Source organism: Pseudomonas sp. 2 (assembly GCF_056627435.1).
In genome coordinates this window covers 168286-225956 of sequence record NZ_JBWXNG010000012.1, presented here as the reverse complement: position 1 = coordinate 225956, position 57671 = coordinate 168286, and the positions used below count along the sequence as shown (strand labels likewise).

Below are 57671 nucleotides of genomic sequence, written 5' to 3'. Positions count from 1 at the left end.
GCTTGGCACCCGCGCTGACACCGTCTTCGATGTAGCCGCTGACCTTGTCACGATGCTGGCCTGTGACCAACGGGCCCATGTCCAGGCCGCAGGAGGTGCCTGCACCGATTTTCAGGGCCTTGATCTGCGGCACGAGCTTGGCCACCAGTGCATCGGCCACTTGATCACCCACGCAGACGGCAACCGAAATCGCCATGCAGCGCTCGCCGCACGAACCGTAGGCTGCGCCCATCAATGCGCTGACCGCGTTGTCCAGATCGGCATCCGGCATCAGCACTGCGTGGTTCTTCGCGCCGCCCAGTGCCTGAACGCGCTTGCCGCGGGCAGTCGCTTCCTTATAGATGTACTCGGCGATAGGCGTCGAACCGACGAAGCTCAGCGCCTTGACTTCCGGCGCTTCGATCAGCGCATCCACGGCCACCTTGTCACCGTGCACCACGTTCAGCACGCCTTTGGGCAAGCCGGCTTCGTGCAGCAGTTGGGCGATCAGGAGCGTCGAGCTCGGGTCGCGCTCCGAAGGCTTGAGGATGAAGCAGTTGCCGCAGGCGATCGCCAGTGGGTACATCCACAGCGGAACCATCGCCGGGAAGTTGAACGGGGTAATACCGGCAACCACACCCAGCGGTTGGAAGTCGGACCATGCGTCGATGTTCGGGCCGACGTTGCGGCTGTACTCGCCCTTGAGGATTTCAGGTGCGGCGCTGGCATATTCGACGTTTTCAATCCCGCGCTTGAGCTCACCGGCGGCATCTTCCAGCGTCTTGCCGTGCTCTTCGCTGATCAACTGGGCGATGCGCGCTTCGTTCTGCTCCAGCAGTTGCTTGAAGCGGAACATCACCTGGGCACGCTTGGCAGGTGGCGTATTGCGCCAGATCGGGAAGGCAGCCTTGGCCGAGTCGATGGCTTGCTGAACCGTTTCGCGGCTGGCCAGCGAAACCTTGTGGATCGCCTGACCGGTGGACGGATTGAAGACATCGGCGGTACGACCGCTGTCGCTGACCAACTCGCCGTGAATCAGGTGTGCAATGGTGCTCATGCGTTAACTCCGAAGAAAGTGTTCCCGCAGGCGCAACCAAGGCTGCGCCTGTTGATGAAAGAAGGTGAATCAGTCGATCTGGTTGAGCGCTTCGCCCACCGCGTCGAACATGCGGTCCAGGTCCTGCGGCTTGCTGTTGAACGTTGGCCCGAACTGCAGGGTGTCGCCGCCGAAGCGGACATAGAAGCCGGCCTTCCACAACTTCATGGCAGCCTCGAAAGGACGCACGATGGCATCGCCATCACGGGCAGCGATCTGGATCGCACCGGCCAGGCCGTAGTTGCGGATGTCGATGACATTCTTGCTGCCCTTCAGGCCATGCAGCGAGTTCTCGAAATGCGGTGCGGTCTCGGCCACTTGCTGAACCAGGTTTTCACGTTTGAGGATATCCAGCGCTGCCAGACCTGCCGCGCACGCCACCGGATGCGCCGAGTAGGTGTAGCCATGGGGGAATTCAACCGCGTACTCAGGCGTCGGCTGATTCATGAAGGTCTGATAGATCTCGCTGCTGGCAATCACGGCGCCCATCGGGATCGCACCGTTGGTGACTTGCTTGGCGATGCACATCAGGTCCGGCGTCACACCGAAGCTGTCGGCACCGAACATCGAACCGGTGCGGCCGAAACCGGTGATCACTTCGTCGAAGATCAGCAGGATGTTGTGCTGATCGCAGATTTCACGCAGACGCTTCAGGTAACCCTGCGGCGGAACGATCACACCGGCCGAACCTGCCATCGGCTCGACGATCACCGCCGCGATGTTCGAGGCATCGTGCAGCTCGATAAGCTTGAGCATTTCATCGGCCAGCGCGATACCGCCCTGCTCCGGCATGCCACGGGAAAATGCGTTGCTGGCCAGCAAGGTGTGAGGCAGATGATCGACATCCATCAACTGGCCGAACATCTTGCGGTTGCCGTTCACGCCGCCCAGGCTGGTGCCGGCGATGTTCACACCGTGATAGCCACGGGCACGACCGATCAGCTTGGTCTTGGTCGCCTGGCCTTTCAGGCGCCAGTAGGCACGCACCATTTTCACAGCAGTGTCGGCGCACTCGGAGCCGGAGTCGGTGTAGAACACGTGGTTCAGATTGCCCGGGGTCAGGTCGGTGATCTTTTCAGCCAGCTGGAACGACAGCGGGTGACCGAACTGGAACGCCGGTGAGTAGTCCAGCGTGCTCAATTGCTTGGCGACTGCTTCCTGAATCTCCTTGCGGGTATGCCCGGCGCCGCAGGTCCACAGACCCGAAAGTCCATCGTAGATCTTGCGCCCCTTGTCGTCTGTCAGATAGCTGCCCTCTGCCGCAACGATCAGTCGCGGATCGCGCTGGAAATTTCGGTTGGCGGTGTAGGGCATCCAGTGCGCATCGAGCTTGAGCTGGCTGGCTACAGACATGTCGGACGATTCGGGCATATTCATTGGAATTAACCTCACAAGGGTGTGGGTGGCCTGTCTTCCTGACCGTTTCGCAGCATCAGGAAGCAGGACCGGGTTGCAGCTAAATTGCCACGAGCATAAAGTCCGAAAAACATCACTTTTACGATCTTCAGTTAGCCGGTTACTAAACTATGAGCACCCGCCGTCCCGATCCTCTGGCGCAAGTCAGCGACTTCGATATCCGTCTTTTGCGCATTTTTCGCAGCGTCGTCGAAGCGGGCGGTTTCTCGGCGGCAGAAAGCGCGCTGGGCATTGGCCGTTCCGCCATCAGCCAGCAGATGAGCGACCTGGAGCAACGTTTGGGCTTGCGTCTGTGCCAACGCGGGCGGGCGGGGTTTTCTCTGACAGAAGAAGGACGTGAGGTCTATCAGTCGTCGCTGCAGCTGTTGAGTGCATTGGAGAGTTTTCGTACAGAAGTGAACGGACTGCACCGACACCTGCGCGGCGAGCTGAACATCGGCCTGACCGACAACCTCGTCACCCTGCCCCACATGCGCATCACCCATGCCCTGTCGCATCTGAAAGAGCGCGGGCCGGACGTGCATATCAATATCCGCATGGTCGCGCCCAACGAAGTAGAGCAAGGTGTGCTCGATGGCAGCCTGCATGTGGGCGTGGTGCCCCAGGCAAACGCCTTGTCGGGTCTTGAATATCAGCCGCTCTACAGCGAGCGTTCGCTGTTGTACTGCGCTGTCGGCCACCCGCTGTTTTATGTCGACGACGCCCAACTCGATGACGCGCGCCTGGCCGACCAGGAAGCGATCGCGCCGACGTTCCGCCTGCCCGCCGAGATTCAGGCCCACTATCAGGCCCTCAAATGCACGGCCAGCGCGTCGGACCGCGAAGGCATGGCGTTTCTGATTCTCACCGGCCGCTACATCGGTTATCTGCCGGATCACTACGCCAGTTTCTGGGTCCAGCAAGGGCGATTGCGCGCGCTAAAACCGCAGACGCGCTTTTACGATCTGAGTCTGGTGACCGTTACCCGCAAAGGGCGCCGCCCGCATCTGGTGCTGGAAAGTTTTCTGGAGAGTCTGGCTGCGACGCGCTGAATCTATTTGCGCAGCCGACCCTTGTGGGATCGCCGCCGGTGCGTTATCAGTTCACCCCGTCGCAGCCAATGATCCGTCTGGAATCGCTCATGACCCTTGAAGTACCTGCTCACAGCGTCAGCACCAGCAAGCCGGCAAGCCGTATTCGTCAGAAAAACGAAGAAACGATCATGAAAGCCGCCGAAGACGAGTTCGCCCGTCACGGCTTCAAAGGCACGAGCATGAACACCATCGCGCAGAATGCCGGGCTGCCCAAGGCCAACCTGCATTACTACTTCACCAACAAGCTGGGTCTGTATGTCGCGGTCCTGAGCAACATCATTGAGTTGTGGGACAGCACCTTCAATAACCTCAAGGTCGAAGATGACCCGGCCGAGGCGCTGACCCAGTACATCCGCGCGAAGATGGAATTCTCTCGCCGTCAGCCCCAGGCCTCGCGGATCTTCGCCATGGAAATCATCAGCGGCGGCCAATGCCTGAACGAGTATTTCAGTCAGGACTACCGCGAGTGGTTCATGGGCCGCGCCTCGGTATTTCAGGCCTGGATCGACGCCGGCAAGATGGACCCGGTCGATCCCGTGCACCTGATTTTCCTGTTGTGGGGCAGCACCCAACACTATGCCGACTTCGCCACCCAGATCTGCCAGGTCACCGGTCGCACGCGCCTGACCAAACAGGACATGGAAGAAGCTGGTAATAATCTGATCAGAATCATCCTCAAGGGTTGTGGGCTGACGCCGCCCCTTTGAGCGCTTCAGAACTTTGTCTTACAGCTGGAACCGTCAATGCCTTCTACACTCGTCGGCCCTTGTGAGTTTCGCGAAGAAATTCGCAAGAGCCGCTTCATCACCCTCGCCGCGCCCATCAACAGCCCGGCAGAAGCCCAGGCGTTCATCGAGCGCAACAGCGATCCGAACGCCACGCACAACTGCTGGGCGTGGAAACTCGGCGCGCAGTACCGCAGCACCGACGATGGCGAGCCCGGCGGGACAGCAGGACGGCCAATCCTGGCGGCCATCGAAGCGCAGGACTTCGATCAAGTGGTGGTGCTGGTCATTCGCTGGTACGGCGGGATTCAACTGGGCACCGGCGGCCTGGCCCGCGCCTACGGCGGCGGTGCCAACAAATGCCTGCAACAGGCCGAGCGCTTGCCACTGGTCAATCGAATTGCCCTGACGTTCGACTGCTCGTTCAGCGAACTGGCGCTGGTGAAGCTGCGGCTGGCCGAGCTCAATGGCGTGGTGGAGCAGGAAGACTTCACCGCCACCGGCGTCGACCTCACTGTCGCATTGGGCCCAGAGCAGATCGACACCTTTCAGCGCCAGCTTTCGGATATCAGCCGCGGACGCATCGTTTTGCGACGCCGGGACGAAACCTGAGCGTCATCTTCGTGTGTTTGTGAACAGGCATATTGCCCACATCTACTGTGCACCTGCCTGTGGACAAGCTGAGCACATTCGGCCACAACCCTTGCCCGGCGTGGGCTGTAGCAGTTCGATCAGTATTTGATCAATTCACTTATCCACCGCAAAATTCGATCGCAAAAACAGGATGTTAGAGTGCCTTATCGCGACTCGCTCCTACCCCGAGGCCGCTTATAGCGAGGGTTTGCGCTTGCGCACAGTTACTGTGGAGCAAGCTGTGGATAATAGGTGCAAGGTTGTCCACAGCGCAGGGGATATCTCGCCTGCTGACGTTTGGTCATTTTTCACACAAATTTAATGAACGAATCAAGTTCAGGCTCAATGGCGACGCCCTGTGGCAAGCTAGGCCCTTTCCTGCCACTGCCTGTTGATGCAAGGAGACGCAATCATGACCTCGAAAAAAACTGCACTGATCATCGGTGCTTCACGCGGCTTGGGCCTTGGACTGGTACAGCGCCTGAGCGAGCTGGGCTGGGATGTAACGGCAACCGTTCGTGACGCGAACAAGGCCGACGAACTCAAAGCGGTCGCCGGTGTGCACATCCAGACCCTGGACATGGACCAACCCGCCTCGCTGGACGCACTCGTCCACAATCTCAAGGGGCAGGTGTATGACGTTCTGTTCGTCAACGCCGGCATCATGGGCCCGCTGCACAGCAATCCCACCGACGCCACTGCCGAAGAATTGGGCCAGCTGTTTTTGACCAACGCCGTCGCGCCAGTCAGGCTCGCCAAACGCTTCGTCGACCAGATCCGCCCGGGCACCGGCATCATCGCCTTCATGAGCTCGGTACTGGGCAGCGTCACCATGCCCGACGCTCCGGAAATGGCCCTGTACAAGGCCAGCAAGGCTGCCTTGAATTCCATGACCAACACCTTCGTCACGCAACTGGGCGATAACAAGCCAACCGTTCTGTCGATGCACCCCGGCTGGGTCCGCACGGCAATGGGCGGCGAAGGCGCCGACATCGACGTGCAGACCAGTGTACGCGGCATGGTCGAGCAACTGGAGCGTTTTGCCGGGAAGGGCGGGCATCACTTCGTGAATTACAAGGGGGAGACGATTGCGTGGTGAGGTCGTCTGGCCCGATATCGGATCAGTGCGCTGACGGAGGAAATGTATCAAATTCCTGCTGCGCCATTTCCCACAGATCGAATCCGCGTTAGCCGAGTACAGCGCATCCTCCAGCCGACTGTGAGTGTTTTCAAAACAGATAACACTTGTGCGTGTCGAGCCAGGATGCAGAATATGAAACCGGTAAAGTTTTTGGGCGACTCGCTGGATAGGATACGGGCATTTCCGAGTGCTGCTCAGGCGATAACGGGCTACCAACTGGATAGAGTTCAGCGTGGTCTGGAAGTCGAAGATTGGAAACCCATGAAGTCGGTGGGCCACGGGGTCAGGGAGCTCAGGGTCAGGGAAGCGTCAGGAGCGTTCAGAATCATCTTTCTGGCGACGCTTCCCGACGCGGTTTACGTACTGCACGCATTCCGCAAAACGACTCAGCAGACAGAAAAACGTGATATCGATCTCGCGACCCTCAGGTTGCGTGATTTGATGAGAGGAAGGACATGAGTGAAGAACAGGTTTTTGCCAGTGTCTGGGATGCGCTCGCGGATACACGACAGGAAGCCGCGCACCTGAAGGTCAGATCCGTGCTGATGATTGAGCTCAACGAGCAAATCAAGGCGTGGCCTGGTACCGATACCGAAAAAGCGCAAAGGCTCGGGATCACCAAACCCCGTTTTGCCAACCTCCTGTCCGGTCGAGTCGATCTGTTCAGCCTGGATACGTTGGTCGATCTTGCTGCCGCTGCGAGCCTAGTCGTTTCAATGCACCTTACAGCAGCGTGAATCGAGCAATACTTGATCACTCATCACACAGCCCCCTAAACTCCTTTCCCTCGCCTCGCGGCGCTTCCTAAGCCGCGGCGACCCTGGATCAGCAGACAGGGCATAACTGAGCTGGCGACCTGAACCCACTTTCAGAGGAGCCGGCCCATGCCCGCGATCCGTATCTGGTTGAAAAATCCCCTTGCCGTGTTCACTGCCAACGACCTGGATGCCCGAGGCGGGCTGGTGGTCGAAGACGGCGTGATCGTTGAAATGCTCGCCGCCGGGCAAACGCCTGCGCGTCCGTGCGATCAGGTGTTCGATGCCCGCGAACACGTACTGCTGCCGGGCCTGATCAACACCCATCATCACTTCTATCAAACCCTGACACGGGCCTGGGCGCCGGTGGTCAATCAGCCGCTGTTCCCCTGGCTCAAGACGCTGTATCCGGTGTGGGCACGCCTGACTCCGGAAAAACTGGCGCTGGCCAGCAAGGTTGCCCTCGCCGAGCTGCTGCTGTCGGGCTGTACCACGGCCGCCGATCACCACTATCTGTTTCCGCACGGCCTGGAAAACGCTATCGACGTTCAGGTGCAGAGCGTTCGCGAACTGGGGATGCGCGCAATGCTGACTCGAGGGTCCATGAGCCTGGGTGAGGCGGACGGCGGCCTGCCGCCACAGCAAACCGTGCAACAGGGGCAGGTGATTCTGGATGACAGCCTGCGTCTGATCGAGCGCTATCACCAGCGTGGCGACGGTGCGCAGATCCAGATCGCGCTGGCGCCGTGCTCGCCATTTTCGGTGACCACCGAGATCATGTCCGAGAGCGCGACGCTGGCAGAAAAACTCGACGTGCGCCTGCACACGCATCTGGCCGAAACCCTGGATGAAGAAGACTTCTGCCTGCAACGCTTTGGCCTGCGCACTGTGGATTACCTGGACAGCGTCGGCTGGCTTGGGCCTCGCACCTGGCTGGCCCATGGCATTCATTTCAATGAGCAGGAAGTCCGCCGCCTGGGTCAGGCGGGCACCGGGATCTGCCACTGCCCCAGTTCCAATATGCGCCTGGCGTCCGGTATCTGTCCGACCATGGAACTGACCGCTGCCGGCGCGGCCATTGGCCTGGGCGTGGACGGCTCGGCGTCCAACGATGGCTCGAACATGATTCTGGAGGCCAGACAGGCGCTGTACCTGCAGCGCCTGCGTTATGGCGCGCAGAAGATTACGCCCGAACTGGCGTTGGGCTGGGCCACACGAGGCTCGGCCAAATTGCTGGGTCGCACCGACATCGGCGAACTGGCTGTGGGCAAGCAGGCGGACCTTGCGCTGTTCAAGCTCGATGAGCTGCGTTTTTCCGGCAGCCATGATCCGGTTTCGGCGCTGTTGCTGTGCGGGGCCGATCGTGCTGACCGGGTGATGATCGCAGGCCAGTGGCGGGTGATCGACGGCGAGGTCGAAGGGCTGGACCTCAAGGGGCTGATTGCCGATCACCGACAGGCAGCGGCAGAGCTGATCAACTGAATAAAGCCCCCTGTAGGAGTGAGCTTGCTCGCGAATGCGTAATATCAGAAACAACTATGTGACTGACAGAATGCATTCGCGAGCAAGCTCACTCCCACAAAGAGGCCGACCCACCGGCGCTTACGACCCCATCAACGACAACATCACGAACGTCGCGAACAGCACGAAGTGGGTCATCCCCTCGATGGCGTTGGTCTCGCCATCGTTGAGGTTGATGGCACTGACCAGCAGCGTGACGAAGATCATCACCGTCTGCACCGGCGTCATCGCCATCTGGAACGGCTGGCCGGTGTACAGCGCCATCGCTTCCATGACCGGCACCGTCAGAATCACCGTCGACAACGACGCGCCCAACGCGACGTTGACCACCGACTGCATGCGGTTGGCCAAGGCCGCGCGCAAGGCGGTGAGGATTTCCGGCGCAGCGGAAATGGCGGCGACCAGAATCGCGGTCATGACTGGCGGCGCGCCGCTGCCTTCCAGGCCCAGGTCGATGGTCTTGGACATGACCTCGGCCAGCGCACCGATCACCACCACGCCGAACACCAGCGTGCCGATGGACAGGGGCAGGTTCACCGCCTCTTGCGCTTGTTCGGGCTGCTCCTTGCGGCGCTTCTTGTCGGGATAGCTGTAGCTGAAGAAGTAACTGTGCGGCCCCACCTGCATGCGCAGGAACAAGCCATACAACAGGATCATCGCGCCGATGGTGAACCCCGAATACATCTTCCATTGGGATTCTGGAATGAATTCCGGCACCACCATGGAAACGGCCATGGCAGTCAGGATCATCACGCTATAGGAGCGGGCCGAATCATCGTTGTAGGACTGTTCACCATGCTTGAGCCCGCCCATCAGCGCGGCGAGCCCCAGGATGCCGTTGATGTCCAGCATCACCGCCGAGTAGATCGTGTCGCGCACCAGCGTCGGCGAAGGCTCGTTGCTCATCATGATCGCCAGGATGACCACTTCGACCAAAACTGCCGAGAGCGTCAGAATCATGGTGCCGTAAGGGTCACCGAATTTCTCGGCGAGCAGTTCAGCATGGTGCGCCACGCGCATCGACGCACAGACGATGAACACCACCAGCGCGATCCCGGCGATCAGCGCCACCGTGTGGCCGTTGCCCAGCAGCGCGTGCTCGAAGCCATAGGCGGCAAAGGCAGCGATCACCGCCAACAACAGAAATTTTTCTTGCTTGAGTACCGTGCCCATCGTGCGTGCTTGCCTCTGCAACCTGTGGTCGCGCGTCCATGAAGTGAGTGCCATTCGAGCCGTGAGAGTGCAGTTTGTAAATAAAGGTTTCAAGACAGCTGAACCTTCCGGTCAGGTTTTTACCCAGCCGTGGCCCATGAATCTGTAGAATCCCTGCCATTGCACCTGATGAGAAAAGACCATGTACGACTGGCTCAATGCCCTGCCCAAGGCTGAACTGCACCTGCACCTGGAGGGTTCGCTGGAGCCTGAACTGCTGTTTGCCCTGGCCGAGCGCAACAAGATCGCGCTGCCGTGGAACGATGTCGAAACCCTGCGCAAGGCCTACGCCTTCAACAATCTGCAGGAGTTTCTCGACCTCTACTATCAGGGCGCGGACGTGCTGCGCACCGAGCAGGACTTCTACGACCTGACCTGGGCCTACCTTGAGCGCTGCAAGGCGCAGAACGTGATTCATACCGAACCGTTCTTCGACCCGCAGACCCACACCGACCGGGGCATCCCTTTTGAAGTAGTGCTCGATGGCATCACCCGCGCCCTGAACGATGGCAAGCACAAGCTGGGTGTGAACAGCGGCCTGATCCTGAGCTTCCTGCGCCACCTGAGCGAAGAAGAAGCCGAAAAGACCCTGGACATGGCCCTGCCCTTCCGTGACGCCTTTGTAGCCGTGGGGTTGGACAGCTCGGAAATGGGCCATCCACCGAGCAAGTTCAAGCGCGTGTTCGACCGCGCCCGCGCCGAAGGCTTCCTGACTGTGGCCCATGCCGGTGAGGAAGGCCCGCCCGAGTACATCTGGGAAGCACTGGACCTGCTGAAGATCCAGCGCATCGACCACGGTGTGCGCGCCATCGAAGACGAACGGCTGATGCAGCGCATCATCGATGAACAGATTCCGCTGACCGTCTGCCCGCTGTCCAACACCAAGCTCTGCGTGTTCGACCACATGAGCCAGCACAACATCCTGGACATGCTCGAACGCGGCGTGAAAGTGACCGTGAACTCGGACGACCCGGCCTACTTCGGCGGTTACGTGACCGAGAACTTCCAGGCGCTGCACGAGCATCTGGGCATGACCCAGGATCAGGCCAGGCGCCTGGCGCAGAACAGCCTGGATGCGCGGTTGGTCAAGCCGTAAGCGGATGCGTCATCCATAGCAGTCCGACCTGCAGGCGATGGAGCTCACAAGGGCCTGTCGCCGGCAAGCCGGACTGCTACGGTTGCACAGGCCTACGCCGCCGCGGCGATCTTGTTGATCTCCCGCTGGCCGTTGGAGGACACCTGCAAGGTGCTGGCGTCTTCCGTCGCCCGCAGCCAGCCCAGTTGCATGAACAGTTGCAGCAATCCGGCCCCAAGCGCACCGCCCAGATGCGGGCCGCGATCGCTGCAGTCGGCGCATTCACACACGGTTTCGCGCTGGCGGTGAGCCAGTGCCGGAATGAAGATGCCGCGCTCGGCGAATCGGGAAACCCCGATACTGGTCACCTCCAGGCGATTCTCGGATTGTTCGATCCAGCCGGCGCAGAGCATGCGCTGGTAAAGGTCGGTTGCCAGATCGCCGCCCAAGTGGTCGGCGCACACACTCGCCCGGCGCAACGGCAAGGGCGGCAACGGCTGGGCAACGCTGCGATTGACGACCTCGGTACTGGCCATCGACGCGCTGGCCAGTGCCTGCACCGCCGTGCCGACTTCGGGCGCTGCCAGCCTGAAGAAACGCTTTCGCCCCCGCGCCTCCTGGCGCAGCAACCCGCCCGAGGCCAGCCGCGCCAGATGCGCCCCCGCCGACGAGGTGGACAGCCCCACCAGCAATGCAACCTCGTCAGCCGCCCGCGACGCGCCGTCCATTAACGCCCACATCATGGCGCTGCGTTTGGGATCGGCCAGCAGCGCGGCAATCTGGCTGATGCAAGGTGGATGTTCCATGTATTCACTCCCTGTTGAAACATTCGACTTTTACGGTGGGCGACTCGCCACTCAAGCTGTACCGCCATCATCGTTGCACGGGCGTGATGAGGGCGTTGATCCACATCATTCCATGGGGATTTTGAGCTGGACGAGTATTGAATCGATACAGATTCACGGATGTCACGATTCAGTGTCGGGCCCCTTTGCTGAATCGGATCCATTATGGCTGCGTAGTATAAGCGCTGCGACCGGGCAGCGAAGTGGGATGTGGCGGACGGCCCGTCAGATGATTGCGCAGACCGTGTGAAACATAGTGTAAAGCCCGCTCTTGCGAGAACGGCTTTCGTAGACCGGCTAGTTGCTGCAATAGCAGGACGATGCGGCTTTTACTAACGCCTTGAGATAAATGCCCGGTAGATAACCGAGTAATTGCCTACAACTGAAACTCCATCTTCCTGCAAGAAAAAAAGCAGGAACGAAACATCGATCAGCCGGTTCGATCGAAAAAAGCGTCTCGTCCTGCCATTCAAATCAAATACGAACGTCAGTGCGCGCCAACAGCGCATCGCGCTTGCCTTGGGCACGCCGCGTGATCATCGCGAGGGTCATCGCCAAAACCCCGCAAAGGGTAATGACTGTCGCCATCGGCACCGCAGTGCCATCGTGCAGGACGCCGACCAACGCCGCAGCCCCCGCCGCCACGCTGAATTGCAGGCAGCCCAGCAGCGCCGAGGCACTGCCGGCGCGCTTGCCCTGCCCGGCCATGGCACAGGCCGAAGCGTTGGGGATGATGCAGCCCAGGCTCGCGATGTAGACGAACAGTGGAATCAGCAAGGGCCAGAGTTTCTCGGTGTGCAGCGACGCGATGCCGAGCAGCACCAGCGCCGCGCTTAGGTAAACCCATACGGCCCGGGACAGCAGCCAGGCCGGCCCGAATCGCCCGACCAGGCGGGCGTTGACCTGAGCCACGAGAATGAAGCCCGCGGCGTTGGTGCCGAACAGCCAGCCGTAGTGCTCGGCGGGTACGCCGTACAGCTTGATAAATACGAAAGGCGAACCCGCGATGTAGGCAAACATCCCAGCGATTGCAATCCCGCCCGTCAAGGCGTGCCCGAGGAAGATTCGGTCGCCCAAGAGTCCCCAATACGAGCCGAGCGCGCCGGACAGCGGCGGACGGGGATGGCCGGCCGGCATGCTTTCAGGCAATCCGGCGGCCACGGCGATGGCGGTGAGCGCGCTGAAGAAGGTCAGGCTGAGGAAAATCGATTGCCAGCCATACACGTTGACCAGCAGGCCACCGAGCATCGGCGCCAGAATCGGCGCCAGGCCCATGACCAGCATCAGCTGGGAGAACACCTTGGCCGACTCGACCGGCGAGCATTTATCACTGACGATGGCGCGCGACAGCACCATGCCGGCACAGCCGCCCAGCGCCTGGACGAACCGCGCGACGATCAGCCATTCCAGGTTCGGCGCGAACGCACAGCCCAGCGAGGCCAGGGTGAACAGGCCAACGCCGAACAGCAGAGGAATCCGCCGACCGAACCGGTCAGCGATCGGACCGTAGGCCAGTTGGCCGATGCTCAAGCCCAGAAAATAAGAGGCCAGGGTCATCTGCACATGTTTCTCGTCCGTGCCGAACGCCAGTGCCATGGCCGGGAAACCGGGTAGATAAAAGTCGATGGCCAATGGGCCGAATGCGCTGAGAGCGCCAAGAATCAGGATGGTTCTAAGGTTCATTGATCTTCCAAAGCGGTTGCGCGCAGCCCCACAGTTTAACAACCCTGCATCTTCTCAGGCCCTCAAGCACAAAATTACTAAAAGATTTTTCAGATTTAACGGCCGTCAGGCGGGATTGTGGAACTAATCGCTCTGTACCGGACATCGGCCAATGGATTTCTCACGCCTCTTTTACAAATAACTCACAGATCCGCTTCTAGACTTTTCATATCTGTAGAGGAAACGGATATGAACGTGCGTTGGGTTGTGCTGTGGTGCCTTGTGGTTGTCGCCGGTTGTCAGTCTACCCACGACCAGTTGCTGGCCGAAGGTTATCCGCCGGCATTTGCGGACGGTTTTCAAGATGGCTGTGGCAGCGGGCGGCAGTCGGTCGATGCCATGAAGGGCCAGTACAAAAAGGACGTGCCGCGATATTTGCGCGACACGGTGTATGCCCAGGGCTGGGGTGACGGTTTCCGCCAGTGCCAGGCGCAGCTGGAAAACCGCAATCTGCTGGATCAGGGACGCGACAGTATATGGAACGACCGCGACCGGGCCTGGGAGCAGCAAAAAACCCAGGATGCGGCCAAGGCGTATCGCTCTCACTGAATGCAGGGTCGCTTGCAGACATCGGGTGAAACTTGCGAGCTGCCAACATGGCCCAACAGTGATGAGCCATGTACAGGGAGCACGCCATGAGTCGGGCGTTCGTCAACGAAGATGCCGCCGCCGCGCAGGTCAGCCAGCCGGTCGAGCGGCAGGTCAGCACGCAACCCAATTACGTCACCGCCAGCGGACTTGCCCAGTTGCAGGCGCAGGTGGCCTCGTTGCAGGTGCAGCACGGCGAGCAGACCGCGCGTGGCGAGCACGGCGACAAACAGCGTCTGGCCGATATCGAGCGCGATCTTCGCTACTTCAGTCAGCGTGTCCACAGTGCTCAGGTGGTGGCGTCTGCACTTTCCACCGAGAAGGTACAGATCGGCAGTTGGGTGACCTTCGCCGACGAACAGGATCATCAGCAACGAGTGCAATTGGTCGGTGAAGATCAGGCAGATGCCAGCCGCCATCTGATCAATTGGGCGTCGCCATTGGGCAAGGCGCTGCTGGGTGCGCGGGTGGGCGATGAAGTGGTGTGGAAGCGCCCGGCGGGGGATCAAATGATTGAGGTGGTGCGGATCGAGGCGGATATCTGAATCGCCGCCGTGAAGATTTTGTGGGAGCCGGCTTGCTGGCGAACGCGATAAGTCACTCACCATCGCTGTTGAATGACATGCCGCATTCGCCAGCAAGCCGGCTCCCACAGAGATTGCGTAAATCCAACCCCTCAGCAGCGCCCATAAAAAACGGAGCCCGAAGGCTCCGTTTTTTCATGCCGCCAACCTGTAATCAGGCCAGCTTCTTGTGGCGTACGCGGTGCGGTTGCGCCGCGGCGTCGCCCAGGCGTTTCTTGCGGTCGGCTTCATACTCGGTGTAGTTGCCTTCGAAGAACACCGCCTGCGAATCATCTTCGTAAGCCAGGATGTGAGTCGCCACGCGGTCCAGGAACCAGCGATCGTGGGAAATCACGATGGCGGCGCCCGGGAAGTCCAGCAGGGCTTCCTCCAGGGAACGCAGGGTTTCGACGTCCAGGTCGTTGGACGGTTCGTCGAGCAGCAGGACGTTGCCGCCCTCTTTGAGGGTCAACGCCAGGTGCAGACGACCGCGCTCACCACCGGAGAGGTCCTTGACGAACTTCTGCTGGTCGCCGCCCTTGAAGTTGAAACGGCCGACGTAGGTGCGCGACGGGATTTCGTAGTTGCCGATCTTGATCAGGTCCGAGCCATCGGAAATCTGCGCGAACACGGTCTTGCTGCCGTCCAGGTCCTCACGGCTCTGGTCGACACACGCCAGTTGCACGGTTTCGCCGATCTCGATGCTGCCCGAATCCGGCTGTTCCTTGCCCATGAGCATGCGGAACAGCGTCGACTTACCGGCACCGTTACCGCCGATCACGCCGACAATGGCGCCTTTAGGCATGGCGAACGACAGGTTGTCGATCAGCACGCGATCGCCGTACCCCTTGGTGACGTTCTTGAATTCGATGACCTTGTCGCCCAGGCGCGGACCGGCCGGGATGTAGATCTCGTTGGTCTCGCTGCGCTTCTGGAATTCCTGCGACTGCATTTCCTCGAAGCGTTGCAGACGGGCCTTGGATTTGGACTGACGGGCCTTGGCGCCTTTGCGCACCCACTCCAGTTCCTCTTTCATGGCCTTTTCGTGAGCCGACTGCTGCTTGGATTCCTGGGCCAGACGATCGGATTTGGCTTCCAGCCAGCCCGAATAGTTGCCCTCGTAAGGAATGCCCGCGCCGCGGTCCAGTTCCAGAATCCAGCCAGCGACATTGTCCAGGAAGTAACGGTCGTGGGTAATCGCCACGACGGTGCCCGGGAAGTCGTGCAGGAAGTGTTCGAGCCAGGCGACGGAGTCGGCGTCCAGGTGGTTGGTCGGCTCGTCGAGCAGCAGCATGTCAGGGGCCGACAGCAGCAGGCGGCACAGGGCCACACGGCGCTTCTCACCACCGGACAGGTGCTCGACCTTGGCGTCCCAGGCCGGCAGGCGCAGCGCATCGGCGGCGACTTCCAGCTGGCGCTCAAGGTTGTGGCCATCGCTGGCCTGCAGGATTGCTTCGAGCTTGGCCTGTTCGGCGGCCAGTTTGTCGAAATCGGCATCGGGCTCTGCGTAGGCCGCGTAGACCTCGTCCAGACGCGCCTGGGCGTCCTTGATCACGCTGACCGCTTCCTCGACCACTTCGCGAACGGTCTTGGTCGGGTCCAGTTGCGGTTCCTGCGGCAGGTAACCGACGTTCAGCTCCGGCATCGGGCGCGCTTCGCCGTCGAACTCGGTGTCGACGCCGGCCATGATTTTCAGCAGCGTGGACTTACCCGAACCGTTGAGGCCGAGGACGCCGATCTTGGCGCCGGGGAAGAACGACAGGGAGATGTTTTTCAGGATTTCCCGCTTCGGCGGAACAACCTTGCTCAGCCGATGCATGGTGAAGACGTATTGAGCCATGGAATGAAAACCTGGAGTGATGACTATGTTTAGGGGCGCGAGCTTAGTGCCCTGTCGCAAAAATAGCTTTTTATTTATCCACGCAACTTGCCGTTGGGCAGTTCCGCGCCTTGAATTGATCAAGGTATGAACAAGACCGACGATAACGTCGAACGTCAGGCAAAAGCTGGAGCATTGTTTGCAAGCGCTTTTCAAACATGACGAAAGCTTGCGCAAATCGGGCACCGGCGCGTGGCGCAAAGCTACCCGAATGCAGTCGACAGGGCAAACCGTGCAGCCCAATGGGGCTGGCACTTAGCCACAAGTCAGGGCATGCTAGCCGCCCTTTGGGCGTCGAGCTTATAGTGCATTTCGCACACGCTGATTCAGTCCAGCAGTCAGGATCACAGTTTGTCTACACCAGCACCCACTTCTGTGTTGCGCCCCTCCAAAGGCGCGGCGTCCGCGCCTTTCCGGGGCTCGCTAAAAGGCGCGCTGGCCGTGCTGGTGCTGCTGATGCTCGTGCTTTTGTTATGGCAACTGGTCGAGCAGTTCCAGCAGACTCAGGAGCGCCAGCACCAGCGCAGCGTCGATTACAGCATCCAGCTGACAGACCGGCTGAGCCTGAACATGGCGCTCAACGCCCAGGTCGCCCTTAACCTGCTCGACGACGCTAACGGCAAGCCGCAAAGCGATGTGCAGAATGCCGCGATGCTCGAACGACTACGCAAATCCATGCCGGGCCTGCTCAGTGTCGCCTGGCTGGACACTTCGACAAACGTGGTGATGGACAGTGCTCGGGACAGCAAAGACGTCAGCTTTTTGACTCAGCTGCACACGCGCATCCAGGGTCATCCCTACTACTACGCCGACTCGCCGGACGGTTCGCTCATTTATCTGCTGGTCCGCCAGCCGGGCAACGATAACGAGCGTTACTGGGCGTTGCGCCTTGATCCACAAGCGCTGAAATCCCTGACACGCCAGAGCGCCCAGGACTACCGCCCACACTGGCAACTGGAAAACGCCTCGTCCCAGCGCCTGATCTATCAGGGAGAAGCCAGCGATGCCGATGCGTCAGGCAGCAATCTGCAGACCGTACTGCTGGAGCCGCTGGCCAACAGCGACTGGCAACTGCGTGGCCTGTTCGATCCGGACCGCGCCCGTCAGGTGCTCATCGCGCCGCTGCTGGGCAAGTGCCTGATCGCCCTGCTCTGCTCCATCGTGCCGCTGCTGGCACTGCGCAGCCTGCGCCGTCGCCAGTTGCAACTGCACGAGAGCCGCCGGCGCTACAAGGACATCTTCGAAGGCACCGGCGTTGCCCTGTGCGTGCTCGACCTGTCGAGCCTGCCCGATTACCTCAAGCATCTGCAGCTCAGCAGCAGCGACGAACTGCACAAGCGCCTGGTCAACCATCCGGACCAGCTCAAGGGCCTGTTGCATCAGTTGCGCATCACCGAAGTCAACCAAGTGGCCTCCAGCCTCTTGCGCGCCGATTCGGCACAGAAGGTCTGGCAGCAGCTGATCGAAGGCTGCCCGCGCTCCCGGCAGGGCATTGGCGTGCAGCTGATCGGCGCGGTGCTCGACGGCCAGCCGCAGCTGGAGCTGGAAATCCTCCTGCCCGACGCCCAGGGCCAGGATCAGCACCTGTGGCTGGTGGTGCGTCTGCCGGAGCAGCCGGAAGATTTCAACTCGGTGATCCTCAACATCAACGACATCACCAATCGCAAGCAGACCGAGATCGAGCTGCTGGAACGCGAGAGTTTCTGGTCGGACGTGGTGCGTACGGTGCCTGACCATCTGTACGTTCAGGACGTCGTGACCCGACGCATGATCTACAGCAACCATCACCTGGGCCATACGCTGGGCTACAGCCGCGAAGAGCTGCAGCAGATGGGCGAATACTTCTGGGAAATTCTCCTGCACCCGGACGACGCCGAGCCCTACGAAAAACTGCGCCTGGCGCGCAGCGAAGACGGCCTGAGCGCCCTGACCGAATGCCAGTTACGCTTCCGTGACCGGCGCGGACGCTGGCGGCGTTTCGACATTCGCGAACAGGCGCTGGCCCCGGACAGCAACGGCCAGGTCACGCGCATCATCGGCGTGGCCAAGGACATCACCGAGCAGATCGAAGCCAGCCAGTCCCTGCGCGACAGCGAGCAGCGCTACCGGATGCTGGCCGAAAGCATCAGCGACGTGATTTTCTCCACCGACGCCAAACTGGCGCCCAACTATGTCAGCCCGTCGGTCAATACCGTGCTGGGTTACAGCGCCGAGTGGATTCTGGAAAACGGCTGGAACTCGATCATTGCCAACCCTCAGCAGCTGACCAGCCTCAATTCGCTGCTGCACGTGATCGGCAAGGCCCTGAACAAACCCGAGGCGCTGGCCGCCCTGCGCCGGGAAATCACCACGCAGCTGTTCCTGTTCGACTGCCTGCGCGCCGATGGCCGCAAGATTCCGGTGGAACTGCGTCTGGTGCTGGTGTGGGACGAAGCCGGCAACTTCGAAGGAATTCTCGGCGTAGGCCGTGATATCAGTCAGCAGCGTCGTGCAGAAAAAGACCTGCGCATGGCCGCGACGGTCTTCGAGCACTCGACCTCGGCGATCCTGATCACCGACCCCGCCGGTTACATCGTCCAGGCCAACGATGCGTTCAGCCGGGTCAGCGGCTATGCCGTGTCCCAGGTGCTGGACCAACTGCCGATGATGCTGACCGTCGAAGATCAGCAGGAAGCCCACATGGGTTATATCCTCAAACAGCTGAACCAGCGCGGCAGCTGGGAAGGCGAGCTGTGGCTCAAGCGGCGCGACGGTGAGCATTATCCGGCGTGGGTCGGCATCACGGCGGTGCTCGACGACGAGGGCGATCTGGCCAGCTATGTGTGCTTCTTCAGCGACATCAGCGAGCGCAAGGCCAGCGAGCAGCGCATTCATCGCCTGGCCTACTACGACGCCCTGACCCACCTGCCCAACCGCACGCTGTTCCAGGATCGCCTGCACACCGCCCTGCAGCACGCCGAACGTCAGCACGCCTGGGTGGTGCTGATGTTCCTCGATCTGGACCGTTTCAAGCCGATCAACGACTCCCTGGGCCATGCCGCCGGCGATCGCATGCTCAAGGAGATGGCCTCGCGCCTGCTCGAATGCGTGGCCGAGGACGACACCGTAGCGCGCATGGGCGGTGACGAATTCACCCTGCTGCTGCAACCCGGTGCAACACAACAGGCGGCGCTGACCCGCGCCATCCACGTCGCCGAGCAGATCCTCGCCAGCCTGGTGAAGCCGTTCGTGCTCGAAGGCCGGGAGTTTTTCGTCACCGCCAGTATCGGCATCGCGCTGAGCCCGCAGGACGGCCACGAGCTGAGCCAGTTGATGAAGAACGCCGACACGGCCATGTACCACGCCAAGGAGCGCGGCAAGAACAACTTCCAGTTCTATCAGGCGGACATGAACGCCAGCGCCCTGGAGCGGCTGGAGCTGGAGAGCGACCTGCGCCACGCTCTGGAACAGGAAGAATTCACCCTCTACTACCAGCCACAGTTCAGCGGCGACGGCAAGCGCCTGACCGGCACCGAAGCCCTGCTGCGCTGGCGCCACCCGCGCCGTGGCCTGGTGCCGCCGGGGGATTTCATCCCGGTGCTCGAAGAACTGGGTCTGGTGGTGGAAGTCGGCGAGTGGGTGCTCAAGGAAGCCTGCCGCCAGTTGCGCGAATGGCACAAGGCCAAGGTTCGTGTGCCGAAGGTCTCGGTGAACATTTCTGCGCGGCAGTTCTCCGATGGCCAACTGGGCATGCGCATCGCCAATATCCTTCAGGAAACCGGCCTGCCGCCGGCGTGCCTGGAGCTGGAACTCACCGAAAGTATCCTGATGCGCGAAGTCAGCGAAGCGATGCAGATCCTCGACAGCCTCAAGCGTCTGGGCCTGAGCATCGCGGTCGACGACTTCGGCACCGGTTATTCGTCGCTGAACTACCTCAAGCAATTCCCCATCGACGTGCTGAAAATCGACCGCACCTTCGTCGACGGCCTGCCATCGGGCGAGCAGGACGCGCAGATCGCCCGCGCCATCATCGCCATGGCCCACAGCCTGAATCTGGCGGTGATCGCCGAAGGCGTGGAAACCCACGAGCAGCTGGACTTCCTGCGCGAGCATGGTTGCGACGAAGTGCAGGGCTACCTGTTCGGCCGCCCGATGCCGGCGCAGCGCTTCGAGGCGCAGTTCAGCAATGATGCGCTGTTCATGATCGACTGATCCCCGCCCTGTAGGGGCTTAGATTGCTAGCAAGCTAAGCTCCTACCCACTTCGCCCAGAATCAAAGGAATGGAACGAATTCATTACACAGTAACGAATTCATTCCAATCAGACGCCCCGCCCAGCCAATAAGGCTTTGATCCGACAACCATTTTTCAAAGACCGAATATCTGTAGCGATTTCGCTACAGCCCCTGTCTCGCCGAAACCACTGAAACCCGCCAAAACCCTTGATTTAAAGGCCTCGCGCAAGGTTGGCCGCATATTTGCTAACACTCCTCCCATCATGCTCGCGCCATCGACGAGCACCGTTCCAGTCTGGGGAGTTTCCATGAGCGAGTTGCGTTTTACCGAAGATCACGAGTGGCTGCGTGCCGAAGCAGACGGCAGCGTCACGGTCGGCATTACCGCGTTCGCGCAGAACGCACTGGGTGACGTGGTGTTCGTGCAACTACCAGAGCTTTCGTCCTACGACAAAGGCGCCGAAGCCGCCACCGTTGAATCGGTCAAGGCCGCCAGCGGCGTGTATATGCCGCTGACCGGCGAAGTGGTCGAGGTCAATCCTGCGCTGGATGCCAATCCCGAACTGGTCAACGAAGACCCGCTGGGCGAAGGCTGGTTCTTCCGTTTCATCCCGTCCGACGCTGCCGCTGTCGGCCAACTGCTGGATCAGGACGCCTACGACCGCCTGATCAAAGCCAACGCCGAAGCCTGAGGAGCGCGAAATGACTGATCGCATCGAACTGAGCACCGCCAACGAGTTCATCGCCCGTCACATCGGCCCGCGCGCCGACGACGAGAAAGCCATGCTCGCCACCCTGGGCTTCGACTCGCTGGAGGCGCTGAGCGCCAGCGTCATCCCCGAATCCATCAAGGGCACCAGCGTACTGGGTCTGTCCGCAGGTCAAAGCGAAGCCGATGCGCTGGCCGATATCAAGGCCATCGCCGGCAAGAACCAGCTGTTCAAGACCTACATCGGCCAGGGCTACTACAACACCCACACCCCGGCGCCGATCCTGCGCAACCTGCTGGAAAACCCGGCCTGGTACACCGCCTACACCCCATACCAGCCAGAAATTTCCCAGGGCCGCCTGGAGTCGCTGCTGAACTTCCAGACCCTGATCAGCGACCTGACCGGCCTGCCGATCGCCAACGCGTCACTGCTGGACGAAGCCACCGCCGCTGCCGAAGCCATGACCTTCTGCAAACGCCTGAGCAAGAACAAAGGCAGCCACAAATTCTTCGCCTCGATCCACTGCCACCCGCAAACCCTGGACGTGCTGCGCACCCGCGCCGAGCCACTGGGCATCGAAGTGGTGGTGGCGGACGAAAGCCAGCTGGGCGATGTCAGCGAATTCTTCGGCGCTGTGCTGCAGTACCCGGCCAGCAACGGTGACGTGTTCGACTACCGCGAACTGGTCGAGCGCTTCCACGCCGCCAACGCGCTGGTCGCTGTCGCAGCCGACCTGCTGGCCCTGACCCTGCTGACCCCGCCCGGCGAATTCGGCGCCGACGTGGCCATCGGCAGCGCCCAGCGCTTTGGTGTGCCGCTGGGCTTCGGTGGTCCGCACGCGGCCTACTTCTCCACCAAGGACGCCTACAAGCGCGACATGCCGGGCCGTCTGGTAGGCGTGTCCATCGACCGTTTCGGCAAGACAGCCCTGCGTCTGGCCATGCAGACCCGCGAACAGCACATCCGCCGCGAGAAGGCCACCAGCAACATCTGCACCGCACAGGTGCTGCTCGCCAACATCGCCAGCATGTACGCCGTTTACCACGGCCCGCGCGGCCTGACCCGCATCGCCAATCGCGTGCACCAACTGACCGCGATCTTCGCCGAGGGCCTGAGTCAACTGGGCCTTAAGCCTGAGCAAGCGTTCTTCTTCGACAGCATCACCCTGAACACCGGCGCGAAAACCGCCGAACTGCACGCCAAGGCACGCGCCCAGCAGATCAACCTGCGCGAAGTCGACGCTCAGCGTCTGGGCCTGTCGCTGGACGAAACCACCCAGCAAGCCGACGTAGAAGTACTGTGGAAGCTGTTCGCCGCCGACGGCCAGGCCCTGCCTGATTTCGCCGCGCTGGCCGCAAGCGTTCAGGCGCGTCTGCCTGCCGAACTCAAGCGTCAGTCGCCTGTACTGAGCCACCCGGTATTCAACCGCTACCACTCCGAAACCGAGCTGATGCGCTACCTGCGCCGCTTGGCCGACAAGGACCTGGCACTGGATCGCACCATGATCCCGCTGGGCTCGTGCACCATGAAGCTCAATGCCGCCAGCGAAATGATCCCGGTGACCTGGGCCGAATTCGGCAACCTGCACCCGTTCGCCCCGGCCGAGCAGAGCGCCGGTTACCAGCAACTGACCGACGAGCTGGAGGCGATGCTCTGCGCCGCCACCGGTTACGACTCGATTTCCCTGCAGCCGAACGCCGGCTCTCAGGGCGAGTACGCTGGCCTGCTGGCCATTCGCGCCTACCACCAGAGCCGTGGCGACGACCGTCGCGACATCTGCCTGATCCCGTCCTCGGCCCACGGCACCAACCCTGCCACCGCCCAGATGGCCGGCATGCGCGTGGTGGTGACCGCCTGTGACGCCCGCGGCAACGTCGATATCGAAGACCTGCGCGCCAAGGCCATCGAGCACCGCGAACACCTCGCGGCCCTGATGATCACCTACCCGTCGACCCACGGCGTGTTCGAGGAAGGCATCCGCGAAATCTGCGGCATCGTCCACGACAACGGCGGCCAGGTTTACATCGACGGAGCCAACATGAACGCCATGGTCGGCCTGTGCGCACCGGGCAAGTTCGGCGGCGACGTGTCCCACCTGAACCTGCACAAGACCTTCTGCATTCCCCATGGTGGTGGCGGCCCGGGCGTCGGCCCTATCGGCGTCAAATCCCACCTGGCGCCGTTCCTGCCGGGCCACGGCAAGATGGAGCGCAAGGAAGGCGCGGTCTGCGCGGCGCCGTTCGGCAGCGCGAGCATTCTGCCGATCACCTGGATGTACATCCGCATGATGGGCGGCGAAGGCCTCAAGCGCGCTTCGCAACTGGCGATCCTCAACGCCAACTACATCTCCCGCCGCCTGGAAGAGCACTACCCGGTGCTCTACACCGGCAGCAGCGGCCTGGTGGCCCACGAGTGCATCCTGGATCTGCGCCCGCTCAAGGACAGCAGCGGCATCAGCGTCGACGACGTGGCCAAGCGCCTGATCGACTTCGGCTTCCACGCACCGACCATGTCGTTCCCAGTGGCGGGCACGCTGATGATCGAACCGACCGAGAGCGAATCCAAGGAAGAACTGGACCGCTTCTGCGACGCCATGATCAAGATCCGCGAAGAAATCCGTGCAGTGGAAAGCGGCGCGCTGGACAAGGACGACAACCCGCTGAAGAACGCCCCGCACACTGCAGCCGAGCTGGTTGGCGAGTGGAGCCACCCGTACAGCCGTGAACAGGCCGTCTACCCGGTCGCCTCGTTGATCGAAGGCAAGTACTGGCCACCGGTCGGCCGCGTCGACAACGTGTTCGGCGACCGGAACCTGGTGTGCGCCTGCCCATCTATCGAAGACTACGCTTAAGCAGTCGCAAACCTGCAGCCGTCGCGACCCGGTTTCGTGGGAGCCGGCTTGCTGGCGAAAGCGGTGTGTCATTCACCCTTGATGTGTCTGACCCAGCGCGTTCGTCAGCAAGCCGGCTCCCACAGGGACCGCGCCAAGTCCCCAGAATAAGAACGACACCGGAGCCCAATCATGTCCCTGAGCGTGTTTGACCTGTTCAAGATCGGCATTGGCCCCTCCAGCTCTCATACCGTGGGCCCGATGCGCGCGGCGGCACGCTTCGTCGAAGGCTTGCGCCGGGACGATCTGCTGGCCAGCACCGCCTGCGTGAAGGTCGAGTTGTACGGATCGCTCGGCGCCACCGGCAAAGGCCACGGCAGCGACAAGGCCGTGCTGCTGGGCCTGGAAGGCGAGCATCCGGACACCGTCGACACCGAACATGTGGACGAACGCCTGCAGCGCATTCGCAAAAGCGAGCGCATCAACCTGCTGGGCGAACACAGCATCGAATTCATTGAAAAACAGCACCTGGCGATGATTCGCAAGCCGCTGCCCTATCACCCCAACGGCATGATCTTCCGCGCCTTCGACAGCGCCGGCCTGCAAATCCGCAGCCGCGAGTACTACTCGGTCGGCGGCGGGTTCGTGGTGGATGAGGACGCCGCCGGGGCCGATCGCATCGTCGAAGACAGCACCGTGCTGGCCTACCCGTTCAAGACCGGCAAAGAACTGATGGCTCATTGCGCCAATACCGGGCTGTCGATCAGCCAGGTGATGCTGGCCAATGAAGCGGCGTGGCGGCCTGAAGCGGAAACCCGCGCAGGGCTGCTGAAGATCTGGCAGGTGATGCAGGACTGCGTCGAAGCCGGGTGTCGCAACGAAGGCATTCTGGCCGGTGGCCTGAAGGTCAAACGACGCGCTGCTGCGTTGTATCGGCAACTGTGCAAGAACCCGGAAGCCTCCCTGCGCGATGCGCTGTCGGTGCTGGACTGGGTCAATCTGTACGCCCTGGCGGTGAACGAAGAAAACGCCAATGGCGGGCGTGTGGTCACCGCGCCCACCAACGGCGCGGCGGGCATCGTCCCGGCAGTGCTGCATTACTACATGCGCTTCATCAGCGGCGCCAACGAAGACGGCGTGGTGCGCTTTCTGCTGACGGCGGCGGCCATCGGCATCTTATATAAAGAAAACGCGTCGATTTCCGGCGCCGAAGTCGGCTGCCAGGGCGAAGTCGGCGTGGCCTGCTCCATGGCTGCGGGCGCGCTGTGCGAAGTCATGGGCGGCAATGTGCAGCAAGTCGAGAACGCTGCGGAAATCGGCATGGAACACAACCTGGGCCTGACCTGCGACCCGATTGGCGGGCTGGTGCAAGTACCCTGCATCGAGCGCAACGCCATGGGCTCGGTCAAGGCCATCAACGCGGTGCGCATGGCCCTGCGCGGCGACGGGCAGCACTTCGTCTCGCTCGACAAAGTCATCCGCACCATGCGCCAGACCGGCGCCGACATGAAAAGCAAATACAAGGAAACAGCCCGTGGCGGGCTGGCCGTGAACATTATCGAGTGCTGATACCAGCGCCCTTTTTCCTCGTGTGCGGCGCGCCCGGACACGGACATGCATTGAAGGAGTCATCGATGTCCCAAGCACTTTTGAAAACCCCTCTCAACGCCCTGCACCGCGAACTGGGTGCGCGCATGGTCGAGTTCGCAGGCTACGACATGCCTGTGCAGTACCCGGCCGGGGTGATGAAGGAGCACCTGCACACCCGTGAGCAGGCCGGCCTGTTCGACGTGTCGCACATGGGCCAGATCCTGCTGAGCGGCCCGAATGCGGCCAAGGCCCTGGAAACCCTGGTGCCTGTGGACATCATCGACCTGCCCGTGGGCATGCAGCGCTACGCCATGTTCACCAATGAAACCGGCGGCATTCTCGATGACCTGATGGTCGCCAACCTGGGCGGCGATCGCCTGATGCTGGTGGTCAACGCCGCCTGCAAGGAGCAGGACCTGGCGCACCTCAAGCAGCACATCGGCAATCAGTGCGAAATCCAGCCGCTGTTCGAGGAGCGCGCACTCCTCGCCCTGCAAGGCCCACAGGCCGTGACCGTGCTGGCCCGCCTGGCGCCGGAAGTGGCGAAGATGACCTTCATGCAATACGCCGCGATGCCGATCGACGGTATCGACTGCTACGTCAGCCGCTCGGGTTACACCGGTGAAGACGGTTATGAGATTTCCGTACCGGCCGACCAGGCCGAATCCTTCGCCCGCCGTCTGCTGGCCGAGCCGGAAGTCGAAGCCATCGGCCTGGGTGCACGGGATTCGCTGCGTCTGGAGGCCGGTCTGTGCCTGTACGGCCACGACATGAACACCGAAACCACGCCGATCCAGGCCAGCCTGTTGTGGGCCATTTCCAAGGCGCGCCGCGCAGAGGGTGCTCGCGCTGGCGGCTTCCCGGGTGCCGAACAGGTTTTCGCACAGCACCAACATGGTGCAGAGCGCAAGCGCGTCGGCCTGCTGCCGCAGGAACGCACCCCGGTGCGTGAAGGTGCAGAAATCGTCGACGGCGATGACAAAACCGTGGGCAGCGTGTGCAGTGGTGGCTTCGGCCCGACCCTCGGTGCGCCAGTGGCGATGGGCTACGTGGACGCTGCCCTGACGGCGATCGACACCCCGCTGTGGGCCATCGTGCGCGGCAAGAAGGTCGCGCTGAAGGTCAGCAAAATGCCTTTCGTTTCGCCACGTTACTTCCGCGGCTAAGCACTGACGTCAAAAAATACGGCACCGCAACAGTGCATGTCACTGTTGCGATGCCGCACTGTGAAGCCTGCGCAAACAGCAATCAAACTGTCAGAAAACTGCACTTTCCAACGCCTCTAAACAGCAAAAACTATCGATTGGGCCTGTGTGGTTAAAGTTTTCAAAAAGTGGCCGAAAGCCCCTGAAACCGGGCTTATCCGGGGCTTGTTTTTTCTGCGGGAGTTAGCGTAGAGTCTCCCAACTGTGTTTGCATAGGTCGCTGGGATCGTGACCTGGGCAGTAGCGCCAAAAGCAATGCTACATCCCGCTCTACGTTTCTTCTTCCTGCAACCAGCCCAGTACTCTTTCGTGTGAAAGGGGCTGTCATTAATTTATGCTCCAAGGAATAAGAAAATGTCTCAACGTCAGAGCGGTACCGTTAAGTGGTTTAACGACGAGAAAGGTTTTGGTTTTATCACTCCAGAGAGCGGTCCGGATCTGTTCGTCCACTTCCGCGCTATTCAGGGCAACGGTTTCAAGAGCCTGAAAGAAGGCCAGAAAGTGACTTTCGTTGCTGTGCAAGGCCAGAAAGGCATGCAAGCTGACGAAGTGATCGCTGAAGCCTGATCGCTGAAAGCAAAAAGAGCCCCTGATGTGACCCATCAGGGGCTTTTTTATGCCTGCGATTTCCTACACTGCACACATCCCGTGTCGACGAGTGTGCCTCATGCCAAAACACCAGTTGCGCCCTCAGGGCGACTTCCCACCGGCCGGCCTGGGCAGACGCCTGGCGGCGATCTTCTACGACGCGCTGCTGTGCGTCGCGCTGCTAATGGTCACGACCTTCATCTACAAGCTGATCTGGATGGGCATCGTCGGCGAAGCCAGGCTGCGGCAGATGTCCGAGTCGGGCGCGCTGGATGGGGATCCATTGCTGTCCACGATTTTGCTTTTTGCGCTGTTCGCGTTTTTCGCCAAGTTCTGGACCCACGCCGGGCAGACCCTGGGCATGCAGGTCTGGGGCATCCGCGTGCAGAACGCCGACGGCACCGGGATCAGCCTGTGGCAGGCCCTGCTGCGTTTCGTGGTGGCCATTGCGTCATGGCTGTGTGTCGGGCTGGGGTTTTTGTGGAGCCTGTTCGACAAGCAGAAGCGCAGCTGGCATGACATGTATTCCGAGACGCAGGTGGTGCGGGTGCCTAAGCGCGGTAAGCGGGATTGAGGCGTGGAGAGCTCTCGTACCATAGGCGCCTGATCGATCGCTGGGGATCTGCCTAACGGCAGATCTGTTTCGGCTTCGCCGAGTTACTTTGTTTCGGCAAAGTAACCAAACCATTGCTCCTGGTTTGGGTCCTCCTTCGTCGGACTTCCTTCACTCCGGCCTCGCTCCGTGGGCCCGGCGTGAATGGGCCATCCATGGCCCACACGCCTCTCGCCGCATCCATGCGGCTCGACCCACTCCGCGAGACCTCCGTTCAGCCTGCACCCAAGTCGCGTTTGGTGGTGTCTGGGCTATCGCGCACCAAGATCAAAATCAAAAGCGATTGGCTGACGCCATCGACCGGCTAACGCCGTCCCCGTAGCAGCCGAGCTTGCTCGCGGGTGGCCCTCAAGATCGCCCCGCCGGCAAGCCGTGCTGCTACGGAGGGCATTATCCTTGAGCTTTTGATTTGGCTTTTGATCTTCGTGCGCGATAGCCCAGACGACACCAAACGCGACTTGGGTGCAGGCCGAACGCAGGCGATGTGGAGTGGGCCAAGCGGCAGGATGCCGCGCGAGGCGCGGGGCCATGGATGGCCCATTCGCGCCGGGCCCACGGAACATCGCCGGAGTGAGGGAACCTCGACGAAGTCGAGGCCAAACCAGGAGCAGGACCCCTTGGTTACTTGGGGGTCTTTTCCAAGTAACTCGACGAAGTCGAAACAGATCTGACGTTAGGAAGAGCGCTCTTGATCGTGATTCGACGAAGTCGAAACAGGTCTGGCGTTAGCCAGAACCCAGCAAGCGATCAGACGACCACTGAACATCAGGTGGTTATCTGATCGCCTTTCAAGCCAACGCCAGTGATCACCCCGCCCGGCGCAACAACCACAGCCCCGCCAGCGCACAGATGCCCGCCGGCACCAGCACCGCGAACAGTGGCGAAAAGCCGAACACCAGACTCGACGGCCCCAGCAGATCCTGGGCGATGCGGAAGGTGAAGCCCACCAGCACGCCGGTGAACACGCGCTGGCCCAGGGTCACCGAACGCAGCGGCCCGAAGATGAACGAGATCGCCATCAACACCAGCGCCACCGTCACCAGCGGCTGGAAGATCTTGGTGTAGAACGCCAGCCAGTAGCGACCATTACTCAGCCCCTGGTCGGCCAGGTAGTTGGCATAGCCGTACAGCCCGGTCATCGACAGCGACTCCGGTGGCAACACCACCGTGCTCAGCAGTTGCGGGCTGAGGGCGATTTCCCAGCGCTCTTCTGGCGCAGTCACCACTTCGGTCCGGCCGTCGTGGAAGACGGTCGTGGTGACGTCCTTGAGCTCCCAGTAGTCCTTCTTGAAGTTGGCCTGCTTGGCGAAGCTGGACGTCAGCATGTGACGCTGATCGTCGAAGTGATAGCGCGTCACGCCGTACAGCAAGCCGTTGGGTTGCACGGTGTTGATGTGGATGAACTCTTCGCCCTGACGGTGCCACAGGCCGCGCTTGGCGCTCTGCGCATCGCCGGTGCCCTGGGCCAGCGAGCGCGCCGCCTGGGCTTGCGCTTCGGTCACGGGCGCGACGTATTCACCGATCAGCAGGCCGGCCACCATCAGCACCAGCATCGGCTTCATGACCGCCCAGACGATACGGCCGATGGACACACCGGCCGCCCGCATGATGGTCAGTTCGCTGCTGCTGGCCAGGGTGCCCAGGCCGATCAGGCAGCCGATCAGTGCGGCCATCGGCAGCATGTCGTAGAGGCGGCGCGGCGCGGTCATGACCACGAAGCTGCCGGCGTCCCAAAAGGTATAGGTGTCGCTGATGTCGGCCATCTCGTCGATGAAGGCGAACAGCGACGCCAGCCCGAGGATGATGCCCAGCACGGCGAGAATCGCCATGAACACGCTTTTGCCAATGTAGCGGTCCAGTTTAACCACGGGCCACCTCCGCTACTGCGCGGCGGCTGGCCACTTTCAGGCGCAGGGGCTCCCAGTACAACAGGCCCAGGCCGATCGCCAGGAAGATCGCGTGCACCCACCACAAGCCCAGAACCATCGGAATCTTGCCCTTCTCCAGCGCGCCGCGAGCGGCAATCAGAATGGTCAGGTAGGCCATGTACAGCAGAATGGCCGGCAGCAGCTTGAGGAAGCGGCCCTGACGCGGGTTGACGCGGGCCAGCGGCACGGCCATCAGCGTGACGATGAACACCAGGATCGGCAGGGAAATCCGCCATTGCAGCTCGGCCTTGTTGCGCGCGGTGTCTTCGCCGGTCAGCAGTTCGCTGGTCGGGATCGCGTCGCGGTCAGTGATTTCATCGCTGATTTCAGGCTTGGGCAGCAGGGCACCGTAGGTGTCGTACTTGATCACGCGGTAGTCGGCCTGGCCCGGGTTGCCGTCGTAGCGGTAGCCGTTTTCCAGAATCAGGTAGCGGTTGCCGTCAGGCTTGATCTCCTGACGACCCTTCTCGCCCACCAGCACGGTGATGCCGTGGTCCTTCTTCTCGTCGAGCTTTTTCTCGGAGATGAACACGCCGCCCAGGTTGATCCGGTCGTCGGTCATGGTTTCGGTGTAGGTCACGCGGCTGCCGTCGCGCAGCAACTGGAAGCGGCCCGGCACCAGGGTGTCGAACTCGGTCATCGCGTCCTGCTTGTTGATCAGCAGCTGAAACTGGGTCGCGCCCTGAGGCGCCAGGCTGAAGCTCAGCCAGGCCACCAGCAGCGACACCAGCGCGGCCGGCGCCAAGGTCATCCACAGCAGGCGCTGCTGGCTCATGCCGGTGGCCGAGAGCACGGTCATCTCGCTTTCCAGGTACAGCCGCCCGTAGGCCAGCAGGATGCCAAGGAACAGCCCCAGCGGCAGGATCAGCTGCAGAAAGCCCGGCAGGCGAAAGCCCATGATCAGGAACAGCACGCCCGGATCCAGCGCACCGGACGCAGCCTGGGCCAGGTACTTGATGAAGCGGCCACTCATGATGATTACCAGCAGCACGGCGCTGACAGCGCTCAAGGTAACCAGCACTTCTCGGGACAGGTAACGGAAGACAATCAAACCAGACACTCCAGGGTTGTCACGCTACAGACAGCCTGACAAGGAAATGGATCAGCCATGATGCTCGCGACGGAGAACCACCGAAAAAATATGCGGCATTATCCTGTGATTGGGTGTGTCTGTCACTGCGTGCACCGGATACTTGTTGCATCTGTATCTGACAACCCCGTCGCATCGGGTAGCACTGACGTGCCAACCCGGCGCTCTGCGGGGTTGTCATCTCACTGCAGCCGGGGTCAAACTGCGGGCCATGCCGCTGGCGTGGCGCAGCGAACCCGCTGACAGCCCGCCCAGCCGCGCACTCATTTTTGCGTAACCACAGTTTATTCGGGGACCCCGACATGGAATTGGTTGTTAAGAGCGTCAGTGCAGAAACCTTGAAAACCGCCACCCTGGTGGTCGCCGTCGGCGAAGGCCGCACCCTGAGCGAGGCTGCACAGAGCGTCGACACCCTGAGTGGCGGCGCGATCAGCGCCGTGCTCAAGCGCGGCGATCTGGCGGGCAAGGTCGGCCAGAGCCTGCTGCTGCACAGCCTGCCCAACCTCAAGGCCGAGCGCGTGCTGCTGGTTGGCGCTGGCAAAGACGCCGAGCTGAGCGACCGTCAGTTTCGCAAGATCGTCAGCGGCGCGCTGAACACCCTCAAGAACCTGGGCGGCACTGATGCAGCCTTCGCGCTGGATCAACTGAACGTCAAGAACCGCGACATTTACGGCAAGAACCGCCTGCTGGTTGAAACCCTGGCCGATGGCGAATACGTGTTCGACCGTTACAAGAGCCAGAAAGCCGACCCGCGCGCCCTGAAGAAAGTCACCCTGCTGACCGCCAAGGCCAACGTGGCCGACGTCGAGCGCGCCAGCAAGCACGCCCTGGCCATCGCTGCCGGCATGGCCGTGACCCGCGATCTGGGCAACATGCCGCCGAACATCTGCCACCCGACCTACCTGGGTGAGCAGGCCAAGGCGCTGGGCAAGGCCACCAAGGGCCTGAAGGTCGAAGTGTTCGACGAGAAGAAAATCGCCGAGCTGGGCATGGGTTCGTTCCTCGCCGTCGGCCAGGGCAGCGCCCAGCCGCCGCGCCTGATCGTGATGCAATACTCCAACGGCAAGAAGAGCGACAAGCCGTTCGTGCTGGTCGGCAAGGGCATCACCTTCGACACCGGCGGCATCAGCCTCAAGCCGGGCGCAGGCATGGACGAAATGAAATTCGACATGTGCGGCGCCGCCAGCGTGTTCGGCACCCTGAACGCCGTGCTCGCCCTGCAACTGCCGATCAACCTGGTGTGCATCATCGCCGCCGCTGAGAACATGCCGAGCGGCACCGCGACGCGCCCGGGCGACATCGTCAAGACCATGAGCGGGCAGACCGTCGAGATCCTCAACACCGACGCCGAAGGCCGTCTGGTGCTGTGCGACGCCCTGACCTACGCCGAACGCTTCAAGCCACAGGCGGTGATCGATATCGCAACCCTGACCGGCGCCTGTGTGGTTGCCCTGGGCGGCCACACGTCGGGCCTGCTGGGTAACAGCGACGCGCTGATCAATCAAGTGCTGGACGCCGGCAAGCGTGCCGACGACCGCGCCTGGCAGCTGCCGCTGTTCGACGAGTACCAGGAGCAACTGGACAGCCCGTTCGCCGACATCGCCAACATTGGTGGCCCGAAAGGCGGCACCATCACTGCGGCCTGCTTCCTCTCGCGCTTCACCAAGGCCTACGAGTGGGCGCACCTGGACATCGCCGGTACCGCCTGGCTGAGCAGCGGCAAGGACAAGGGCGCCACTGGCCGTCCGGTTCCGCTGCTGACCCAGTACCTGATCGACCGCGCCGGCGTCTGATCCGGCTGCACGATGTACCGGCGCCTCATTGAGGCGTCGGCGCATATTCTGGAAAGACCATGACCCAAGTCGACTTCTACATCCTGCCCAGCGCCGATCCGCTTGCGCGCCTGGACTTCGCCTGCAAGCTGACCGACAAGGCCTGGCGCCTTGGCCACAAGGTCTACCTGCATTGCAGCGATGCTGCACAGCGCGAGGAACTGGACGCCCGCCTGTGGCGCTTCAAGGGCGAGACCTTCGTGCCCCACGGCCCGATCGAGGATGACCAGGACGCCCCCGTGGCGCTGGGCATCGGCACCGATCCGGGCGCTCATCAGGATCTGCTGGTCAACCTGGACCTGCGCATCCCCGAATTCTTCAAACGCTTCGCCCGCATCGCCGAGATCGTCATCGAGGAACCGGCCATCCGCCAGGCTGCGCGGGAGAGTTTCCGCTTCTACCGCGAACAGGGCTATCCTCTGCAAGATCACCGACTGCAGCGTCTTTGAGCACCCAATGGACAATTCAAAACACCTTAAAGATTCCGCCCATTTGCTGGAGGACCTCGAGTCGATCCGCCAGTTGCTCGGCGACGAATCCATGCAACCGCCACTGTTGACCGACGCGCTGAATGCCGAAGGCCAGATTCCGCTGCTGTTCGACGTGGTCAGTGGGCAGGTCGTGCCGGCTGAAGAGCCAGACGACATCCCGACCCTGACCGCCGAACCCGAAGCCACGCCGGCCTCCGCAGCGCCGCAAGCCGAACCCGAGGCCGCCAAGGCCGGCCCGAATCCGGACGACCTGCTGCACCTGGACAGCGAACTGCGCGCCGCCGCGCAACTGATCATGCAAGACGTGATCGACGACTTCGCCCCACACATCGAAAACGAAATCAAACGCCGCCTCGATGCCCGGATGGAGCGGCTCTTAAGCCAGTACAACAATTGACCTGACAACCCGGTGCCGCTTCTGGGCGCAGCCCGTACCACACAACTCGGTGTCGCTTCTGGGCGGAGCCCGTAGGAGCTGCCGGGGTCGCGCTCGACCTTGCCAGCGATCTGGCGCGAAGTGGCAGTAAATTCAGAGCATACGGTTTGCCTGCCCCTATTGAGTCGTTTGGTTTTGCTGCCGCTTCGCGCCAGATCGCGAGCAAGCTGCGCTCCTACGCCCTTCGGGCAGAATCAAAAGCAATGGGTCGTGCCGCTCATACGCCTGCGGTTCACCGCTTGTAGCTTGCCGCCGCTCCTAAAAGCTATACTCCTTCGTTTTTCCGACTCAAAGCAGATCAGGTTCCCGCCGCGCATGGACAAGACCTACCAGCCGCACGCCATCGAAACTTCCTGGTACCAGACCTGGGAGTCCGAGAATTACTTCGCTCCGCAAGGCGCGGGCGACTCGTACACCATCATGATTCCGCCGCCGAACGTCACCGGCAGCCTGCACATGGGCCACGGTTTCAACAACGCGATCATGGACGCCCTGATCCGGTTCCGCCGCATGCAGGGCCGTAACACCCTGTGGCAGCCGGGCACCGACCACGCCGGTATCGCCACGCAGATGCTGGTGGAGCGCCAGCTCGAAGCCCAGGGCCAGAACCGCCATGATCTGGGTCGCGAGAAATTCCTCGAAAAAGTCTGGGAGTGGAAAGATCAGTCCGGCGGCAACATCAGCCGTCAGATTCGTCGCCTGGGCTCGTCCGTCGACTGGAGCCGTGAGCGCTTCACCATGGACGACGGCCTGTCCGAAGCGGTCAAGGAAGCCTTCGTGCGCCTGCACGAAGACGGCCTGATCTACCGCGGCAAGCGCCTGGTCAACTGGGACACCAAGCTGCACACCGCCATCTCCGACCTTGAAGTGGAAAACCACGACGAGAAAGGCAGCCTGTGGAACCTGCGCTACCCGCTGGCCGACGGCGTCAAGACCGCTGAAGGCCAGGATTACCTGATCGTCGCCACGACCCGTCCGGAAACCATGCTCGGTGACGCCGCCGTGGCCGTGAACCCGAACGACGAGCGCTACAAGGCGCTGATTGGCAAGTTCGTCGAGCTGCCACTGGTGGGTCGTCGCATCCCGATCATCGCCGACGACTACTGCGACCCTGAATTCGGCACCGGCTGCGTGAAGATCACCCCGGCCCACGATTTCAACGACTACGAAGTCGGCAAGCGCCATAACCTGCCGCTGCTGAACATCTTCGACAAGAACGCCAACGTGCTGCCTGCCGCTCAGGTGTTCAACCTCGACGGCACCCTGAACGAAACGGTCGACGGCAGCCTGCCGGCCGAGTACGCGGGCCTGGACCGCTTCGAAGCGCGCAAGCAGATCGTTGCCGCGTTCGAAGCCGCTGGCCTGTTGGTCAGCGTCGACGACCACGCCCTGAAAGTGCCGAAAGGCGACCGTTCCGGCACCGTCATCGAGCCGTGGCTGACCGACCAGTGGTACGTGTCCACCAAGCCGCTGGCCGAGCCGGCCATCGCTGCCGTGGAAGACGGCCGCATCGCCTTCGTCCCGAAACAATACGAAAACATGTACTTCTCCTGGATGCGCGACATTCAGGACTGGTGCATCAGCCGTCAGCTGTGGTGGGGCCACCGCATCCCGGCCTGGTACGACGAGTCCGGCAAGGTCTACGTTGGCCGTGACGAAGCCGAAGTGCGCGCCAAGCACAACATCGGCGCCGATGTCGTGCTGCAGCAGGACAACGACGTACTCGACACCTGGTTCAGTTCGGGCCTGTGGACCTTCTCCACCCTGGGCTGGCCGGAACAGACCGAGTTCCTGAAAACCTTCCACCCGACCGACGTGCTGGTCACCGGCTTCGACATCATTTTCTTCTGGGTTGCCCGGATGATCATGCTCACCATGCATTTGGTGAAAAACGAAGACGGCACCCCTCAGATCCCGTTCAAGACCGTGTACGTGCACGGCCTGGTACGCGATGGCCAGGGCCAGAAGATGTCCAAGTCCAAGGGCAACGTCCTGGACCCGCTGGACATCGTCGACGGTATCGAGCTTGAAGCACTGGTGCAGAAACGCACCAGCGGCATGATGCAGCCGCAACTGGCCAAGAAGATCGAGAAGCAGACCCGCGCCGAATTCGCTGACGGCATCGCCAGCTACGGCACCGACGCCCTGCGCTTCACCTTCTGCTCGCTGGCCTCCACCGGCCGCGACATCAAGTTCGACATGGGCCGCGTCGAAGGCTATCGCAACTTCTGCAACAAGATCTGGAACGCCGCGCGCTACGTGCTGGACAAGGGTGAAGACTGCGGCCAGAACGGCGAAGCCTACGAGCTGTCGCTGCCGGATCGCTGGATCATCTCGCAGCTGCAACGCACCGAAGCCGAAGTGACCCGCCAGCTGGATCAGTTCCGTTTCGACCTCGCCGCGCAAGCGCTGTACGAGTTCATCTGGAACCAGTACTGCGACTGGTATCTGGAGCTGTCCAAGCCAGTGTTGTGGGACGAGAACGCGCCGGTCGAGCGCCAGCGCGGCACCCGCCGCACCCTGGTGCGCGTGCTCGAAGTGGCGCTGCGTCTGGCTCACCCGTTCATGCCGTTCATCACCGAAGAAATCTGGCAGCGCCTGGCGCCGCTGGTCGGCGCAGAAGGCAAAACGATCATGCTGCAACCGTGGCCAGTGGCCAACGAGGAGCGCATCGATGCCGCCGCCGAAGGCGATATCGAGTGGCTCAAGGGCCTGATGCTGGGCGTGCGTAACATCCGTGGCGAAATGAACATCGGTCCGGGCAAACCCTTGGCACTGTTCCTGAAGAACGCCAGCGCCGAAGACCAGCGCCGCCTGAACGAAAACGAGCACCTGCTGAAGAAGCTGGCCAAGCTCGAATCCTTCACCGTGCTGGGCGCAGGCGACGAAGCACCGCTGTCGGCCACCGCACTGGTCGGCGAGATGGAAGTGCTGGTGCCGATGGCCGGCCTGATCGACAAGGACGCTGAGCTGGCGCGCCTGGACAAGGAAATCCAGCGCCTGCAAGGCGAAGTGCAGCGCGTGGGCGGCAAGCTGTCCAACGCCGCCTTCGTCGACAAGGCTCCAGCCGACGTCATCGCCAAGGAACGCGCCAAGCTGACCGAGGCCGAGCAGGCACTGGGCAAGCTGGCCGAGCAACACGCGCGTATCGCCAGTCTGTAACAACCCGATCAGCCAGCCCGACGCCGGGCTGGCTGATTACGCTGAACCCTGTAGGAGTGAGCTTGCTCGCGAAAGCGGTCTGTCTGTAACGAACACGTTGCCTGACACACCGCTTTCGCGAGCAAGCTCACTCCTACAGGGTTTTGTGTTCTCTGTGGAACCGGATTCATGACCAACCAGCCCCCACCCAAACCGCCCCGCAAGAAGCCCAAAACCGCGCCGCCGGCCAAACCCGCCGAGCCACGGGAAAAGGCCAGCCTGCACCCGCGCAATCGCCATCAGGGCCGCTACGACTTCCCCAAGCTGATCAAGGCCTGCCCGGAACTGGGCCAGTTCGTGATCACCAACCCGTACGGCAAGGAAAGCATCGACTTCGCCAACCCCGCAGCGGTGCGCGTGTTCAACCGGGCCCTGCTCAAATCCTTCTACGGCATCGCGCACTGGGACATCCCGGCCGACTACCTGTGCCCACCGGTTCCAGGCCGGGCCGACTACGTGCACTTTCTGGCCGACCTGCTGGCCGAACGCAATGAAGGCGTGATTCCCCGGGGCGCCGCGGTCAAAGCGCTGGACATCGGCACCGGTGCCAACTGCATCTACCCGCTGATCGGCCACAGCGACTACGGCTGGCACTTCCTGGGCTCGGACATCGACAAGACCGCCCTCGCCTCGGCCAGCACCATCGTCAAGGCCAACCGCCTGGACAAGGCCATCGGCCTGCGCCAGCAAGACAATCGCAAGCACATCCTCACGGGGCTGCTGCAGCCCGACGAGCGCTTCGACATCAGCCTGTGCAACCCGCCCTTCCACGCCTCTGCAGAGGAGGCCCTGAGCGGCAGCCGGCGCAAATGGCGAGCCTTGGGCAAGGCTGACCCGAAACGCAAATTGCCGGTGCTGAACTTCGGCGGCCAGGCGGCGGAGTTGTGGTGCGAAGGCGGCGAAGCGCGTTTCGTGACGCAACTGATCAGCGAAAGCGCGCAGATCCCGACCCAGGTGCTGTGGTTCAGCACGCTGGTGTCCAAGGCGTCCAACCTGCCGCTGATCCAGTCAGCCCTGAAAAAGGCCGGAGCGCTGGAAAGCCAGGTGGTGGAGATGTCACAGGGGCAGAAACAGAGCCGTTTCGTGGCCTGGACCTTTCATGACAAGGCTCAGCAAGCAATCTGGCGCGCACAGCGCTGGAGTTAGTTTTCAGAACGTAGCAGCACGGCTTGCCGGCGGGACCGTCCTCGAAATCGCCCCGCCGGCAAGCCGTGCTGCTACGAAAGCGGATGCGTCAGCTCAGGCGCTGCTGCAGTGAATGACAGACCGCATTCGCCAGCAAGCCGGCGCCTACAAAACCCAAACGCCGGGCACAAAAAAACCGTGTCCGGATCGCTCCGCTACACGGTTTCTCAACAAGCAGCGTTTTCGCTTACTTGTTTACTGCGTCGGTCAGCACCTTGGCTGGAACGAACTTGACGACTTTCTTGGCAGCGATTTCGATGGCAGCACCAGTCGAAGGGTTGCGGCCAGTGCGTGCTGGACGCTCGGTGATTTTCAGCTTGCCGATGCCTGGCAGAGTGATTTCACTACCGTTTTCCAGTTGGTCAGCGACGATTTGGCCCAATTGGTCCAGAGCATTGCGCGCGGTGGTTTTTGGCGCGTCGATAGCTTCTGCGATATCGGCGATCAATTGGTCTTTAGTCAGAGCCATGGTGGTGTTCCTTCCCTATCAATTCATATGGTTTGCAGTGCGGGTACAGACGCGAATGTAGATACACAAATCGGCCTTTGGTTCGGCCAAAGCCCCACAAACTGCACGCTTGGCGCGCTTCGGTGCGCAAGACCGGGCAAAGCTAGCACAGAGAAAGACAAATATCCCCACTCAACTCGCCATTTGGTCCGCTTTATCGCCCTGAAGGCGTAAAAAAGTCATATGAATCGGTTCAAGGCCCGGTTTTCGGCCTCCCCGGCGCGTTTGCGGCTCAGTCTGCGGTACACTTGGCGACTTTCGCACGGGGCACGCCACTGCCCGTCCAGATCCTCTTTCGCAGCCGAGAAACCCATGCCGATCCGTCATGCCATCGTCCACCTGATCGACAAGAAACCCGACGGCACCCCAGCGGTGCTCCACGCCCGCGACTCGGAGCTTGGCGAGTCTGTGGCCATCGAGAACATGCTGGCCGACCTCAATGAGAGCTACAACGCCAAGCAGGGCAAGGCATGGGGCCTGTTCCATCCCGAGTCCGGCGCGCACCCGTTCAGTGGCTGGCTGAAGGAGTATCTGGACGACGGCAAGGATTTCACCGCGTTCAGTCGTATCGCCGTCGAGCACCTGCAAAAGCTGATGGAAGAGTCCAACCTGTCGGTCGGTGGCCACGTACTGTTTGCCCACTACCAACAGGGCATGACCGACTACCTGGCCATCGCCCTGCTGCACCACAGCGAAGGCGTGGCAGTGACCGACGAGCTGGACGTCACCCCTTCACGGCACCTGGACCTTGGGCAGTTGCACCTGGCGGCGCGGATCAACATTTCCGAGTGGCAGAACAACAAGGCGTCCAAGCAATACATCTCGTTCATCAAGGGCAAGAACGGGAAAAAGGTTTCCGAGTATTTCCGTGACTTCATCGGCTGCCAGGAAGGCGTCGACGGCCCTGGGGAAACCCGCACGCTGCTCAAGGCGTTCAGCGATTTCGTCGAGAGCGAAGACCTGCCCGAAGAATCCACCCGCGAGAAAACCAAGGCCCTGGTCGACTACGCCAGCAGCCAGAGCAAGATGGGCGAGCCCATCGCACTGGAAGAACTTTCCGGCCTGATCGACGAAGACCGCCCTCGCGCCTTCTACGAGCACATCCGCAACAAGGACTACGGCCTGTCGCCGGAAATCCCTGCCGACAAACGCACCCTCAACCAGTTCCGCCGCTTCACCGGGCGTGCCGAGGGGCTGTCGATCAGCTTCGAAGCGCACTTGCTGGGCGACAAGATCGAATACGACGAAGAGAAAGGCACGCTGATCATCAAGGGCCTGCCAACCCAGTTGACCGACCAGCTCAAGAGGCGCTGATCCATGCTGATGCGCACCCTCAAGAAATTCGTGCTGATCCTGCTGGTGGTGGTCGTCTGGCAGAACTGGGGCAAGATCGAGAACCTGATCCATCCCGACATGTCTCTCTCGGCGCAGGAGCGCCAGAGCGCCAAAGTCACGCTGTACGCCACCGACTGGTGTGGCTACTGCAAGCAGACGCGGCGCTTTCTCGACAGCAAGGGCATCCCCTACACCGAGTACGACATCGAGAAAGACGCCGCCGGGCGCAAGGCCTACGAGGCCCTGGGTGGACGCGGCATTCCTCTGATCGACGTCAACGGCACGCTGATCAGAGGGTTCTCCGAGGAAGAGATTCTGGCGGCGCTGAAGTAACTCAGCGTTTCTCGATACGGAATCCGTAGCGCGGGAAGTGCACATGCACCACGCCCGCGCGCTCGTCCTCGCGGCGCAGGATGATTTCCTCGCGCCCGCTGAATACCAGCTCCCCAATTACCGGGTCGACGCCGTAGTCCACCGCCGACACGCTCACCTGTGCGCCTGTTTCAAAGCCATTCGCATCGCTCGGCTCGTCGGTTGGTAACGCCGCAGGCTCGGCATCGCGCGCGATTTCCACGGCCTCTGCAGAACTGAGCTTGCTCATCGCGCCATGGCCAAAGCCCAGCACCCGCTGATACCAGTTCGCCACGGCAGGATGGTTTTCCACCAGCGGCGCAGTCACGGGTGTCTGCATGAGGAACCACAAGCAGTGGGCCACGGAAAAATCGGCGATGGACGGCGAACCCAGCAGGAAATCGCCATTGCGCTCCAGTTGCTCATCCAGGCGGCTCATCAAGGTCGGCCACTGCTGCTGCGCTAATGCCAGCGGCACGCGTACTGCGCTGCCACCATCGAAGAAGGTCGAACGATCAGCGGAGAACGCCTTCACCGCCTCAGGCGCGAGCTTGGCGAAACGCTGCGCCACCGAGGCAGGCTGAAACGCCAGGCTGATGGCATGCAGAAATAGCACCGAGTCGGCCCAACTGGCCAAGCCCTGCGCAACGAACGCCTGCTCTTGGGGGAAGAACGTGGGCGAGGACTTTTCTGCTTCCAGACGCCGGGCAATCAGTGCCGTGTCGCAATAGATATCGGCGCCGATCTGCAGCACCGGCGTCTTGCGGTAGCCACCGGTAAGTGCCGTGACGTCCGGCTTGGGCACTATCGGCGGAATGATCACCGAGCGCCACGAGAGCCCCTTGAAGCCGAGCATCAGGCGGGCTTTTTCAGAGAAAGGCGATGCCCAGTAATGGTGGAGGATCAATTCGCTCATGTTCAGCCTCTGCGATGGATGCGTGGGGCCGTGGCGCCCGGCGTTTCAATTCATTGCAACGGTGAGGGTAGCCACCCGACAGGACAAGTGACGAACAAGCCAAGATCCATCACGCCCGCCTAGAGCTGGTTGATCTCGAAAACGTAGGCGATGGTCTGCGTCTTGGCGTCCCACACATAGCGCACATGCTTGCCCTGCACCGGAATCGACACTGCGGGCGGGCGAAAGATTGCTACGCACTCGTGCCCGCTCAGGCGCACGCTGTTGTAGAGCAGCCCCCACGATCCATCCTCGCGCAGCGACCGGGCGAACGCCTGGGCGCTGCCATAGCGGGCAGGATCCGGGTCATGCAGTTCAGGGTGGTCGACGCGAATGTCATGCACCGGCTTGACCACCTGATTGACGTAGGTTCGCAGGGTGATTTCGATATCCGCCTCCTGGGTCGCCGCCAGGAAGCGCTCCTGATGAAAGCGCGTTTCGGCGATGGCAGCCGCCTGGCTGTTGGCGGCGTAGTAGATGCCGTAGGTGCCGTCGGTGAAGCGGCTCGCCCTGCCGATGTGGGTGAAGGCCGCCATGACTGGCGTGGAACCCGGGCCGGATACGCGATCCTCTGGCGCCACCCGTTGCACGACGCCACATTGCTCCTGCAGCCGGTCGTTGGTCAGGGCCTCCAGCGCATAGGCGATTTCCAGCTCGGCCGGGTCGAGCAGATCCTCGAACAGGGTGATGGGGGGAAAGGCGCTGTTGATCATCCTGTAGGCAGCGTCCCAGGCGGGCATCACTGTTTCAGACGCCTTCATCAGCCCCGCACTCCGTCCAGATAGCGACGCACGTCGGCGATGTCCACCACCCGCCCGGCGAGCATGTAGCGCAGCGCCGACTGGCCGTTGAACGGCGCCGCCGAGTTGGGCTTTCCGACCCATTCGTAGGCGCGCTCCAACTGGTTACTGAAAATGATGCTGAGCGCCTTGTGGATGCCCATCAGATATGAAATCCGCTCCAGGGTGTCATGGGGCAGGCGAATCTCGGGAAGGCGCTTGTACTTGTAGAAGGTGGTGTTGCTGACGGCCCCCAGCAGCGTTCTCTGCTCCTCGACCGTACAGCCCCAGTGTTCCATCAGATTGAAAAAGAACTTGAGCGCCACACGCCCGGCCTCGGGGGCGTCGACGCCGTGTCCGTCGTTGTGAGTGATCGCCAGAGCCGTCATGAGGGTGACCTCTTGTTCGTTGAACGTGATGACCAGCCTAGTTCAGATGCGAACAAAAGCAAACAGGTAATTCACATGCGAATTATCTGACAAGCCCTATGGCAGCTTTCGTCAGGGAGCCAGCGAATCGGATGACGCAACGAGTGGATCTTCACTTGGCAACGGGCGGACAAAGCTAGCCGCCAACGCTTCCTTTGCGCTCTTGCGCAGCTTCTTGATCAGCCGCTCCTGGCGCAGCGCTTCGCCCTTGTCGCAGCAAGCCTCGACGTATACCAGCGCCACCGCCGGGCTTGAATAGAAGAACCGCGCGCCCTTGCCGCTCTGGTGTTTCTGGAACCGGCGCTCGGGGTCGTCACTGATGCCGCAGTAGAGCGAGCCATTGGCGGCACGCACCAGATAGACGAACCACGGCTTGGCCGTGGCAGTTTCCGGTGCGGATGGGATATCGATGGCGGTATCGGACATAAGAATGGAGCAAGGCAAACGCAGACGCCGCGATTCTAACAGAGCCTCAGCGCCCGGCCTGCCATGCCTTCAGGCCTTTTTGCGCCTGCGCGCGGATCTTGTTCTGCACCAACGGCGTCCAACCCAGCAGCGCGCCTTTGGCGCCCAGCGCCTGCCGTGACCAGCGCCACAGGTCGAAGTGGTCGTGGTGCTCGACGATCTTGCCGTCACGAAACACAAACCGCGCCTGGATGTCGTTGACCACCGTGCGGCCGGTCTGGCTGAACAGGTAGGTCGCCACCCAGTGGGCGCCGCCGGAGCGGTCGTCGGCGCGCACCTTGTCGAAACGCACGGAAAAATCCCGGGCCCTGGAGGTCAACATGCGCCACATGTCACATGCCTCCTTGCCGCGCAGTTGGCCGAAGACCGGATCGCTGAACAGCACGTCGTCGCTGTAGCAGGCAGCCATGGCTTCGGCGTCGAGGCGGTTGAACGCCTCATAGAATCGAACGATCAGGGCGTTGTTGTTTTCACTCTGGCTGATTTCGCTCATGCGCAGGACATCCCTTGAAAAAGATGCCTGCACGATAAGCGTCAATCGATGTTTTTGCCACGGACATTCGCTGGAGAAATACCGCGACTCAGACTTTTTCGCTGGTGACGTTGACGTACAGCGCACGCCCGGCGCCCATCCCGGCCACGATGGCGGCAACGCCGATGATGCCGAAAATCCAGCCCACGCTGCTCCAGTTGCCGGTCCAGTCGTGAACGATGCCGACCGCGAACGGGCCCAGCGAAGCCAGCGTGTAGCCCACGCCTTGCGCCATGCTCGACAGGTTGGCCGCCACGTGGGAGTCGCGCGAGCGCAGCACGATCAAGGTCAGCGCCAGGCTGAACGTGCCGCCCTGCCCCAACCCGAGCACCACCGCCCAGCCCCAAAGCTGGTTCAACGGCGCGTACAGACAGCCAAACAGGCCCGCCAGGGTCAGCAGCATTACCAGCAAAATGGCGAACCGCTGGTCCTTGCCGCGCGTGGCCAGCCAAGGTGCGGCGAGCGAGCTGAGCAGCTGGACCATGATCGAGCCGGAGAGCAGCAGCCCCGACTCGGTCGGCGTCAGCCCGCGGCCGATCAGGATCGACGGCAACCAGCCAAACACGATGTACGCCAGCGACGACTGCAGGCCCATATAAAGGGTGACCTGCCAGGCCAGGCGGTCACGGCGCAGGCCGCGCACCCGGTAGGCGACCTGATGCTGCCCATGGCTTTGCCGGGTCTGCGGCCACCAGAACACCGCCGCGAGGATCGCCGGCACGATCCAGAAACCCAACCCCAGCACCCAGCTGTTGCCGAAGTAATGGCTGAGCGGCACCGTCGAACCCGCCGCCGTCGCCGCGCCCAGGCACAGCGCCATGGTGTAGACCCCGGTCATGGTGCCGGCCTGTTTCGCGAAGTCGCGCTTGACGATGCCCGGCAGCAGCACGCCGATGATGCCGATGCTCGCACCTGCCAGAATGCTCCCGGCAAACAGGCCGAACTCGCCCAACGAACTGCGCAAAATGATGCCGCAGGCCAGGGTCATGAGAATGCCCAGCACCACCCGCTCACTGCCAAAGCGCCGCGCCAGAATCGGCGCCAGCGGCGCGAACAGCCCAAGGCACAGCACCGGCAACGTCGTTAGCAACCCGGCCTTCGCCGCCGACAGCCCCAAGCTCGCCGAAACCTCACTGAGCAACGGCGCCATGCTCGACAGCGCAGGGCGCAAGTTCAGCGCCACCAGCACCAGCCCGAACAACAGAAACCAGGGATGCTTCGATGCCGGCTGAGGCTGCTGGACCTGCGCGTCATCGGCTTCTGCGTCGATCAGCAGTTCGGTTATTTCGTGAGGGTTTTGCGGACTGGAACGGGTACTGCTCGCCGTAGGCGCCTTGGTCGTCATGGGATTCTCGTGGGGGCAGGATTGTGTAACAGCGCATTGCGCAAAGACCCATCCTGTTCGAGAACGGCAGAGAACACAAGTTTTGCAGAAATTGAATACAGGATCAGGGATGGCCACCGCCCCTCGTAGCAGCACGGCTTGCCGGCGGGAGCAGCGTGTCAAGCGACATCTTCGTCACAGACAGATCGCCCCGCCGGCAAGCCGTGCTGCTACGGGGGTGTGGTGTACACATGAAAGACCCGGAAGGGATCAGCGTATCTCGATCTGGTCCAGAGACCGCTCGACGATGACATGGGCCATATCGATCAAATGCACAACCGAAAAAGCCAGATCGCGCTTGCTGCCGCTTTGCGTGTCAGCGCTTTCGTAGGCCGTGGCCTTGGCGCAACGCAGCAGCCCGGAGATTTGCGCGAGGGAGTCTTCGAGAGTGGGATTGGGTGGATCGGGGGTGATTTTCAACATGGTCTTTCTCTTGTGATGTTGGACCACCGACAACCGCTGCTAAACGGTAAAGGGTGGTGGCTTTGGCAACGGGTTAGCAGACCGGTCACAAGCACCCGGCGCACCCGAAGGTGCCCCGTGCAAAGCCACCATAGCGGTGGTACAGGGTGCGTATGAGTCAGGCTGCTAAACCCGATCGCTGATGTTCATCGACCGACGCAGCCTAGAGCCCGAAAACACCCAGCACAAGCGGCTGAGAGTTTCTCGGAAAAGTCCTGCATAAGAAAGAGACAACCCTGTCAGAACGCGCCTACAAACCGGGTTATGTGTTGCAGGAAATGGCGCTTTGCCGACGCTAGACGCATCACCACAGATCCCGTAGCAGCACGGCTTGCCGGCGGGAGCGGTGTGTCAGGCAACATCTTCGTCACAGACAGATCGCCCCGCCGGCAAGCCGTGCTGCTACGGGCAGGTTTCGGTGTACAAACGAAAAACCCGGGCACCAGGCCCGGGTTCTTTTTCAACCGCCACTCAACTCAATGCAGGATCTGGCTGAGGAACAGCTTGGTACGGTCACTCTGCGGATTGTCGAAGAAGTCGTTCGGCGCGGCCTGTTCGACGATTTCGCCTTTGTCCATGAAGATCACGCGGTTGGCCACGGTGCGGGCGAAGCCCATTTCGTGGGTCACACAGAGCATGGTCATGCCTTCTTCCGCCAGGCCGACCATGGTGTCCAGCACTTCTTTCACCATTTCCGGGTCGAGCGCGGAGGTCGGTTCGTCGAACAGCATGATTTTCGGCTTCATGCACAGGGCGCGAGCGATCGCCACACGCTGTTGCTGGCCGCCGGAGAGTTGGCCCGGGTACTTGTGCGCCTGCTCTGGAATGCGCACGCGCTCCAGGTAGTGCATGGCGATTTCCTCGGCCTTTTTCTTCGGCATCTTGCGCACCCACATCGGCGCCAGGGTGCAGTTCTGCAGAATGGTCAGGTGCGGGAACAGGTTGAAGTGCTGGAACACCATGCCGACTTCGCGGCGAATGGTTTCGATCTGCTTCAGGTCAGACGTCAGTTCGGTGCCATCGACGATGATGCGGCCCTGCTGGTGTTCTTCCAGACGATTCAGGCAGCGGATGGTGGTCGATTTGCCCGAGCCCGACGGGCCGCACAGGACGATACGCTCGCCCTGACGCACGTTCAGGTTGATGTCCTTGAGCACGTGGAACTGGCCGTACCACTTGTGCACGCCTTCCATCCGGATCATGCCTTCGGCGCCCAGGGGCTTTTTGATAGCTTCACTCATCTCATAAACTCCTAACGCTTGTGGCCAGTGTCCAGCTTGCGCTCCAGGTGCATGGAGTAGCGGGACATGCCGAAACAGAAGATCCAGAACACCAGGGCCGCGAACACGTAGCCCTCGGTTGCCATGCCGAGCCATTTGGGGTCGGCGGCGGCTTGCTTGACGCTGTTGAGCAGGTCGAACAGGCCGATGATGATCACAAGGCTGGTGTCCTTGAACAACGCGATCACGGTGTTCACCAGGCCAGGAATGACCAGTTTCAGGGCTTGCGGCAGAATCACCAGGCCCATCCGGCGCCAGTAGCCCAGGCCCATCGCGGCAGCCGCTTCGTACTGACCTTTGGGGATGGCCTGCATGCCGCCACGCACCACTTCGGCCACGTAGGCCGACTGGAACATGATCACGCCGATCAGGGCGCGCAGCAGTTTGTCGAAGTTCATGCCTTCAGGCAGGAACAGCGGCAGCATCACCGAGGACATGAACAGCACGGTGATCAGCGGAACGCCGCGCCAGAACTCGATGAAGGTCACGCAGATCACGCGGATCGCCGGCAGGTCCGAGCGACGCCCCAGGGCCAGGATCACGCCCAGCGGCAAGGCGCCGGCGATACCGACGGTGGCGATGACCAGGGTCAGCATCAGGCCGCCCCACTGGCTGGTGGCCACTTCCTGCATGCCGAACAGCCCGCCGTGCAGCAGGAAGTAGGCGACGATCGGGTAGATGACCAGGAACGACAGGCCGTAGATCGCCTTGCGTGGCACGGCCTTGATGAACAAGGGCGCCGCGCCGATGATCGCCAGCCACACGGTCAGGTCGACCCTCCAGCGCAACTCCTGCGGGTAGTAGCCGTACATGAACTGGCCGAAGCGCTGTTCGATGAACACCCAGCAGGCGCCGGCCTTGGTGCAGTCGGCGCGGGTGGTGCCGACCCAGTTGGCGTCGAAGATCGCCCAGCTCAACAGCGGCGGGACGATCAGCCAGATCAGGTAGATCGCGAACAGGGTCAACAGGGTGTTGATCCAGTTGGAGAACAGGTTCTGGCGCATCCAGGCCACCGGGCCGAAGACTTTGCTCGGCGGTGGCATGTCGGGTTTGAAAGTATGGGATGTCATGCGCGTTTCCTCACCGCTCGATCAGCGCAATGCGCTTGTTGTACCAGTTCATCAGCAGGGAAATGCTGATGCTGATCGCCAGGTACACGCTCATGGTGATGGCAATGACTTCGATGGCCTGGCCGGTCTGATTGAGCACGGTGCCGGCAAACAGCGAAACCATTTCCGGGTAACCGATACCGGCGGCCAGCGAAGAGTTCTTCGCCAGGTTCAGGTATTGGCTGGTCAGTGGCGGAATGATCACCCGCAGCGCCTGCGGAATGATGACCTTGCGCAGGGTCGGCCCCGGGCGCAGGCCCAGCGAGCGCGCCGCTTCGGTCTGGCCGTGGCTGACCGACTTGATGCCCGAACGCACGATTTCAGCGATGAACGCTGCGGTGTACACGGTCAGGGCCAGGGTCAGGGCCAGCAGTTCAGGGATCAACACCCAGCCGCCGACGAAGTTGAAGCCCTTGAGCTCCGGCACTTCCCAGTGCACCGGCGCGCCGAAGATCAACGCACACAGCCCCGGGATCACGATCAACAGGCCAAGGCCCGCCCAGAACTTGTGGAACGGCACGCCGGTTTCTTCGAAGCGCTTGTTCGCCCATTTGGCCATGAACACGATGGCGACGATGGCCAGCACGATGCTGATCACGAACGGCCAGGTGGCGTCGTTGGTGATCGCGGCGGGCATGTTCAGGCCACGGCTGCTGATGAAGAACGAGCCGAAGAAGCCGTGTGCTGCACGTGGCCCTGGCTGAGTCAGGAACACGGCGAAGTACCAGAACAGGATCTGCAGCAGCGGCGGGATGTTACGGAACACTTCGACGTAGATCGTCGCCAGCTTGTTGATGATCCAGTTGTTGGACAGACGCGCCACGCCGACGATGAAGCCCAGCAGGGTCGCGAGAATCACGCCGATGAAGGTGACCAGCAGCGTGTTGAGCAAGCCGATGAGGAAAACCCGCGCGTAGGAGTCCGATTCCGTAAAAGGAATCAGGTGCTGCGCGATGCCGAAACCGGCGCTGTTTTCCAGAAAGCCGAAACCGGAGGTGATGCCCCGATGTTGCAGGTTGGTCTGGGTGTTATCGAACAGATACCAACCCATCGCGACTACAGCGATAACCGTGATTATCTGAAATAGCCACGCACGCACTTTAGGGTCGCTGAGGGTTAGCCTCTGCTTGGGTGCGCTGATTTGATTTTGCATGGGAGTGCCCCGGAATAAATGCAACGAAGTGCCCGGCTACGGATCGCGCAGCCGGGCACAGGTCAATCAACGTACAGGTGGTGCGTACTGAATGCCGCCGTTGGTCCACAGGGCGTTCATGCCACGGTCGATTTCCAGAGGCGTGGATTTACCCAGGTTCTTCTCGAAGATTTCGCCGTAGTTACCGACTTGCTTGACGACGTTGACGACCCAGTCCTTCTTCAGCTTGAGCTGCGGACCGTAGTCGCCGTCAGCGCCCAGCAGACGGGCCACGTCAGGGTTCTTGGTGGATTTGGCTTCGGCTTCGACGTTCTTGGAGGTGATGCCGGCTTCTTCGGTGTTCAGCAGTGCGTAGCCGACCCAGCGAACGATTTCGGTCCACTCTTCATCGCCACGACGAACCACAGGGGCCAGAGGCTCCTTGGAGATGGTTTCAGGCAAAACGACGTAGTCTTTCGGCGAAGCCAGCTTGGAGCGTTGTGCGTAGAGCTGCGATTTGTCGGAGGTCAGCACGTCGCAACGGCCGGATTCCAGCGACTTGGCGCTTTCGTCGGAGGTGTCGAAAGTGATCGGGGTGTACTTCAGGCCGTTGGAGCGGAAGTAGTCGGACACGTTCAGCTCGGTGGTGGTACCGGCTTGAATACAGATGGTCGCGCCGTCCAGTTCCTTGGCACTCTTCACGCCCAGCTTGTTGTTGGCCAGGAAGCCTACGCCGTCGTAGTAAGTGACGAAGCCCGGGAATACCAGACCCATGCTCGCATCGCGGGAGCTGGTCCAGGTGGTATTACGCGACAGGATGTCGATTTCGCCGGATTGCAGCGCAGTGAAGCGCTCCTTGGCGTTCAGCTGGCTGAACTTGACCTTGGTGGCGTCGCCGAACACAGCAGCGGCTACCGCGCGGCAAACGTCCGCATCGATACCCTGGATGACGCCCTTGGCATCAGGTACCGAGAAACCTGGCAGACCATCGCTCACGCCGCACTGAATGAAGCCTTTCTTCTGAATGGCGTCCAGTGTCGCGCCCGCCTGAGCGAAACTGCTGACACCAAGTGCTGCTGCGGCGGCCACTACAGCCAGGGTGGATTTCAACATCTTCATTCAAACCTCCAGTTTGCTCTTTGTTGTGTGGGAGCCTGAAACCCGTCGCACCCTTGTGAGGCATGGATGACCCGTGCTGGCTTGTTTTTGGGTCACGCGACGCAAGACCGGGGTCCGGCCAGTGGAATCAAGCCCCATGATGTCCCTGAACCCTATGGGTCATGGCCAATCGTGCCGGAATCCTGAACAATGGATTCCTTGCGGCCCCGGCGTCACATCGGGCTGCATGGTTAACAGCCTAGTAGTGTTACCGCCAGAGGTGAGCGCTTTCACTCCGCGATTTGTATAGCAAAGCTTGTACCACCATGATGGCAAACTCGAATTAGTGACAGGTCAAGTCAAAAACTTGCACCCTTGCGACATCTTCTTTCATATCTGTATAGGCGTGCGATACGCCGCGCCCCGCCTTGAAGCGCCGCGCCAGAGCCATCGCACATTAATGGAGCACACATGCACGAACCCCTGATCATCGAGCCGGCAAACACCCCTGACGCCTGCGTCATCTGGCTGCACGGGCTGGGCGCCGACCGTTTCGACTTCATGCCGGTGGCTGAAATCCTCCAGCAGACGCTGCTCACCACCCGCTTCGTCCTGCCGCAGGCGCCGACCCGCGCTGTTACCGTCAACGGCGGTTACGAGATGCCCAGTTGGTATGACATCAAGGCCATGAGCCCGGCCCGTGCCATCGACAAGGACCAGCTGGAAGCCTCGGCCCAACGCGTGCTGAGCCTGATCGAAGAGCAGCGCAACGGCGGCATCGACCCGGCGCGGATCTTCCTGGCGGGCTTCTCCCAAGGTGGCGCGGTGGTGCTGCACAGCGCGTTCCTGCGTTGGGAAGGCCCGCTGGGCGGCGTGCTGGCGTTGTCCACCTATGCGCCGACTTTCAGTGACGAGATGACGTTGTCCGAGAGCCAGAGGAAGATTCCGGCCTACTGCCTGCACGGCCGCGAAGACGCCGTTGTGCTGCACTCGATGGGCCGGGCGGCATACGAGCAGCTCAAGGCCAAGGGCGTCACCGTGACATGGAACGAGTACCCAATGGGCCACGAAGTGTTACCGCAGGAAATCGCCGACATAGGCGTCTGGCTCGCGGATCGGCTGCGCTGAAAGGGCATTTGTTCCTTTCTTTTGTCGTGGGATTTTGGTATGGCACTACGCCGCGCCCGGTTCTTGCATTACACTGCGCGGCGTACATTCCTTAATCAATCGACGAGATGACCGTGCTCAAAGCACTTAAAAAGATGTTCGGCAAAAGCGAGGCTGAGCAGCTCGCACCTGCGGCGCCCCTACCCGCTTCGACAAGCCCGACGCAAAGCACTTACCAGGAACCGGCCACGCCCGTGGCACCACCCGCGCAACCGGCCAGCGCAGAACCGCCTGCCGCCGCGCGCCCCAAGGTTGCCAAGCCACGCCGCGAACGCGCGCCCAAGCCAGTGGCGCCGCCGTGGAAGCTGGAAGATTTCGTGGTCGAGCCGCAGGAAGGCAAGACCCGCTTCCATGATTTCCCGCTGGCACCTGAACTGATGCACGCCATCCATGACTTGGGTTTCCCGTATTGCACGCCGATCCAGGCTGGCGTCCTGGGCTTTACCCTCAAGGGCCGCGACGCCATCGGCCGCGCCCAGACCGGCACCGGCAAGACCGCCGCGTTCCTGATCTCGATCATCACTCAGCTCACGCAAACCCCGCCGCCCAAAGAGCGCTACATGGGCGAGCCTCGCGCGCTGATCATCGCGCCGACCCGCGAGCTGGTGGTGCAGATCGCCAAGGACGCTGCGGCGCTGACCAAGTACAGCAACCTGAACGTCATGACCTTCGTCGGCGGCATGGACTTCGACAAGCAGCTCAAGCAGCTCGAAGCGCGCCACTGCGACATCCTGGTGGCCACCCCGGGCCGTCTGCTGGACTTCAACCAGCGCGGCGAAGTGCACCTGGACATGGTCGAAGTGATGGTGCTGGACGAAGCCGACCGCATGCTGGACATGGGTTTCATCCCGCAGGTGCGTTCGATCATCCGCCAGACCCCGCACAAGGGCGAGCGCCAGACCCTTCTGTTCTCGGCCACCTTCACCGACGACGTGATGAACCTGGCGCGCCAGTGGACCACCGACCCGGCCATCGTCGAGATCGAGGCCGAAAACGTTGCCAGCGACAACGTCGAGCAGCACATCTACGCCGTGGCTTCGGCGGACAAATACAAACTGCTCTACAACCTGGTCAACGACAACGGCTGGGAGCGGGTCATGGTCTTTGCCAACCGCAAGGACGAAGTGCGCCGCATCGAAGAGCGCCTGGTGCGCGATGGCGTCAATGCCGCGCAGTTGTCGGGCGATGTGCCGCAGCACAAGCGCATCAAGACCCTGGAAGGTTTCCGTGAAGGCAAGATTCGCGTGCTGGTGGCCACCGACGTCGCCGGCCGCGGCATTCACATCGACGGCATCAGCCACGTGATCAACTTCACCCTGCCGGAAGTCCCGGACGACTACGTGCACCGCATCGGCCGCACGGGGCGCGCAGGCGCCGAGGGCGTGTCGATCAGCTTTGCCGGCGAGGACGACTCGTATCAGTTGCCGGCCATCGAAGAGAAACTGGGCCGCAAGATCAGCTGCGAAATGCCGCCGACCGAGCTGTTGCGGGCCGTGGTGCGCAAGCACAAGCCGCAGCCTGCCGCCGAATAAGACCTTGCACCTGTAGGAGCGAATTCATTCGCGAAGATGGGTCAGGCGATACAGATGTATCGCCTGGAAAATCATTCGCGAATGAATTCGCTCCTACAGGGTTTGCGTTACGCGCTCTACTTCCAGCGATCCGCCGCCTTGTGATCGCTGTCCCGCCCTTCCACCCAACGCGGCCCTTCTGAGGTGTTTTCTTTCTTCCAGAACGGCGCGCGGGTCTTCAGATAGTCCATCACGAAATCACAGGCCTCGAACGCCGCCTGACGGTGGGCGCTGGCGACACCGACGAAAACGATCGGCTCGCCCGGTTCGAGCGCGCCGATGCGATGCAGCACTTCAAGCTTGAGCAGCGGCCAGCGCTGCTGCGCTTCATCGGCGATCTTGCCCAGCGCCTTTTCGGTCATGCCCGGGTAGTGCTCCAGAAACATGCCGGCGACTTCCCGGCCATCGTTGAAATCGCGCACGTAGCCGACAAAACTCACCACCGCGCCGACGCCGACATTGGCGTCGTGCATCGCATTGACCTCGGCGCCGGGGTCGAACGCATCTGCCTGCACTCGAATAGCCATCCTCAGCCTCCGGTAACAGTCGGGAAGAACGCCACTTCATCGCCCTGCTCGACCGGCTCGTTCAGCGAGCAGAGTTCCTGGTTGCGGGCGCACATGATGTTCTGCTCGGCCAGCACGTCCCAGACGCCGCCGCGCTGCAGCAGGGCCTGGCGCACGGCGTCGACCGTGGCGAACGAGCCTTCCAGCCGCTCGCTTTCAACGCCCAGGGTTTCGCGAAAACGGGCGAAGAACTGAACTTGAACGTGGATGCTCATCAGGCGCTCACCTCGTCGTCAGCCACGAAATGCCCGCTCTTGCCGCCCACTTTTTCCAGCAAACGAACCTGCTCGATGACCATGCCACGGTCCACCGCCTTGCACATGTCGTAGATGGTCAGCGCAGCGACGCTGGCGGCGGTCAGCGCTTCCATTTCCACCCCGGTCTGCCCCGACAGCTTGCAGCGGGCAACGATGTGCACGGTGTCCGCGCCCTGGGCGTTGAGTTCGACCTTGACGCTGGTGAGCATCAGCGGATGGCACAGCGGAATCAGGTCGCTGGTCTTCTTCGCCGCCTGAATCCCGGCGATGCGCGCCACGGCGAACACGTCCCCTTTCGGGTGGCCGCCATCGACGATCATTTGCAGGGTTTCGGGGAGCATGCGCACGCGCGCTTCGGCCACGGCTTCGCGGGACGTCATGGCCTTGTCGGTGACGTCGACCATGTTGGCGCGACCTTGGGAATCGAGATGGGTAAGCACGGGATCACTCCTGGACAGGAGCGTCAATTGTACACAACCCGGCTGACGCCAACATGACTGCGTCATGCGGCACTCCGCTTCTGGCCGGAGGCCGTGGGAGCCGGCTTGCTGGCGAATGCGTCGGATCAGTCATGAATATGTTGACTGACGCACCGCTTTCGCCAGCAAGCCGGCTCCCACAGTTTCAAGCGGCGTCGTTAGAGATGGCTCTCCGCGTATTCAGCCAGGATCGAGCGTGGCACCCCTTGCAGGGTGATGTGCACGCCGTTGGGGAAATCCTTGAAGCGCTCCGTGAGGTAGGTCAGCCCGGAACTGGTGGCCGACAGGTAAGGGGTGTCGATCTGCGCCAGGTTACCCAGGCAGACCACCTTGGAACCGGCACCTGCACGGGTGATGATGGTTTTCATCTGGTGCGGGGTGAGGTTCTGGCATTCGTCGATCAGGATCAGGCTCTGCTGGAAGCTGCGGCCGCGAATGTAGTTGAGGGATTTGAACTGCAGCGGCACCTTGCTCAGGATGTAGTCGACGCTGCCATGGGTGTTTTCGTCATCCATGTGCAAGGCTTCGAGGTTGTCGGTGATGGCGCCAAGCCACGGTTCCATTTTTTCCGCTTCGGTACCGGGCAAGAAACCGATCTCCTGGTCGAGCCCTTGCACGCTGCGGGTCGCGATGATGCGACGATAACGTTTACTGACCATGGTCTGCTCGATCGCAGCGGCCAGCGCCAGGATGGTCTTGCCCGAGCCCGCCGCGCCGGACAGATTGACCAGATGAATGTCGGGGTCCAGCAGCGCGAACAGCGCCAGGCCCTGGTAGATGTCCCGAGGCTTGAGGCCCCAGGCTTCCTGATGCAGCAGCGGCTCCTGGTGCATGTCCAGCAGCAGCAACTCATCGGTTTTGACGCCTTTGACCCAGCCGACGAAGCCTTGCTCATCGATGATGAACTCGTTCATGTGCACGGCCGGGATCTGCTCGGTCATTTGCACCTTGTGCCAGGTACGGCCCATTTCCTGGCGGGTGTCGACCTTGCTGACGCGGTCCCAGAACGAACCGGTCATGGTGTGATAGCCGCGCGACAGCATGGACACATCGTCGACCAGCTGGTCGGTGCTGTAGTCCTCGGCCTCGATGCCACAGGCGCGCGCCTTGAGGCGCATGTTGATGTCTTTGGTGACCAGCACGATGCGCACATCCTTTTTGCGCGCGTGCATGTCGATCAGCTGGTTGATGATGATGTTGTCGTTCAGATGCTCGGGCAGAAGGCTGTTGGGCTCTTCGCGCTTGCTCATCAGGATGGACAGGTACCCTTTGAAAACGCCGGTACCGCGATCAATCGGTACGCCTTGTTCGACCTCCTCCGGGGTCGCTTCGCCAAGTGTCTTGTCGATCAGCCGGATAGCCTGGCGGCATTCAGCGGCGACCGAGTGCTTGCCCGTCTTGAGCTTGTCCAGTTCTTCGAGGACAGTCATGGGAATTGCGACGTGGTGTTCTTCGAAATTCAGAAGCGCGTTTGGATCGTGAATCAATACATTGGTATCGAGCACATAGAGGATTGGCTGGTTAGAGGAAGGGCTGCGTCCGTGGTCATCCATACTCGCTCACCTTTGTAGTAGCCAGATAACGCGACACGCAAACGATGCCGCGCTTGATAAGGCCGCCGAGGCTCTCACCTTCAGGCAGGTGAGAAATGCGCAAAGTGGGGTCTGGGTGACGCCACCTGTGTTGCAGGGTTCGGCGGTCTGTTGTCGTAATACCGCAAAACCTGTGACATAAAAAAGCGTTTTAGCAAGAATTTGAAGTTTATTTCACAGCTGGACGAATAGGCCTTGGCGGATGTCTCAGAGGCGATTACAGTCGGAAGTCCGGTCGATGAGAAATCTGCACAGGATTTCGACCGTTCCTGTCTGTTTCGCCCCCTATTCCCCTTGTTTTCCGGGCTCCTGAGCCTGATCGTCCGGTGCTGGCGCCTGCTCGTCATCGGGCTCATCGGCAGGCGCGTCGGCGTCCTCATCCTCCTGATCGCCTTCGTCCGACAACTGCTGCGGATAAATATGACAGTCCTCCCAGATCACACCGCTCTGGGCCGTATTGGCCATCAGCCACGGCACGGCCTGTTGCGCCTTGTCGGTGCTGTCGTGGAAGACGATATTGCCGTGCCGCCAGAGCAACATCAGGGTCAGCACGCGATGGGCCGCCTGCTCGGCGCTCAGACGGCCGGAGGCATCCTGGGAATCGATATTCCACAGCGACACCCGCAACTGCTGATCGCGGAAGAACTGCCCGCTGTCGGCCCGGCGATGGCCGTAAGGCGGGCGAAACAGCGGCACGAAATTGTCGGGCAGGGTTTGCTGCACCAACGAGGCACTGCGCTCGATGGAGTCCTGCCAGTCGTTCCAGTGCGCATGGGAGCGGTATTCCCAGCCCTGCAAGCCCACGCACTGCTGGCGATAGAGTTTCTGCAAAGCCTGGGCAGACGTGGCTTCGAGGCGATTCTGCAGGTTCTTGCCGAGCACGAAGAACGTCGCGTTGATCTTCTGCTGGCGCATGAAGTCGGCCAGCCAGTCGGTTGCGCCATCAGCCACCGTAGGACCGCTCTCGAAATTGAGCAGGAAGGTGCGATCGGGCATTTCTTCGCCGCTCAGCTCGTCCGAGTTGTAGCGCTCGACTTCGCTGCTGGTCTGCGGAAACAGCGCGGCCATGCGCAGCAGTTCGTTGAGGTAACGCTGGCTGAACGCATCGGCCGGCGCAGCCCAGCGAGCATAGAAGGAATCGTCCGCCACTTTGTACTCGGCCGCGCGCTGGCGCAGCATCGGCACGTCGTCGACCAGCACGCAGAAGGAGGCGTCGTTTTCACAGGTCTTTTCCGCCGCCTTCCAGTTTTCGAACAGGCGGGTCCACAACCGGGTGCGGATCACATTGACCGTCTGCATGTTGAGCTGACGCAAGCCCAGGCGGTCGGCCAGTTGCAGGTCGCTGAGGTTTTCGCTTTCCAGCAACTGATGGGCGAAGCTCAGGATCTGCGCGCGCGAGGCCACGTCGAACAGTTGCGGGGTCTCCAGCACTTCAGGCCAGACACTGCGATCCAGGGTCGCGATGTCCCCGGTTGCTGCGTGAGCGTTGAGCGCCAGCACACAGGCACCGATCAATAACAGCTTGCGCACAACGACGTGCTCCCAATCCTTGAACAAAGAGGCCGAAACCGGCGAGGCACTATAGCGGATTTGGGTATGCCGGGCCGCCGTGACCAACCGTGGGAGTGAGCTTGCTCACGAACGGGTCCAGTCAGTCACCATAAAGAGTGGTCAGTCCCACCGTATTCGTGAGCAAGCTCACTCCCACAGGGTTCAAAGCCCGCTGAACCAGTTTCCAACGCGTTACCTATCATCACCATAGCTGGAGTCCTCCTGCCGCAACCCCTAGAATCGCCCCACGATTAAAGGAGACGACTGCATGCTGATGGTGATTTCCCCAGCGAAAACCCTCGATTTCGAGACCCCGCCGACCACTGAACGCTTCACCCAGCCGCAATACCTGGATCACTCTCAGGAGCTGATCACTCAGCTGCGCGAACTGACGCCGGCGCAGATCAGCGAGTTGATGCACCTTTCCGACAAGCTGGCGGGCCTTAATGCCGCGCGTTTCGGCAGCTGGACCCCGGCTTTCACACCGGCCAATGCCAAGCAGGCGCTGCTGGCGTTCAAGGGTGATGTGTACACC

At 61.5% G+C, this 57671-nt stretch carries 50 protein-coding genes and 2 pseudogenes (2 of these 52 only partly in view); 27 read left to right on the top strand and 25 right to left on the bottom strand.

The genetic code is table 11. From position 1 onward, the window contains the following. Positions 1-1036 carry the 5' portion of a CoA-acylating methylmalonate-semialdehyde dehydrogenase gene (locus tag AC1MEK_RS20515; protein WP_480398092.1) on the bottom strand. 458 nt of this gene lie to the left of the window's left edge, so only the first 1036 of its 1494 coding nucleotides appear in the window; it begins with the start codon at positions 1034-1036; its stop codon lies off the left edge, out of view. 69 nt (positions 1037-1105) lie between these two features. Continuing rightward, on the bottom strand, positions 1106-2452 hold the full coding sequence (gene aptA, locus AC1MEK_RS20510) for an omega-aminotransferase AptA (protein WP_480398091.1): 1347 nt from the start codon (positions 2450-2452) through the stop codon (positions 1106-1108). A 149-nt stretch (positions 2453-2601) separates the two neighbouring features. Here aptA and AC1MEK_RS20505 point away from each other — a divergent pair, with 149 nt between their 5' ends. The 7 genes from AC1MEK_RS20505 to AC1MEK_RS20475 all read left to right on the top strand — a co-directional run bounded on the left by AC1MEK_RS20505 (position 2602) and on the right by AC1MEK_RS20475 (position 8300). Next, positions 2602-3522 (top strand): LysR family transcriptional regulator, encoded by a 921-nt coding sequence (locus AC1MEK_RS20505; RefSeq protein ID WP_480398090.1) that lies wholly within the window; start codon positions 2602-2604, stop codon positions 3520-3522. Between the two features lie 89 nt (positions 3523-3611). Next, positions 3612-4271 (top strand): TetR/AcrR family transcriptional regulator, encoded by a 660-nt coding sequence (locus tag AC1MEK_RS20500; protein ID WP_480398089.1) that lies wholly within the window; start codon positions 3612-3614, stop codon positions 4269-4271. Positions 4272-4307: 36 nt separating this feature from the next. Beyond that, the gene (locus AC1MEK_RS20495; protein ID WP_480398088.1) at positions 4308-4901 is read left to right on the top strand and encodes an IMPACT family protein; all 594 of its coding nucleotides are present in this window, start codon (positions 4308-4310) and stop codon (positions 4899-4901) included. A 430-nt stretch (positions 4902-5331) separates the two neighbouring features. Further along, positions 5332-6021, top strand: a complete 690-nt coding sequence (locus AC1MEK_RS20490) for an SDR family oxidoreductase (RefSeq protein ID WP_480398102.1) — start codon at positions 5332-5334, stop codon at positions 6019-6021. A 174-nt stretch (positions 6022-6195) separates the two neighbouring features. Beyond that, on the top strand, positions 6196-6522 hold the full coding sequence (locus AC1MEK_RS20485; protein WP_480398087.1) for a type II toxin-antitoxin system RelE/ParE family toxin: 327 nt from the start codon (positions 6196-6198) through the stop codon (positions 6520-6522). Then, positions 6519-6800: a helix-turn-helix domain-containing protein gene (locus tag AC1MEK_RS20480; RefSeq protein ID WP_480398086.1), complete on the top strand. Its 282-nt coding sequence runs from the start codon at positions 6519-6521 to the stop codon at positions 6798-6800. Before AC1MEK_RS20485 ends, AC1MEK_RS20480 begins: the two co-directional genes overlap by 4 nt. Positions 6801-6947: 147 nt before the next feature. Further along, on the top strand, positions 6948-8300 hold the full coding sequence (locus AC1MEK_RS20475; RefSeq protein WP_480398085.1) for an 8-oxoguanine deaminase: 1353 nt from the start codon (positions 6948-6950) through the stop codon (positions 8298-8300). Between the two features lie 120 nt (positions 8301-8420). Here the strand turns inward: AC1MEK_RS20475 and AC1MEK_RS20470 are convergent, their stop codons facing one another. Continuing rightward, positions 8421-9512, bottom strand: a complete 1092-nt coding sequence (locus AC1MEK_RS20470) for a calcium:cation antiporter (protein ID WP_480398084.1) — start codon at positions 9510-9512, stop codon at positions 8421-8423. A 181-nt stretch (positions 9513-9693) separates the two neighbouring features. Between AC1MEK_RS20470 and AC1MEK_RS20465 the strand changes: the two genes are divergently transcribed. Beyond that, positions 9694-10647, top strand: coding sequence for an adenosine deaminase (locus tag AC1MEK_RS20465; RefSeq protein ID WP_480398083.1), 954 nt, complete (start codon positions 9694-9696; stop codon positions 10645-10647). 92 nt (positions 10648-10739) lie between these two features. Here AC1MEK_RS20465 and AC1MEK_RS20460 read toward each other — a convergent pair whose 3' ends face one another. Both AC1MEK_RS20460 and AC1MEK_RS20455 read right to left on the bottom strand, forming a co-directional pair. Continuing rightward, positions 10740-11432 carry an ArsR/SmtB family transcription factor gene (locus AC1MEK_RS20460; protein WP_480398082.1) on the bottom strand — a complete coding sequence of 231 codons (693 nt, stop codon included), beginning with the start codon at positions 11430-11432 and terminating at the stop codon, positions 10740-10742. A gap of 513 nt (positions 11433-11945) precedes the next feature. Then, positions 11946-13154 carry a multidrug effflux MFS transporter gene (locus AC1MEK_RS20455; RefSeq protein ID WP_480398081.1) on the bottom strand — a complete coding sequence of 403 codons (1209 nt, stop codon included), beginning with the start codon at positions 13152-13154 and terminating at the stop codon, positions 11946-11948. Positions 13155-13382: 228 nt separating this feature from the next. Here AC1MEK_RS20455 and AC1MEK_RS20450 point away from each other — a divergent pair, with 228 nt between their 5' ends. Both AC1MEK_RS20450 and AC1MEK_RS20445 read left to right on the top strand, forming a co-directional pair. Continuing rightward, positions 13383-13742 (top strand): hypothetical protein, encoded by a 360-nt coding sequence (locus tag AC1MEK_RS20450; protein WP_480398080.1) that lies wholly within the window; start codon positions 13383-13385, stop codon positions 13740-13742. An 86-nt stretch (positions 13743-13828) separates the two neighbouring features. After that, positions 13829-14326, top strand: a complete 498-nt coding sequence (locus AC1MEK_RS20445) for a GreA/GreB family elongation factor (protein WP_480398079.1) — start codon at positions 13829-13831, stop codon at positions 14324-14326. A 193-nt stretch (positions 14327-14519) separates the two neighbouring features. Here AC1MEK_RS20445 and ettA read toward each other — a convergent pair whose 3' ends face one another. Further along, the gene (ettA, locus tag AC1MEK_RS20440) at positions 14520-16184 is read right to left on the bottom strand and encodes an energy-dependent translational throttle protein EttA (protein WP_480398078.1); all 1665 of its coding nucleotides are present in this window, start codon (positions 16182-16184) and stop codon (positions 14520-14522) included. Positions 16185-16574: 390 nt separating this feature from the next. Here ettA and AC1MEK_RS20435 point away from each other — a divergent pair, with 390 nt between their 5' ends. The 7 genes from AC1MEK_RS20435 (at position 16575) to AC1MEK_RS20405 (ending at position 27933) form a co-directional block, all read left to right on the top strand. Then, positions 16575-20414, top strand: a complete 3840-nt coding sequence (locus AC1MEK_RS20435) for a sensor domain-containing protein (protein ID WP_480398077.1) — start codon at positions 16575-16577, stop codon at positions 20412-20414. 330 nt (positions 20415-20744) lie between these two features. Then, a complete protein-coding gene (gene gcvH, locus AC1MEK_RS20430) occupies positions 20745-21128 on the top strand; it encodes a glycine cleavage system protein GcvH (protein WP_480398076.1) in 384 nt (127 codons plus the stop codon). 10 nt (positions 21129-21138) lie between these two features. Next, complete coding sequence (gene gcvP / locus AC1MEK_RS20425) at positions 21139-23997, top strand: aminomethyl-transferring glycine dehydrogenase (RefSeq protein ID WP_480398075.1); 2859 nt, start codon at positions 21139-21141, stop codon at positions 23995-23997. 171 nt (positions 23998-24168) lie between these two features. Next, the gene (locus AC1MEK_RS20420; RefSeq protein ID WP_480398074.1) at positions 24169-25545 is read left to right on the top strand and encodes an L-serine ammonia-lyase; all 1377 of its coding nucleotides are present in this window, start codon (positions 24169-24171) and stop codon (positions 25543-25545) included. Positions 25546-25610: 65 nt separating this feature from the next. Then, a complete protein-coding gene (gene gcvT / locus AC1MEK_RS20415) occupies positions 25611-26732 on the top strand; it encodes a glycine cleavage system aminomethyltransferase GcvT (RefSeq protein ID WP_480398073.1) in 1122 nt (373 codons plus the stop codon). A 393-nt stretch (positions 26733-27125) separates the two neighbouring features. Continuing rightward, complete coding sequence (locus AC1MEK_RS20410) at positions 27126-27338, top strand: cold-shock protein (protein ID WP_011335634.1); 213 nt, start codon at positions 27126-27128, stop codon at positions 27336-27338. Positions 27339-27438: 100 nt separating this feature from the next. After that, the gene (locus AC1MEK_RS20405; protein ID WP_480398072.1) at positions 27439-27933 is read left to right on the top strand and encodes an RDD family protein; all 495 of its coding nucleotides are present in this window, start codon (positions 27439-27441) and stop codon (positions 27931-27933) included. A gap of 845 nt (positions 27934-28778) precedes the next feature. On the opposite strand, the gene lptG is transcribed toward AC1MEK_RS20405, so the two are convergent. Next, positions 28779-29840 (bottom strand): LPS export ABC transporter permease LptG, encoded by a 1062-nt coding sequence (lptG, locus tag AC1MEK_RS20400; protein WP_480398071.1) that lies wholly within the window; start codon positions 29838-29840, stop codon positions 28779-28781. Further along, entirely contained in the window at positions 29833-30951 is a 1119-nt protein-coding gene (lptF, locus tag AC1MEK_RS20395; RefSeq protein ID WP_480398070.1) for an LPS export ABC transporter permease LptF, read from the bottom strand. The genes lptG and lptF overlap by 8 nt, the downstream gene beginning before the upstream one ends. Before the next feature lie 341 nt (positions 30952-31292). Between lptF and AC1MEK_RS20390 the strand changes: the two genes are divergently transcribed. The 5 genes from AC1MEK_RS20390 (at position 31293) to rlmF (ending at position 38096) form a co-directional block, all read left to right on the top strand. Next, positions 31293-32783 (top strand): leucyl aminopeptidase, encoded by a 1491-nt coding sequence (locus tag AC1MEK_RS20390; RefSeq protein WP_480398069.1) that lies wholly within the window; start codon positions 31293-31295, stop codon positions 32781-32783. Positions 32784-32842: 59 nt separating this feature from the next. Continuing rightward, positions 32843-33271, top strand: coding sequence for a DNA polymerase III subunit chi (locus tag AC1MEK_RS20385; RefSeq protein ID WP_480398068.1), 429 nt, complete (start codon positions 32843-32845; stop codon positions 33269-33271). 7 nt (positions 33272-33278) lie between these two features. Continuing rightward, complete coding sequence (locus tag AC1MEK_RS20380) at positions 33279-33710, top strand: DNA polymerase III subunit chi (protein ID WP_480398067.1); 432 nt, start codon at positions 33279-33281, stop codon at positions 33708-33710. A gap of 354 nt (positions 33711-34064) precedes the next feature. Beyond that, positions 34065-36911 (top strand): valine--tRNA ligase, encoded by a 2847-nt coding sequence (locus tag AC1MEK_RS20375; protein ID WP_480398066.1) that lies wholly within the window; start codon positions 34065-34067, stop codon positions 36909-36911. Between the two features lie 168 nt (positions 36912-37079). After that, on the top strand, positions 37080-38096 hold the full coding sequence (gene rlmF / locus AC1MEK_RS20370) for a 23S rRNA (adenine(1618)-N(6))-methyltransferase RlmF (protein ID WP_480398065.1): 1017 nt from the start codon (positions 37080-37082) through the stop codon (positions 38094-38096). 226 nt (positions 38097-38322) lie between these two features. On the opposite strand, the gene AC1MEK_RS20365 is transcribed toward rlmF, so the two are convergent. After that, complete coding sequence (locus tag AC1MEK_RS20365; RefSeq protein WP_274135131.1) at positions 38323-38604, bottom strand: HU family DNA-binding protein; 282 nt, start codon at positions 38602-38604, stop codon at positions 38323-38325. A 351-nt stretch (positions 38605-38955) separates the two neighbouring features. Here AC1MEK_RS20365 and yejK point away from each other — a divergent pair, with 351 nt between their 5' ends. Further along, complete coding sequence (yejK, locus tag AC1MEK_RS20360; protein WP_480398064.1) at positions 38956-39957, top strand: nucleoid-associated protein YejK; 1002 nt, start codon at positions 38956-38958, stop codon at positions 39955-39957. A gap of 3 nt (positions 39958-39960) precedes the next feature. Next, entirely contained in the window at positions 39961-40311 is a 351-nt protein-coding gene (locus AC1MEK_RS20355; RefSeq protein WP_480398063.1) for a glutaredoxin family protein, read from the top strand. Between the two features lies 1 nt (position 40312). Here AC1MEK_RS20355 and AC1MEK_RS20350 read toward each other — a convergent pair whose 3' ends face one another. The 11 genes from AC1MEK_RS20350 to AC1MEK_RS20300 form a co-directional block, all read right to left on the bottom strand. After that, positions 40313-41245 (bottom strand): glutathione S-transferase family protein, encoded by a 933-nt coding sequence (locus AC1MEK_RS20350; protein ID WP_480398062.1) that lies wholly within the window; start codon positions 41243-41245, stop codon positions 40313-40315. A 119-nt stretch (positions 41246-41364) separates the two neighbouring features. Beyond that, positions 41365-42045: an RES family NAD+ phosphorylase gene (locus AC1MEK_RS20345; protein ID WP_480398061.1), complete on the bottom strand. Its 681-nt coding sequence runs from the start codon at positions 42043-42045 to the stop codon at positions 41365-41367. Continuing rightward, positions 42045-42452 carry an MbcA/ParS/Xre antitoxin family protein gene (locus AC1MEK_RS20340; RefSeq protein WP_480398060.1) on the bottom strand — a complete coding sequence of 136 codons (408 nt, stop codon included), beginning with the start codon at positions 42450-42452 and terminating at the stop codon, positions 42045-42047. The genes AC1MEK_RS20345 and AC1MEK_RS20340 overlap by 1 nt, the downstream gene beginning before the upstream one ends. Before the next feature lie 111 nt (positions 42453-42563). Continuing rightward, the gene (locus tag AC1MEK_RS20335) at positions 42564-42917 is read right to left on the bottom strand and encodes a GIY-YIG nuclease family protein (RefSeq protein WP_480398059.1); all 354 of its coding nucleotides are present in this window, start codon (positions 42915-42917) and stop codon (positions 42564-42566) included. Between the two features lie 46 nt (positions 42918-42963). Beyond that, positions 42964-43449, bottom strand: coding sequence for a nuclear transport factor 2 family protein (locus tag AC1MEK_RS20330; RefSeq protein WP_480398058.1), 486 nt, complete (start codon positions 43447-43449; stop codon positions 42964-42966). A gap of 88 nt (positions 43450-43537) precedes the next feature. Next, entirely contained in the window at positions 43538-44833 is a 1296-nt protein-coding gene (locus AC1MEK_RS20325) for a CynX/NimT family MFS transporter (RefSeq protein ID WP_480398057.1), read from the bottom strand. 249 nt (positions 44834-45082) lie between these two features. Then, entirely contained in the window at positions 45083-45295 is a 213-nt protein-coding gene (locus AC1MEK_RS20320) for a DUF6124 family protein (RefSeq protein ID WP_480398056.1), read from the bottom strand. A gap of 515 nt (positions 45296-45810) precedes the next feature. Beyond that, positions 45811-46575, bottom strand: a complete 765-nt coding sequence (locus tag AC1MEK_RS20315) for an amino acid ABC transporter ATP-binding protein (protein ID WP_274135115.1) — start codon at positions 46573-46575, stop codon at positions 45811-45813. 11 nt (positions 46576-46586) lie between these two features. Continuing rightward, complete coding sequence (locus AC1MEK_RS20310; RefSeq protein ID WP_480398055.1) at positions 46587-47684, bottom strand: amino acid ABC transporter permease; 1098 nt, start codon at positions 47682-47684, stop codon at positions 46587-46589. 10 nt (positions 47685-47694) lie between these two features. Further along, the gene (locus AC1MEK_RS20305; protein ID WP_480398054.1) at positions 47695-48876 is read right to left on the bottom strand and encodes an amino acid ABC transporter permease; all 1182 of its coding nucleotides are present in this window, start codon (positions 48874-48876) and stop codon (positions 47695-47697) included. Between the two features lie 66 nt (positions 48877-48942). Then, a complete protein-coding gene (locus tag AC1MEK_RS20300) occupies positions 48943-49974 on the bottom strand; it encodes an amino acid ABC transporter substrate-binding protein (protein ID WP_480398053.1) in 1032 nt (343 codons plus the stop codon). 450 nt (positions 49975-50424) lie between these two features. Here AC1MEK_RS20300 and AC1MEK_RS20295 point away from each other — a divergent pair, with 450 nt between their 5' ends. Together AC1MEK_RS20295 and rhlB are read left to right on the top strand one after the other, a co-directional pair. Beyond that, positions 50425-51081: an alpha/beta hydrolase gene (locus AC1MEK_RS20295; protein ID WP_480398052.1), complete on the top strand. Its 657-nt coding sequence runs from the start codon at positions 50425-50427 to the stop codon at positions 51079-51081. Between the two features lie 293 nt (positions 51082-51374). Beyond that, a pseudogene (gene rhlB, locus AC1MEK_RS20290) lies at positions 51375-52652 on the top strand (ATP-dependent RNA helicase RhlB); the annotation flags it as partial. 116 nt (positions 52653-52768) lie between these two features. Here rhlB and moaE read toward each other — a convergent pair. From moaE to AC1MEK_RS20265, 5 genes and pseudogenes are all read right to left on the bottom strand, one after another. Beyond that, on the bottom strand, positions 52769-53218 hold the full coding sequence (gene moaE / locus AC1MEK_RS20285) for a molybdopterin synthase catalytic subunit MoaE (RefSeq protein WP_480398051.1): 450 nt from the start codon (positions 53216-53218) through the stop codon (positions 52769-52771). Between the two features lie 2 nt (positions 53219-53220). Next, a complete protein-coding gene (locus AC1MEK_RS20280; RefSeq protein WP_480398050.1) occupies positions 53221-53472 on the bottom strand; it encodes a MoaD/ThiS family protein in 252 nt (83 codons plus the stop codon). Continuing rightward, positions 53472-53954 carry a cyclic pyranopterin monophosphate synthase MoaC gene (moaC, locus tag AC1MEK_RS20275; protein WP_480398049.1) on the bottom strand — a complete coding sequence of 161 codons (483 nt, stop codon included), beginning with the start codon at positions 53952-53954 and terminating at the stop codon, positions 53472-53474. Before moaC ends, AC1MEK_RS20280 begins: the two co-directional genes overlap by 1 nt. 197 nt (positions 53955-54151) lie before the next feature. Beyond that, positions 54152-55546, bottom strand: coding sequence for a PhoH family protein (locus AC1MEK_RS20270; protein WP_480398048.1), 1395 nt, complete (start codon positions 55544-55546; stop codon positions 54152-54154). A 390-nt stretch (positions 55547-55936) separates the two neighbouring features. Continuing rightward, positions 55937-57115 (bottom strand): annotated as a pseudogene (locus AC1MEK_RS20265) (polysaccharide deacetylase family protein); the annotation flags it as partial. Between the two features lie 289 nt (positions 57116-57404). Between AC1MEK_RS20265 and yaaA the strand changes: the two are divergent. Then, positions 57405-57671: the 5' portion of a peroxide stress protein YaaA gene (gene yaaA / locus AC1MEK_RS20260; protein WP_480398047.1), read on the top strand. It continues 513 nt past the right edge of the window; the window shows 267 of its 780 coding nt (coding positions 1-267); its start codon is at positions 57405-57407; its stop codon lies off the right edge, out of view.

What these genes read in the sequence shown, in the direction of transcription:
- ettA (WP_480398078.1), bottom strand. Translation starts at nt 16,184, where the DNA reads ATGGCTCAATACGTCTTCACCATGCATCGGCTGAGCAAGGTTGTTCCG.
- AC1MEK_RS20470 (WP_480398084.1), bottom strand. Translation starts at nt 9,512, where the DNA reads ATGGGCACGGTACTCAAGCAAGAAAAATTTCTGTTGTTGGCGGTGATC.
- AC1MEK_RS20350 (WP_480398062.1), bottom strand. Translation starts at nt 41,245, where the DNA reads ATGAGCGAATTGATCCTCCACCATTACTGGGCATCGCCTTTCTCTGAA.
- moaE (WP_480398051.1), bottom strand. Translation starts at nt 53,218, where the DNA reads ATGGCTATTCGAGTGCAGGCAGATGCGTTCGACCCCGGCGCCGAGGTC.
- AC1MEK_RS20495 (WP_480398088.1), top strand. Translation starts at nt 4,308, where the DNA reads ATGCCTTCTACACTCGTCGGCCCTTGTGAGTTTCGCGAAGAAATTCGC.
- AC1MEK_RS20405 (WP_480398072.1), top strand. Translation starts at nt 27,439, where the DNA reads ATGCCAAAACACCAGTTGCGCCCTCAGGGCGACTTCCCACCGGCCGGC.
- AC1MEK_RS20340 (WP_480398060.1), bottom strand. Translation starts at nt 42,452, where the DNA reads ATGACGGCTCTGGCGATCACTCACAACGACGGACACGGCGTCGACGCC.
- AC1MEK_RS20280 (WP_480398050.1), bottom strand. Translation starts at nt 53,472, where the DNA reads ATGAGCATCCACGTTCAAGTTCAGTTCTTCGCCCGTTTTCGCGAAACC.
- AC1MEK_RS20385 (WP_480398068.1), top strand. Translation starts at nt 32,843, where the DNA reads ATGACCCAAGTCGACTTCTACATCCTGCCCAGCGCCGATCCGCTTGCG.
- AC1MEK_RS20315 (WP_274135115.1), bottom strand. Translation starts at nt 46,575, where the DNA reads ATGAGTGAAGCTATCAAAAAGCCCCTGGGCGCCGAAGGCATGATCCGG.
- AC1MEK_RS20455 (WP_480398081.1), bottom strand. Translation starts at nt 13,154, where the DNA reads ATGAACCTTAGAACCATCCTGATTCTTGGCGCTCTCAGCGCATTCGGC.
- AC1MEK_RS20465 (WP_480398083.1), top strand. Translation starts at nt 9,694, where the DNA reads ATGTACGACTGGCTCAATGCCCTGCCCAAGGCTGAACTGCACCTGCAC.
- AC1MEK_RS20460 (WP_480398082.1), bottom strand. Translation starts at nt 11,432, where the DNA reads ATGGAACATCCACCTTGCATCAGCCAGATTGCCGCGCTGCTGGCCGAT.
- yejK (WP_480398064.1), top strand. Translation starts at nt 38,956, where the DNA reads ATGCCGATCCGTCATGCCATCGTCCACCTGATCGACAAGAAACCCGAC.
- AC1MEK_RS20300 (WP_480398053.1), bottom strand. Translation starts at nt 49,974, where the DNA reads ATGAAGATGTTGAAATCCACCCTGGCTGTAGTGGCCGCCGCAGCAGCA.
- aptA (WP_480398091.1), bottom strand. Translation starts at nt 2,452, where the DNA reads ATGAATATGCCCGAATCGTCCGACATGTCTGTAGCCAGCCAGCTCAAG.
- AC1MEK_RS20305 (WP_480398054.1), bottom strand. Translation starts at nt 48,876, where the DNA reads ATGCAAAATCAAATCAGCGCACCCAAGCAGAGGCTAACCCTCAGCGAC.
- gcvP (WP_480398075.1), top strand. Translation starts at nt 21,139, where the DNA reads ATGACTGATCGCATCGAACTGAGCACCGCCAACGAGTTCATCGCCCGT.
- AC1MEK_RS20380 (WP_480398067.1), top strand. Translation starts at nt 33,279, where the DNA reads ATGGACAATTCAAAACACCTTAAAGATTCCGCCCATTTGCTGGAGGAC.
- AC1MEK_RS20325 (WP_480398057.1), bottom strand. Translation starts at nt 44,833, where the DNA reads ATGACGACCAAGGCGCCTACGGCGAGCAGTACCCGTTCCAGTCCGCAA.
- AC1MEK_RS20410 (WP_011335634.1), top strand. Translation starts at nt 27,126, where the DNA reads ATGTCTCAACGTCAGAGCGGTACCGTTAAGTGGTTTAACGACGAGAAA.
- rlmF (WP_480398065.1), top strand. Translation starts at nt 37,080, where the DNA reads ATGACCAACCAGCCCCCACCCAAACCGCCCCGCAAGAAGCCCAAAACC.
- AC1MEK_RS20375 (WP_480398066.1), top strand. Translation starts at nt 34,065, where the DNA reads ATGGACAAGACCTACCAGCCGCACGCCATCGAAACTTCCTGGTACCAG.
- AC1MEK_RS20355 (WP_480398063.1), top strand. Translation starts at nt 39,961, where the DNA reads ATGCTGATGCGCACCCTCAAGAAATTCGTGCTGATCCTGCTGGTGGTG.
- AC1MEK_RS20345 (WP_480398061.1), bottom strand. Translation starts at nt 42,045, where the DNA reads ATGAAGGCGTCTGAAACAGTGATGCCCGCCTGGGACGCTGCCTACAGG.
- AC1MEK_RS20450 (WP_480398080.1), top strand. Translation starts at nt 13,383, where the DNA reads ATGAACGTGCGTTGGGTTGTGCTGTGGTGCCTTGTGGTTGTCGCCGGT.
- AC1MEK_RS20500 (WP_480398089.1), top strand. Translation starts at nt 3,612, where the DNA reads ATGACCCTTGAAGTACCTGCTCACAGCGTCAGCACCAGCAAGCCGGCA.
- AC1MEK_RS20270 (WP_480398048.1), bottom strand. Translation starts at nt 55,546, where the DNA reads ATGGATGACCACGGACGCAGCCCTTCCTCTAACCAGCCAATCCTCTAT.
- AC1MEK_RS20420 (WP_480398074.1), top strand. Translation starts at nt 24,169, where the DNA reads ATGTCCCTGAGCGTGTTTGACCTGTTCAAGATCGGCATTGGCCCCTCC.
- AC1MEK_RS20480 (WP_480398086.1), top strand. Translation starts at nt 6,519, where the DNA reads ATGAGTGAAGAACAGGTTTTTGCCAGTGTCTGGGATGCGCTCGCGGAT.
- gcvT (WP_480398073.1), top strand. Translation starts at nt 25,611, where the DNA reads ATGTCCCAAGCACTTTTGAAAACCCCTCTCAACGCCCTGCACCGCGAA.
- AC1MEK_RS20485 (WP_480398087.1), top strand. Translation starts at nt 6,196, where the DNA reads ATGAAACCGGTAAAGTTTTTGGGCGACTCGCTGGATAGGATACGGGCA.
- AC1MEK_RS20310 (WP_480398055.1), bottom strand. Translation starts at nt 47,684, where the DNA reads ATGACATCCCATACTTTCAAACCCGACATGCCACCGCCGAGCAAAGTC.
- AC1MEK_RS20330 (WP_480398058.1), bottom strand. Translation starts at nt 43,449, where the DNA reads ATGAGCGAAATCAGCCAGAGTGAAAACAACAACGCCCTGATCGTTCGA.
- AC1MEK_RS20390 (WP_480398069.1), top strand. Translation starts at nt 31,293, where the DNA reads ATGGAATTGGTTGTTAAGAGCGTCAGTGCAGAAACCTTGAAAACCGCC.
- AC1MEK_RS20445 (WP_480398079.1), top strand. Translation starts at nt 13,829, where the DNA reads ATGAGTCGGGCGTTCGTCAACGAAGATGCCGCCGCCGCGCAGGTCAGC.
- gcvH (WP_480398076.1), top strand. Translation starts at nt 20,745, where the DNA reads ATGAGCGAGTTGCGTTTTACCGAAGATCACGAGTGGCTGCGTGCCGAA.
- AC1MEK_RS20365 (WP_274135131.1), bottom strand. Translation starts at nt 38,604, where the DNA reads ATGGCTCTGACTAAAGACCAATTGATCGCCGATATCGCAGAAGCTATC.
- AC1MEK_RS20475 (WP_480398085.1), top strand. Translation starts at nt 6,948, where the DNA reads ATGCCCGCGATCCGTATCTGGTTGAAAAATCCCCTTGCCGTGTTCACT.
- AC1MEK_RS20505 (WP_480398090.1), top strand. Translation starts at nt 2,602, where the DNA reads ATGAGCACCCGCCGTCCCGATCCTCTGGCGCAAGTCAGCGACTTCGAT.
- AC1MEK_RS20295 (WP_480398052.1), top strand. Translation starts at nt 50,425, where the DNA reads ATGCACGAACCCCTGATCATCGAGCCGGCAAACACCCCTGACGCCTGC.
- AC1MEK_RS20320 (WP_480398056.1), bottom strand. Translation starts at nt 45,295, where the DNA reads ATGTTGAAAATCACCCCCGATCCACCCAATCCCACTCTCGAAGACTCC.
- AC1MEK_RS20335 (WP_480398059.1), bottom strand. Translation starts at nt 42,917, where the DNA reads ATGTCCGATACCGCCATCGATATCCCATCCGCACCGGAAACTGCCACG.